Below are 51,982 nucleotides of genomic sequence, written 5' to 3'. Positions count from 1 at the left end.
GCCGGGCGACAACGTGTCCATGGACGTGGCGCTGATCGTTCCGATCGCCATGGAAGAAAAGCTGCGCTTCGCCATCCGCGAGGGTGGCCGCACGGTTGGTGCCGGTGTCGTCGCCTCCATCATCGAGTGATGGATCGAGGTGAACCTCGCGTTCATCTCAAGGATTGGGAAGGGGCGGCGCCGCGGCGCCGCCCTTTTCTTTTGCACGGCTCTCCTCGCCGCCATGTCCCTGGTGCTTGTGGTGACCGCGCCCTGGCCGCTCGCCGCGAAGGAGAGCTGTCCCGAGCGACCGCCCTGCGAGGGGTGCGGCTGCAAGGGAGGGCCCGGCTATCGGGGCCCCGACGGTCGCTGCGTGAGCTTCAAGAAGCTCGATCGGGTGTGTGGCGATCCGCCGACCACCCACTGCGTTTTCGAGAATGCACCCGCCACGGGCGCGAATCGCGAGTGCGCGCTGGGAAGCGCGCCGCCCGGACCGAATGCCGATCCCGCTCAGAAGGGCGGTGCCGCGCCTTGACGCGGGGCCTGTGCAGCGCATGGCTGGGGACGAAATGGGTGCCCATGCGCGATCCCCTTTACAGACGCGCCGCATCCCTCTACACACACGCCTACCGATGCGCTGGGTCGCTTCCCGGCGCGGAGGGCTTTACCCTCGAGTGCCGCGCGCCCATTCGCAGTGCCGATTCGGCAGCGCCGGTCGAGGTAAGGCCTAGGAGTGTAGCTCAACTGGTTAGAGCACCGGTCTCCAAAACCGGGGGTTGGGGGTTCGAGTCCCTCCACTCCTGCCATCCTTCGCCTGTGGCGGGTGGCAGGGTCAAAGCGAAGGTTCGGGGTGGGGTCGGCGCGAGGGGCGCTTTCGCCCGCACTTGGAGCATCCCACATCAACCCGGCTCGGTTCAGCGTCCGCGCCCTTCCGAAAAGGGGCGGGGTGGGCTATTTGAGTTTCCGACGGTGCCAGGCGCAATCGGGCGTGGGGCGCTTTCGAACAAGGAGAGGTGGCGGCCACCGGGGCTTTCCCAAAGGGCTGCCGTGTCACGCATGGCGAAGAACAGTCCTGTCGAGTTCTTTCAGCAGGTCCGCGCCGAAACGGCGAAGGTCACCTGGCCGACCCGGCGCGAGACGCTGATCACCACGGCCATGGTGTTCGTGATGGTGTTCCTCGCAGCCATCTTCTTCTTTGTCGCCGACCAGATCATCCGGTTCGGCGTCTCCACCCTGCTCACCATCGGGCACTGAGGCGGCGGGGAGGCTTCCATGGCGAAACGTTGGTACATCGTCCACGCCTATTCCAATTTTGAGAAGAAGGTCGCCGATTCGATCCGCGAACAGGCGGAGCAGCGCGGCCTCACCGATTTGTTCGACCAGATCCTGGTGCCCACGGAAAAGGTGGTGGAAGTGCGTCGCGGCCGGAAGGTCGATGCCGAACGCAAGTTCTTCCCCGGTTACGTGCTGGTGAAGATGGATCTGACCGATGAGGCGTTCCATCTCATCAAGAACACGCCGAAGGTCACCGGGTTCCTCGGTGCCGACAACAAGCCCATGCCGATTTCCGAATCGGAGGCCATGCGCATCCTGCAGCAGGTGCAGGAGGGCATCGAGCGGCCCAAGCCGTCCATCTCGTTTGAGGTGGGCGAGACCGTGAAGGTCTCCGATGGCCCCTTCGCCTCCTTCAACGGCATAGTCGAGGAAGTGGACGACACCCGCTCCCGTCTCAAGGTCGCGGTGTCCATCTTCGGGCGCGCAACTCCGGTGGAATTGGAGTTCAACCAGGTGGAAAAGGTGTGAGGCGCGCGTCGCGCGTGTTCTGAGCCTTGTGGAAGGCGCGGCTTGGCCGCGCCTTTTCCTTTTTAGCCTTCGGTCCAATTTTCGCCATCGCGTCCAATCGTTCCCTTGCCTAGAGGCGGATGTGGCGGCCATGTGTCCCGGAACCCGGCCGCGTCAGGAGGCAGGGTATGAAGACCGTTGTTTTGGCTCTGACGGTTGCCGGCAGCACGCTATTCGCCTCGTCCGGCTATGCGCAGCAGGAGCCGCTCGTTCAGTATTGCAAGCCGGACATCGAGCGGCTGTGCCCGACCGTTCCTCCGGGCGACGGGCGCCTCCTGAAGTGCCTCAAGGCCCATGGCGATCAGATTTCGGTGGGCTGTGCCAAGGCGTTGCAGAAGCTGAAGGGCTGAGCGCTTCGCCGGCGACCGGTGGGCGGTTGCGCAAGCGGGGACAATAAACACGAGCGCGCGGCCCTTGAGGGGGTTTTCCCGCTCGTGTCTTTCGTGTAAGTGACCCCAAGCGCTCCAAGGTGGGGCGCATCCATACGCGGGAGGTGCGCCCGGTTCGCCAGCCGGAGCAAGCGCGCCATGACCGCGGTCCTCAATCCGCGCCACCCGCGACCTTGCAGTCGCACGGGTGCGCATTGGTGTTTTCGGCCGGCTGCCGGATTCGCCGGGGAGTTGTTAAATGGCGAAGAAGATTTCAGGTTACGTCAAGCTGCAGGTGCCTGCGGGCAGCGCCAATCCGGCGCCGCCCATCGGTCCGGCTCTGGGTCAGCGCGGCCTCAACATCATGGAGTTCTGCAAGGCGTTCAACGCCCAGACCGCCCAGATGGAAAAGGGCATGCCGATTCCGGTGGTCATCACCGCCTATCAGGACCGCTCTTTCACCTTCGAGCTGAAGACCCCGCCGGTCTCCTACTTCTTGAAGAAGGCCGCCGGCCTTGAGACCAAGAAGAAGCCCGGTTCGGGCTCGAAGACGCCCGGCAAGGGCGGCTTCGTCGGCAAGATCACGCGCGCCCAGATGGCCGAGATCGCCGAGAAGAAGATGAAGGATCTGAACTGCGACACCGTCGAGGCGGCGGTCCAGATGATCGAAGGTTCGGCCCGGTCCATGGGCCTCCAGGTTCAGGAGTGAGCGCCATGGCGAATGAAGGCAAGCGCATCCGCGCCGCCCACGAGGGCATCGACCGCAACAAGCTCTATGGCCTCGACGAGGCGATCGCGCTCCTGAAGGAGCGTGCGACCGCCAAGTTCGACGAGACCGTCGAGGTCGCGCTGAACCTGGGCGTCGACCCGCGCCATGCCGACCAGATGGTGCGTGGCGTCTGCAATCTGCCGAACGGCTCCGGCCGTACGGTGCGCGTCGCCGTGTTCGCGCGCGGCGCGAAGGCCGATGAGGCCAAGGCCGCCGGCGCCGACATCGTGGGCGCCGAAGACCTGCTGGAGACGATCCAGGGTGGCAAGATCGAGTTCGATCGTTGCATCGCGACGCCCGATCTGATGCCGCTGGTGGGTCGCCTGGGCAAGGTGCTCGGCCCGCGTGGTCTGATGCCGAACCCCAAGGTCGGTACCGTGACCATGGACGTGAAGGGTGCCGTCGGCGCCGCCAAGGGCGGTGCCGTGGAGTTCCGCGTCGAGAAGGCTGGCATTATCCATGCCGGCGTCGGCAAGGCGTCTTTCTCCACCGAGAAGCTGGCGGAAAACATCCGCGCCTTTGCCGATGCGGTGGTGAGGGCCAAGCCCACGGGCGCCAAGGGCACCTATGTGCAGCGGGTCGCGGTGTCGTCCACCATGGGCCCTGGCATCAAGGTTGAGCCCGCGACGGTGTTGGGCGCCTGAGGCTGCCGAGCGGCTTTTGAATTGGCGAGGCCCCGACCGGAATGGGTAGGACCTCGCCAGAGTTTTCAGCCGAAGATGCGCGAAAGGGCGTGACAACGCGCTCGTAAGGCATTATAGGGACTGTTTCCCGGATGGCGTGCTGTTCGGGGAGTTGGATCTTAAGCTTTCTCCCTTGACTGGGTGAAAGGGCTGGGAGGGTTCGCCCGCCCGGCCTCGTCGTCTATCTCGGTGCCAATTCTTAACGGAGTTCGGCCTCGGGGTGGGTGGCAAGTCCTGTCCGAGACTGCAGGTGCCTGGCGGCCGATTGGTGTGCCGAGGCTTAATTCTCAGGGTGCTTCCGTAAGGGGCACGTCGGAGCCAGCATAGACGGGGAAGACCGGAATTTCAGATTGGCCATCGCTGTTGTGATGGTCGCGGAGATCGGTTCGAACCAGCGCCTTGTGTTCCGTCCCGGACCGTGTGTCCGGCGGGGTCCGAGGGGACAGGGCATGAGCGCCGCGTGTTGCGGTCGGCATGCCGTTTTTCAACGGGTCCGGCTGCCATGGGCGGCAAGGCGCAACCGGTGGAGCGTTCTCCCGCAAGGGATGATGTTCCGCCACAGGCTTAAAGAGAGCCAGACGTGGATCGAGCGGAAAAACAAGAGCTCGTCACGACGCTCACGGAAGTGTTCAAGACCACTTCCGTCGTCGTGGTCGCCCACTATTCCGGTCTCACCGTGGCCCAGATGTCGAAACTGCGTCGACAGATGAAGGCCGAGGGTGCGACCGTGAAGGTGGCTAAGAACCGCCTCGCCAAGATCGCTCTGGAAGGCTCCGACGTCGCCCATGTGGCGTCCCTGCTGAAGGGACCCACCGTGATCGCCTATTCGGACGATCCGGTGGCGGCGCCGAAGGTTGCCGTCGAGTTTGCCAAGGCCAACGACAAGTTCGTGATCCTTGGCGGCGCGATGGGCACGACGGCCCTCAATGTTGACGGTGTGAAGGCGCTCGCCACCATGCCGTCCCTGGATGAACTGCGTGCCAAGCTCGTCGGCCTGATTCAGGCTCCGGCGACCAAGCTGGCGCAGCTCACCACCGCGCCTGCGGCCAAGCTGGCGCGCGTGTTCGGGGCCTATGCCAAACAGGACGAAGCTGCGTGAGGATGCGGTCGCCGAAGATGGCGGCCTGATCTCGCAAATCTCAAATTCGAACCTATCTCAAGGAAGACCAAAATGGCTGATCTGACCAAGCTCGTCGACGAGCTCTCCGCCCTCACCGTGCTCGAGGCCGCCGAGCTGGCCAAGCTGCTCGAAGAGAAGTGGGGCGTGTCCGCCGCCGCCGCCGTGGCTGTGGCCGCCGCTCCCGCCGGCGCTGCCGCTCCGGCCGTCGAAGAGCAGACCGAGTTCACTGTCGTGCTGGCCGCCGCCGGCGACAAGAAGATCGAGGTCATCAAGGAAGTGCGCGCCATCACCGGCCTGGGCCTCAAGGAAGCCAAGGACCTGGTGGAAGGTGCTCCGAAGCCCGTCAAGGAAGGCGTGTCCAAGGACGAGGCCGAGAAGCTCAAGGCCCAGCTCGAGAAGGCTGGCGCCAAGGTCGAGCTCAAGTGAGCTTGTGATGCTGGCGCTCCGGGGTCATCCCGGAGCGCCTTTTTACCGTACCGGTCCGGCCTGTCCGGAGCGGCGCGATGATTTGAGACGGTTCTCCTGGTCGCCGTGAAGCGAGAGGCTTCTGGCGTCCCGGAGAGCCGTCATGGTGCTTAAAAGGGGCAGGTCCCTGGACCTTCGCTCTTTTTGGACTGACGGCAAAGTGGTTCCGGTGCCGGCATGGCGAGCCTCGATCAGGGGAGCCGGCCCGATGGGGACCTGGACGGACGAGGATCGAGATGGCGCAAACGTTCACCGGTCGTAAGCGGATCCGCAAGTTCTTCGGGAAAATCAAGGAAGTGGCTGAGATGCCGAACCTCATCGAGGTTCAGAAGGCGTCTTACGACCAGTTCCTTCAGATCGAGGAGCCCAAGGGTGGTCGCGACGACGATGGCCTGCAGGCGGTGTTCAAGTCGGTTTTTCCCATCTCCGATTTCGCCGGCGCAGCCATGCTCGAGTTCGTGCGCTACGAGTTCGAGCCACCGAAGTATGACGTGGACGAGTGCCGTCAGCGCGGAATGACCTTTGCCGCGCCGTTGAAGGTGACGCTGCGCCTCATCGTGTTCGATGTGGATCCCGATACCGGTGCGAAGTCGGTCAAGGACATCAAGGAACAGGACGTCTACACCGGCGACATTCCGCTCATGACGATGAACGGGACGTTCATTGTGAACGGGACCGAGCGCGTCATCGTTTCGCAGATGCATCGGTCGCCGGGCGTGTTCTTCGACCACGACAAGGGCAAGACCCACTCTTCGGGCAAGCTGCTGTTCGCGGCGCGCATCATTCCCTATCGCGGCTCCTGGCTCGACATCGAGTTCGACGCCAAGGACATCGTCTATGCGCGCATCGATCGGCGCCGCAAGATTCCGGTGACGAGCCTGCTCTATGCGCTCGGCCTCGATGCCGAGGAGATCCTCGACACCTTCTACGAGAAGATCATGTTCTCGCGGGCCAAGGACGGCTGGCGCATGCCCTTCGATCCGAAGCGGATGAAGGGTTACAAGTCGGTGTCGGACCTTATCGACGCGGACACCGGCGAAGTCGTGCTGGAGGCGGGCAAGAAGCTGACGGTGCGCGCCGCCCGGCAGCTCGCCGAAAAGGGCCTGAAGGCCCTCAAGATCTCCAATGAGGAGATGGTGGGCCAGTATGTGGCCGAGGATCTGGTGGACCCGCAGAGCGGCGAGATCCACGCGGAAGCCGGCGACGAGCTCACCGAGAAGAGCCTCAAGCTGCTCGACGAGCTCGGCTATGGCGAGATCCCGGTGCTGGACATCGACCATGTCAACACCGGTGCCTATATCCGCAACACGCTGAGCGCCGACAAGAACGTGACCCGCGAGGACGCGCTTTTCGACATTTATCGCGTGATGCGCCCGGGCGAGCCGCCGACCATCGATTCGGCGCAGGCCATGTTCCATTCGCTGTTCTTCGATGCGGAGCGCTACGATCTCTCCGCCGTGGGCCGCGTCAAGATGAACATGCGGCTTGATCTCGACTGCCCGGACACGGTGCGCGTGCTGCGGCGGGAGGACATCCTTTCCGTCATCCGCACGCTGGTGGAGCTGCGTGACGGCAAGGGTGAGATCGACGATATCGATCACCTGGGCAATCGTCGCGTGCGCTCGGTCGGCGAGCTGATGGAGAACCAGTATCGGGTCGGCCTGTTGCGCATGGAGCGTGCCATCAAGGAGCGGATGTCGTCGGTCGACATCGACACCGTGATGCCGCAGGACCTGATCAATGCGAAGCCGGTGGCGGCCGCGGTGCGCGAGTTCTTCGGCTCCTCGCAGCTCTCGCAGTTCATGGACCAGACCAACCCGCTCTCCGAGATCACGCACAAGCGGCGCCTCTCGGCCCTGGGCCCGGGCGGCCTGACCCGCGAGCGCGCGGGCTTCGAGGTGCGCGACGTGCACCCGACCCACTATGGCCGCATCTGCCCGATCGAGACGCCGGAAGGGCCGAACATCGGCCTCATCAACTCGCTGGCGACGTTCGCGCGGGTGAACAAGTACGGCTTCATCGAGGCGCCCTATCGCCGGGTGGTGGAATCCAAGGTCACCGACGAGGTGGTCTATCTGTCCGCCATGGAAGAGGGGAAGTATTACGTCGCGCAGGCGAACATTCCGCTCGATCCGGATGGCCGCTTCGTAGAGGACCTGATCATCTGCCGTCACGCCGGTGACGTGCTGATGGTCTCGCCCGACCGCGTGGATTTCATGGACGTGTCGCCGAAGCAGTTGGTCTCGGTGGCGGCGGCGCTCATCCCGTTCCTCGAGAACGACGACGCCAACCGCGCGCTCATGGGCTCCAACATGCAGCGCCAGGCGGTTCCCCTCGTGCGCTCTCAGGCGCCGCTGGTGGGCACCGGCATGGAAGCCGTGGTGGCCCGGGATTCGGGCGCCGCCATCGCCGCCCGCCGGACCGGCATCATCGACCAGGTGGACGCGACCCGTATCGTGATCCGCGCCACGGAGGAGCCCGACCCCTCCAAGTCCGGCGTGGACATCTACCGGCTGATGAAGTTCCAGCGGTCGAACCAGTCCACCTGCATCAACCAGCGGCCGCTGGTGCGGGTCGGCGACGTTGTGCGCAAGGGCGATATCATCGCAGACGGCCCGTCGACCGAGCTGGGTGATCTGGCTCTCGGTCGGAACGTGCTGGTCGCGTTCATGCCGTGGAACGGCTACAATTACGAAGATTCCATTCTGCTCTCGGAGAACATCGTCAAGGACGACGTGTTCACCTCGATCCATCTCGAGGAATTCGAGTGCATGGCCCGTGACACGAAGCTTGGGCCGGAGGAAATCACCCGCGATATTCCCAACGTCTCGGAAGAGGCGCTGAAGAATCTCGACGAAGCGGGCATCGTCTACATCGGCGCCGAGGTGAACGCCGGCGACATCCTGGTGGGCAAGATCACCCCCAAGGGTGAGAGCCCGATGACGCCGGAAGAGAAGCTTCTGCGCGCCATCTTCGGTGAGAAAGCCGCGGATGTGCGCGATACCTCGCTGCGCCTGCCGCCCGGCACCAAGGGCACCATCGTCGAGGTTCGGGTGTTCAACCGCCACGGCGTGGACAAGGACGAACGCGCCCTCGCCATCGAGCGCGAGGAGATCGAGCGTCTCGCCAAGGACCGCGACGACGAGCAGGCGATCCTGGACCGCAACGTCTATGGGCGTCTGATCGAGATCCTCGACGGCAAGGTGGCCATCGCCGGGCCGAAGGGCTTCAAGAAGGACAGTGCGGTCAGCCGCGAGATCCTGCAGGAGTTCCCGCGCTCGCAGTGGTGGCTGTTCGCGGTGGCGGACGATGCCATCATGAGCGAGCTGGAGGCGATCCGCGCCCAATACGACGAATCGAAGAAGCGGCTCGAGCAGCGCTTCCTCGACAAGGTCGAGAAGCTGCAGCGCGGCGATGAACTGCCTCCGGGCGTGATGAAGATGGTGAAGGTCTTCGTCGCGGTGAAGCGCAAGATCCAGCCGGGCGACAAGATGGCCGGCCGTCACGGCAACAAGGGCGTGGTGTCTCGCATCGTTCCGGTGGAGGACATGCCGTTCCTTGCGGACGGCACCAACGTGGACATCGTGCTGAACCCGTTGGGCGTGCCCTCGCGCATGAACGTCGGTCAGATCCTGGAGACCCACCTTGGCTGGGCCTGCGCCGGTCTGGGGAAACAGGTGGCGGCTGCGGTCGACGCCTATTATGCCCAGAACGACCTGAAGCCGCTCCGCGGGCGCCTGGAAACCATCTACGGCAAGCCGGAGATCGACCAGCTCAAGGACGAGGACCTTCCGGAGCTGGGCGAGAACCTGCGCAAGGGCGTGCCGATCGCGACCCCGGTCTTCGATGGGGCCCACGAGGACGACATCGAGCGGCAGCTCGAGATGGCCGGGCTCGATCCGTCGGGCCAGTCGACGCTGTACGACGGCCGGACCGGCGAGCCCTTCGACCGGAAGGTCACCGTTGGTTACATCTACATGCTGAAGCTGCACCATCTCGTGGATGACAAGATCCACGCGCGGTCCATCGGTCCGTACTCGCTGGTCACCCAGCAGCCGTTGGGCGGCAAGGCGCAGTTCGGCGGCCAGCGCTTCGGCGAAATGGAGGTGTGGGCGCTCGAAGCCTACGGCGCCGCCTACACGCTGCAGGAGATGCTGACCGTGAAGTCGGACGACGTGGCCGGGCGCACCAAGGTCTACGAGGCCATCGTGCGCGGCGAGGACACGTTCGAGAGCGGCATTCCGGAGAGCTTCAACGTGCTCGTGAAGGAAATGCGCTCGCTCGGCCTCAATGTGGACCTCGAGAACAGCTAAGGGGCTCGCAACCCTTTCCGCGTGATGCGGACAGCCGCCCCGGCGCCATCGCCGGAGCGGCGCAATGGATTAGCCGCCCACCCCGTCTGGGAGCAGCATATGAACCAGGAAGTCCTGAACGTCTTCAACCCGACCGTTCCGGCCCCGAGCTTCAATCAGATCCGTATTTCGATTGCGAGCCCGGAGAAGATCAAGTCCTGGTCCTACGGCGAGATCAAGAAGCCGGAGACCATCAACTACCGCACGTTCAAGCCCGAGCGTGACGGCTTGTTCTGCGCGCGCATCTTCGGTCCCATCAAGGACTACGAGTGCCTGTGCGGCAAGTACAAGCGCATGAAGTACAAGGGCATCATCTGCGAGAAGTGCGGCGTGGAAGTCACGCTCTCGCGGGTGCGGCGCGAGCGCATGGGCCATATCGAGCTCGCAGCTCCCGTGGCGCATATCTGGTTCCTGAAGTCGCTGCCGAGCCGCATCGGCCTGCTGCTCGACATGACCCTGAAGGACCTCGAGCGGATCCTGTACTTCGAATACTTCGTCGTGATCGAGCCCGGCACGACCAAGCTGAAGTACCGCCAGCTGCTCTCCGAGGAAGAGTATCTGCGCGCCCAGGACGAATATGGTGAAAGCAATTTCACCGCCATGATCGGCGCCGAGGCGATCCGGGAGCTGCTGCGCTCCATGGACCTCGAAAAGATCGCGGCCGACCTGCGGGTGGAAATCCAGCAGGCCACCACCGAGCTGAAGCCCAAGAAGCTCGCCAAGCGCCTCAAGATCGTCGAAGCGTTCCAATTGTCGGGCAACAAGCCGGAGTGGATGATTCTCACCCACGTTCCGGTGATCCCGCCGGACCTGCGCCCGCTGGTGCCGCTCGACGGCGGGCGGTTCGCGACGTCGGATCTGAACGATCTCTATCGCCGCGTCATCAACCGCAACAATCGTCTGAAGCGGCTGATCGAGCTGCGCGCGCCCGACATCATCATCCGCAACGAGAAGCGCATGCTTCAGGAAGCGGTGGATGCGCTGTTCGACAACGGCCGGCGCGGCCGGGTCATCACCGGCGCCAACAAGCGGCCGCTGAAGTCCCTCGCCGACATGCTGAAGGGCAAGCAGGGCCGGTTCCGCCAGAACCTGCTCGGCAAGCGCGTGGACTATTCCGGCCGGTCGGTGATCGTGGTGGGTCCCGAGCTGAAGCTGCACCAGTGCGGCCTGCCCAAGAAGATGGCGCTGGAGCTGTTCAAGCCGTTCATTTATTCGCGGCTGGACGCGAAGGGCCATTCGGCGACCGTCAAGCAGGCGAAGAAGCTGGTGGAAAAGGAGCGTCCCGAGGTTTGGGATATCCTGGACGAGGTCATCCGCGAGCATCCGGTGATGCTGAACCGCGCGCCGACCCTTCACCGCCTGGGCATCCAGGCGTTCGAGCCGGTGCTGATCGAAGGCAAGGCGATCCAGCTTCATCCGCTGGTCTGCTCAGCCTTCAATGCCGACTTCGACGGCGACCAGATGGCCGTGCACGTCCCGCTTTCGCTGGAAGCCCAGCTGGAAGCGCGCGTGCTGATGATGTCCACCAACAACATCCTGCACCCGGCGAACGGGCAGCCGATCATCGTGCCGTCGCAGGACATCGTGCTCGGGCTCTATTATCTCTCGCTGATGCGTGAGAACGAGCCCGGCGAGGGCATGATGTTCGCCAACATGAGCGAGATCGACCATGCGCTGAACGCCAAGGCGATCACGCTGCATACCAAGATCCGCGGGCGCTACATCGGCCTCAATGCGGAGGGCCAGGAATATTCCAAGATCTATGAGACCACGCCCGGTCGCATGAAGATCGGCGAGTTCCTGCCCAAGCATCGGAAGATCTCCTTCGACGTCGTCAACAAGGCGATGACGAAGAAAGAGATTTCGAACATGATCGATACCGTCTACCGCCACTGCGGCCAGAAGGAATCGGTGATCTTCTGCGACAAGATCATGTCGCTCGGCTTCTACAACGCCTTCCGTGCCGGCATCTCGTTCGGCAAGGACGACATGGTGGTGCCGAAGAAGAAGTGGGAGCTGGTGGAAGAAGCGCGTGCTCTGACCAAGGAGTACGAGCAGCAGTACAACGACGGTCTCATCACGCAGGGTGAGAAGTACAACAAGGTCGTGGACTGCTGGGGCAAGTGCACGGATCGCATCGCCGAAGAGATGATGAAGGAAATCTCGTCGGTGAAGAGGGATCCGGAGACCGGCCGCGAGAAGCCCATCAACTCCATTTACATGATGAGCCACTCCGGCGCCCGTGGGTCGCCCACCCAGATGCGTCAGCTCGCCGCCATGCGCGGCCTGATGGCGAAGCCCTCCGGCGAGATCATCGAGACCCCGATCATCTCGAACTTCAAGGAAGGTCTGACCGTGATGGAGTACTTCAACTCCACCCACGGTGCCCGTAAGGGCCTTGCCGACACGGCTTTGAAGACCGCGAACTCCGGTTACCTCACCCGCCGCCTGGTGGACGTGGCGCAGGATTCCATCATCACCGAGCGCGATTGCGGCTCGGACAAGGGAATCCACATGCGCGCCATCCTCGACGCGGGCCAGGTGGTGGCCTCGCTCGCGTCGCGGGTGCTCGGCCGCACGGCGGCGGAGGACATCGTGGAGCCGGCGACAGGCACGATCATCGTGCCTAAGGGCGTGATGATCGAGGAACCCGACGTCGAACGCATCAACAAGTCGGGCATCCAGGAAATCAAGATCCGGTCGGTGCTCACCTGCGAGACGCGCAACGGCGTGTGCGGCACCTGCTATGGGCGCGACCTTGCCCGAGGCACGCCCGTCAACATGGGTGAGGCGGTGGGCGTTATCGCCGCCCAGTCGATCGGCGAGCCGGGCACCCAGCTCACCATGCGCACGTTCCACATCGGCGGCGCGGCCACCCTGGCGGACTCGTCGTTCGTGGAATCGAACTTCGAGGGCACGGTCCGGATCCGCAACCGCAACGTGGCGCGGAACTCGGACGGCGATCTGGTGGTGATGGGCCGCAACCTTGCCGTGGTGATCGTCGATCACGACGGCACTGAGCGCGCGGTCAACCGCGTCCAGTACGGCGCCCGCCTCAAGGTGGACGAGGGCGACACCATCAAGCGCGGCCAGCGCATCGCCGAGTGGGACCCCTATACCCGTCCGATCTTGACCGAGATCGACGGCACGGTGGCCTTCGAGGATCTGATGGAAGGCTCGTCCATGAACGAGTCGGTCGACGAGTCGACCGGCATCGCCAAGCGCGTCGTCACCGACAGCCGCGCCGGCCGTGGGCCGGAGCTGCGCCCGGCGATCCTCATCAAGGGGCCGGACGGCAAGGTGTCCAAGCTGGCGCGCGGCGGCGACGCCCGCTACGCTTTGCCGGTGGAGGCCATCATCTCGGTGGACCCGAACCAGCACATCAAGGCCGGTGACGCGGTCGCCCGCGTGCCCATGGAAAGTGCCAAGACGCGTGACATCACGGGCGGTCTGCCGCGCGTGGCGGAGCTGTTCGAGGCGCGGCGCCCGAAGGACGCGGCGATCATCGCCGAGATCTCCGGCACCATCCGCTTCGGTCGCGACTACAAGAACAAGCGTCGTCTCTCCATTGAGCCGACGGACGGTGGGGATCCGGTGGAATACCTGATCCCGAAGGGCAAGCACATCCATCTCCAGGACGGCGACGTGGTGGAGAAGGGCGACTTCATCGTGGACGGCAATCCGGCGCCGCACGACATCCTGGCGATCAAGGGCGTGGAAGAGCTCGCGGCCTTCCTCGTGAACGAGATCCAGGAGGTCTACCGGCTCCAGGGCGTGAGCATCAATGACAAGCACATTGAGGTGATCGTCCGGAATATGCTGCAGAAGGTGGAGATCGACGATTCCGGGGAGACCGACTTCCTGGACGGCGAGCAGGTCGACCGCATCGAGTTCATCGAGGCGAACGAAAAGGCGGCCGAAGAGGGCAAGAAGCAGGCGACCGGTCATCCGGTGCTGCTCGGCATCACCAAGGCGTCGTTGCAGACCCGCTCCTTCTTCTCGGCGGCGTCCTTCCAGGAAACCACCCGCGTCCTCACGGAAGCGGCGGTCAACGGCAAGGTGGACCCGCTGGAAGGCCTCAAGGAGAACGTCATTGTCGGCCGGTTGATCCCGGCGGGCACCGGGGCGCAGATGAATAAGCTGCGCGCCGTGGCGAACTCCCGCGACGACCTCATCGTGGCGACCCGCGACGAGCAGACGGAAGCGCCGGTGGCGCTGGTGACCGGCCCGGCCGAGGCGGTTCCGCCCGCCGAGTGAAGCCGCTGGTGCGAATAAAAAGGGCCGCCTTCGGGCGGCCCTTTTTGTTTGGGCCGGAGCTGGTCGGTGGCGTCGCTGGCGACGCTCGTGATGGTGTGCGTTCGCCGCTCGCGGCAGCCGCGCGGCACCCGGTCTCGATGATCGGCTAGAGGCGCGCGCCGCCCGCGTGATGGGGCCGGGTTGGCGTCGTCAGAGCATCGCCGCGACGGGGCCGCGGCGATGCTCGGAGATGGGTGATTAAGCTGTCGCCGTCATAATCGCCGACATGATTCGTCCGCGGAGCCACCCGCCATGACTGACCCGACCTGCCGCCGGCCACGCCTCCTCGCGCGGCGCGACATTCTCAAGCTGGGCGCTGCCGCCGTCGGCGGCGTCGCGCTCGGCATGCTGGCGCCGGCCTTCGCTGCGGATGATCCTGAAAGTGCGACGATCGCCGGGCTGAAGCCGGGGGAATATGTCTGGTATCCCGACCGCGCGCCGGAAGGGTTCGTCGCGGTCGTGGTGAACCTCTCCGATCAGCGGGCCTTTGTCTATCGCAACGGGGTCCGCATCGGCGTGTCCACGGCCTCCACGGGCCGCGCGGGGCATGACACCCCCACGGGGGTGTTCACTATCCTCGGCAAGGATGCCGACCACCATTCCTCGCTTTATAACGAGGCGTCCATGCCGTTCACGGAACGGCTCACCTGGTCCGGGGTGGCGCTGCATGCGGGCGGGTTGCCGGGCTATCCCTCGTCCCATGGTTGCGTGCATCTGCCGCTGACCTTCGCCAAGCTGTTGTTTTCGGCCACGCACATCGGCACGCCCGTCATCATTGCCGACAGCCATACGGCGCCGCAGAGCGTGCTTCATCCCGGCCTCATCATGAGCGAGGGGCTGGAGCAGCAGTTGGCGGTGGACGCCACCGGGTCCGGCGCGCCTGAGGATATGGCGGGCGCCGGCGCCGCCGTGTCCATGGTGGCGAGCGCGGCGGACCGGTCGCTCACCGTGCTGCAAGGCGCGCAGGCGGTGATTCAGGGACCGATCAGCATCGCAAATCCGTCGGCGGCGCTCGGCAACGTGGTTTATGTGCTGGCGAGCGCAAGCGGAACGCCGCGCTGGACCGCCATTTCCTACGAGGGCGGGACGGCGCCGGCGGGAGCGGCGCAGCAGGCGCTGGCGCGGATCACGGTGGACCCGTCGATCAATCGGCAGGTGGCGGCGCTGGTGAAGCCGGGCGCGACCTTGTTCGTCACCGATCTGCCGGCCCATCCGGCCACCCGCAGCGATGGCGGCTTGGTCATCCTGACCCACAAGGTGGTGAGCTGATGGGCCGGCGCGCGGCGCGCGCGGCACTGCTCGCGGGGCTCGTGGTTTCGGGGGCGGCGCAGGCGCAGCAGGCGGTGCCGGCCAAGGAATTGTTTGGCCGCGCGCGGACGCCGGCGGCCCAATTCGCGCCCGAGGCCATCGGCTTCTATTCCAAAGGCTGCCTTGCGGGCGCCGAAGAACTGCCGGTCACCGGTCCGGAGGCGAACGGCCCGCTGTGGCAGGTGATGCGCCTGTCGCGGAACCGGAACTTCGGCCATCCGGTGCTGGTGGCGTTTCTGGAGCGGTTCGCGCAGAGGGTGACGGAGGTGTCATCCTGGCGTGGCATTCTGGTCGGCGACATGTCGCAGCCAAGGGGGGGACCCATGCTGACGGGCCATGCGTCCCATCAGGTGGGGCTGGATGCGGATATCTGGCTCACGCCCAGCCCTGGGCGCATGCTCTCGCGCGAGGAGCGGGAAAATATCTCGGCGTCCATGATGGTCCGCAAGGACCGGCGCGACATCGATCCGGCAAACTGGCGTCCTGACCATTGAAAGGTGGTCCGCGCCGCCGCGGCTGATCCGCAGGTGGAGCGGATTTTCGTGAATGCGGCCATCAAGAAGGCGCTGTGCCGCGAGGCCCAGGGCGATCGCTCCTGGCTCGCTAAGGTGCGCCCCTATTGGGGGCACGACTACCATATGCATGTGCGCCTGGGATGTCCGAACGGCAGCGCCGAATGCAAGGGGCAGGAGCGGCCGGAGAGCGGCGAGGGCTGCGGCGCCGAGCTCGAGTGGTGGTTCTCCGACGAGGTGCTGCACCCCAAGCCCGACACCGAGCCGGCCAAGCCCAAGCCCCCTATGACCCTTGCGGACCTACCCCCCGCCTGTGCGACGGTGCTCGGCGGAAAATAAGCGAAGCGGAGGACCATATGACGGATCTCGCCGACCTCTTTCCGGGCTTTGATTCCCATTACGTGGACACCAAGGCGGGGCGCATCTTCCTGCGGTGGGGCGGAAAGGGCCCGCCGCTGCTGCTGCTCCACGGCTTTCCCGAGAGCCACGCCATGTGGCACGAGGTGGCGCCGAAGCTGAGCGAGAGCTTCACCCTGGTGATGCCGGACCTGCCGGGCTATGGCTGGAGCGCGGCGCCGGAGCCGGGCGAGGATCTTTTCCCCTACACCAAGCGCGCCATGGCCGCCGCCATGGTGGAGGTGATGGAGCATCTGGGCTTTTCGCATTTCAACCTGATGGGCCACGATCGCGGGGCGCGGGTGGGCTACCGGCTCGGGCTGGACAACCCCGGACGGCTCGACCGGCTGGCGCTGCTCGACATCATCCCCACCTATGTGATGTGGCATAAGATGGACCGGGCGCGGGCGCTCCAAGTCTACCATTGGTCGTTCCTGGCCCAGCCGCATCCCCTGCCGGAAAAGCTCATTGCCGGTCATCCGGCCTTCTTCCTGGATTGGACCATGGCGAGTTGGACCGCCGCCAAGGATCTTTCGGCTTTCGATGCGCGGGCCATGGCCTATTACCGGGCCGCCATCTCCTCGCCGGACCGGGCCATGGCCATGTGCGCCGACTACCGGGCCGGCGCCACGTTTGATCTCGCCCATGACGAGGCGGATCTCGCCGCCGGGCGTACCCTGTCGTGCCCGGTGTTCCTGGCCTGGGGCGAAGCCGGCATTCCGAGCCGTGGGATCAGCCCGCTCGACGCCTGGCGCGCGCTGGCCCCCGACATCACCGGGACGGCGGTGCCCGGCGGCCATTTCCTGTGTGAGGAGGCGCCGCGGCCGACCCTGGACGCGGTGCTGCCGTTCCTGCTGGGCGACGCCTGAAAAGTTGTGGCGCCGGGTGCTTAAGTTGCTCGCCATCAATGCACCCGGCGGCCACCGACGTGATGACTGGGCTCCTGTACCGCCGTGCCCCCGTGAGAGTCCCTCGCCGCTCTTCCCGCCCGATCTCCCCGCAAACGCCTCGAAAAGGATCCCCCCATGGCCATCGGTGATGCGCTGAACGTTCGCGCCCGTGCTCCCCTGCGCCTGGGGCTGGCCGGCGGCGGCACCGATCTGTCGCCTTATTGCGATGAGTTCGGCGGCAATGTGCTCAACGCCACCATCGACCGCTTCGCTTATGCCCACGTGCGCACCAACCGCATCGGTGCCCTGGTGCTGCGGGCGCGCGACGTGGACACCGAGGAGGTGCTGGAACCGCGCGTGGACCATTCCATTCATGAGGGTCTGGTGCTGCATCGCGCGGTCTATTCCCACATGATGAGGACCTATTGCGACGGCGTGGCGGTGCCGCTCACCATCTCCACCACCATCGACGTGCCGGCCGGCTCGGGCCTCGGGGCGTCCTCGGCGCTGGTGGTGGCGCTGATCGAGGCGTTCCGCTCGGCGCTGCAGCTGCCGCTCGGGCCCTATGAGGTGGCGCGGCTCGCCTTCGAGATCGAGCGCGTGCACATCGGCCTTGCGGGGGGGCGGCAGGACCAGTATTCGGCGGCGTTCGGAGGGCTCAATTTCATCGAGTTCCTGCCGGGCGACCGGGCCATCGTCAATCCGCTGCGGATCCGGCGCGAATATCTCAATGAGTTCGAGGCTTCCCTCGTCATCTGCTTCTCCGGCCAGTCGCGGCAATCGGAAAACATCATCAAGCAGCAGGTGGCGGGGCTGAAGCAGCTCGACGCCAAGACCGTCGAGAACATGCATAAGCTGAAGCAGGATGCCATCGAGATGAAGCTCGCCCTGCTGAAGGGCGACATTCGCGGTACGGCGGAGATTCTGGGGCGGTCCTGGACCGCCAAGAAGGCGACCGCGGCCGGCGTCGCCACCGAGGCGGTGGATCGGCTCTACAACGAGGCCATGGCGGCGGACGCCTGGGCGGGCAAGGTATCGGGCGCCGGCGGCGGCGGCTTCCTCATGTTCCTGACCGATCCGGAGAACGTCTATCGCCTGAAGCAGGTGCTGAACGCGGCGGGCGGGCAGGCGAGTTCGGTGAAGTTCACGTTCGACGGCGCCGAAGGATGGCCCATCTGCGCCTGATCGGGCGCGACGCGGGCGCGGGCGATGGCGCCGCGCGCCATCACGGACAGGCAGGGGGGAGCTGGCGGTGGTGAAGCAATGTGTGATTTTGCTCGGCGGGCTTGGCACGCGGCTCGGCGCGCTCACCGCCGACACGCCGAAGCCGTTGCTGCCGGTGGGCGATATTCCGTTCGTGGAAGTGCTCATCGCCGAGGCGCGCCGGCGCGGTTTCACCCGCTTCCTGCTGCTGGCCGGGCACCGGGCCGAGGTGGTCGCCGATTATATCGACCGCACCGACGTGCGCGGCCGGTTCGACGCCCGCGTGGAGATCTGCGTCGAGCCGACGCCGCTCGGCACCGGCGGGGCCCTGGTGAATGCCCTGCCACGGCTTGAAGAGACCTTCCTGCTGCTCAATGGCGACACCTGGTTCGACTTCAATTGGCTGGACCTTGCCGCCCAGACCCTCGCCCACGACAGCGATGTGGGCATGTCGCTGCGGCTGGTGGAGAAGCCGGATCGCTACGAGACCATCGTGCTGGAAGGCGCGCGCATCGCCGCCTTCCGTCCGCGCGGGGCGGGGCTCGACACCGCGCTCATCAATGGCGGAGTCTATGTGATGCGCCGGCGCGCCATCGAGACCCTGGCCTGTCCCTCGTCGGTGGAAAGCGACCTGCTGCCGCGCCTGGTGGCCGAGGGCAAGGCGACCGGCATCGCCTATCCGGGCTTCTTCATCGACATCGGCATTCCCGAGACCTATGCGGATGCGCAAGTGTCGGTGCCGGCCCGGCGGCGGCGTCCGGCGGTGTTCCTCGACCGCGACGGGGTGCTCAACGTGGATACGGGCTATCCCCATCGGCCCGAAGACATCACCTGGGTTCCGGGCGCGAAGGCGGCGGTGAAGCGCTTCAACGACATCGGCTTCTATACCTTCGTGGTGACCAACCAGGCTGGCGTTGCCCGCGGCTATTATGCGGAGGCGGACATTGCCGCCCTCCATGCCTGGATGGGGGAGGAATTGCGCGCGGTGGGCGCCTCCATCGACGATTGGCGTTATTGCCCGTTCCATCCCGAGGGCTCGGTGGCGCGCTACACCGGCGCCCATCCCTGGCGCAAGCCCGCGCCCGGCATGCTGCTCGACCTCCTGGCCCACTGGCCGGTGGACGTGAAGGAGAGCCTGTTGATCGGTGACAAGGCGTCCGATCTTCAGGCGGCCACCGGCGCCGGGGTCGAGGGGCACCTGTTCACCGGCGGCGATCTCATCACCTTCGTGGAGGGGCTGCACCCCGTGGCCGCCCGCCAACCCGCCAACCGCTGAGACCTCGACGATGTCGCCGCACAGCCTTTCGCCCGCCGTCCAGGGCCTCACGGACATTTCCGACGACGCCCGCCACTGGCTGCTCGATGTCGCCGCGCCGCTCTGGTCCACCCAGGGGCGGCTTGCAAAGGGCCTGTTCGCCGAGCGCCTCACCCGCGCCGGTGTGGCGGACGAGGCGCCCCGGCGCCTGTTCGTTCAGGCGCGCCACACCTATTCCTTCTGCGAGATCGGGCGGCTGGGCTGGGCGGGGGACTGGCGCGGCCTCGCCAACGCCACGGTGGATTATCTCCTCGCCCATGGTCGGCGGGCGGATGGCCTCTTCATCCATGCCTTCACCACCGACGGCGCGGTGCTGGACGCCCGGGCCGATCTCTATGATCAGGCCTTCATGCTGTTCTGCCTGGGCCATGCCTCCAAGGCCCTCGGTCGGCCGGAGCTTCTGGACGCGGCCGATGCCCATATCGCCGTGCTGGAGAGGGACCGTGCCCATCCGGCCGGCGGTTTCGTGGAGACGGACATGCCCCGCCCGTTCCGCCACCAGAACCCGCACATGCATTTCTTCGAGGCGTTCTCGGCCCTCTATGGGGTGAGCGGGCGTTCCGAATGGAAGGCGCGCGCGGAGGCCATGGCGCGGCTTTGCCGCGACCGTTTCATGGATGCGGCGACCGGCGCGCTGGTGGAATACTTCACTGAGGATCTTCGGCCCGCGCCCGGCCTCGACGGCACCTTGGTGGAACCGGGCCATTGCTTCGAGTGGGCGTGGCTGTTCGAGGGGCTGGTGCCCTGGGGCTGGCCGGGGGACGTGATGTCCGACCGGCTGACCGCCTTCGGCCGCGCCCATGGCATCGATCCCGTGCGCGGCATTGCCATCAACGAGGTCACCACCGCCGGCGTGGTGCACAAGGCCACCGCCCGCCTGTGGCCGCAGACCGAGCGCCTGAAGGTGGCGCTCGCCCGCCTGCGGCGGCTTGGAACCGCCGCCGAGGCGGAGGAGGCACGCCGCGCCTATGCGGGGCTGAAGCTCTATCTGGATATGCCGGTGCCCGGCACCTGGCAGGATGTGTCCAACCCCGACGGCACCTGGGTCGACATGCCCGCGCCCGGCTCCTCGCTCTACCACATCACCTGCGCGCTGGCGGAATTGATCGACACGGTGGAGGGGCGGCGCTGAGCCGCGGCGGGGTCCTGCCTCATGCCGTCGCGACGAAGGCGACGTCGCGCCCGTAGAAGCGGGATGCGATGCGCGAGGCGAGGGTGGGGTCTCCGGTCGTGAGAAAGGTGCGCTGGCCACCGCTGGGGAAGGAAAACTCCCGGTGCCGGTCGAGATAGGCCACAAGGCTGCGGGCGGTCACCTCGGGCTGGGACAGAATGCGGGTGGCGGCGGGCAGGGCCTTGCGGAACAAGGGCTCGATCAGCGGATAATGGGTGCAGCCGAGAATGCAGACATCGGGTGAGCGGCCGTGCATCTGCTGCTCCAGCCGGGCCACATAACCGCCCACCGCCGCCTCGACCTTCGACGTGGCCGCGTCGTCCTCGATCAGGGGCACGAGATCGGGGCAGGCCTGCTGCCAGACCTCCACATGGGCCGCGCGCTTGTGAATTTCCCCGGCGAACGCGCCGCTTTCCACCGTTTGCCGGGTGGCGAAGACACCGACGGCGACGGGGGCGGCGGTCTGTGGGCGCGCGACGGGGGTCTGGTCCGCGACCCACCGCATCCCCGTCACCTCTTCCACCACCGGAACGATGACGCCGAGCACGCGCCGGCCGGGATAGGCCGTGGGAAGCCAGGTGTGCTGGAGGCGCCGCAGGGCGCGCGCCGCCGCCGTGTTGCAGGCCAGGATGACCAGCGAACAGTCGTTCTGGAACAGCCGCTCCACGCTGCGCAGGGTCAGCGCGTAGATGTCTTCCGCCGACCGGTCGCCATAGGGGGCATTCGCGTGGTCGCCGAGATAGATGAAGTTTTCCTTCGGCAGCGCCCGGTCGAGGGCGCGCATGACCGTGAGCCCGCCGCTGCCGGAATCGAAGATCCCGATGTTCATGCTCAAAACACCGATGGACCAGCCATGCCCTTGGTGACGGTGAGCACCATGATGCGGAAGTCCAGCCAGATCGACCAGTTCTCGATGTAATAGAGGTCGAGGGCGAGGCGCCGCTCGGCCTTCTCCACCGAGAGCACGGGGCCGCGCGAGCCGTTGATCTGCGCCCAGCCGGTGATGCCCGGCTTCACCCGGTAGCGCGACACATAATGCTGGATCGCCTCATACACCACATTGGGCGACACCAGCATGTTGGGCACATGGGGGCGCGGCCCCACCACCGACATGTCGCCCTTCAGCACGTTGAGCAACTGCGGCAGCTCGTCGATGGAGGTGGAGCGCAGGAAGCGGCCGATGCGGGTGATGCGCGGGCTGTCGCGGCGGGTGCCGGCGGAACCGTCGTCATTGGGATCGACCGTCATGGTGCGCAGCTTGAAGACGTCGAACACCTTGTTGTTGCGCCCGACACGCGGCTGCTTGAACAGCACCGGGCCCGGCGATTCGAGCTTGATGGCGATGGCCGCCGCCAACAGGATCGGCGAGGTGAGGATGAGGCCGATGGAGGCGACCACATAATCCTCCACCGCCTTCAATAGCCCCAGCGAGCCCTTGAACGGCTGCTGCTGCACCTGGAGCGCGGGCTCGCCGGCGAGCATGGTCAGGTGGGCGTAATTGAGCGAAAAGGAGTGGGGATCAAGCTCCACCACCACGTCGGTGGCGATCTGGTGCAGTTCGCCCACCAGCGCGCTGATGGCCGCGGGGTCCGTCCACGACTTGGTGATGACCACCATGTCCACCTGCGCATTGCGCGCGTAGTCCAGAAGCGCCGCAACGCCGTGCTGCTCGCGGGGATAGGGTTTGCCGGTCACGGGCGAGACCGGATGGCCGGTGTCGAGCGTGGACTGCGGCTCGTCGGTGAACAGGCCGACGAAGGACAGCAGGCCGCCCGCGCCCTCTTCCTGCTCATAGCGATCCACCAGATCGCGGGCCCGGGTCCGCTCGCCGAGCACCACCACGTTGCGCCGCAGGACCGCGTGGCGTTTCACCTGGATCATCCCCAGGCGCACCAGCACCAGGCGGCCGAACAGCAGGGCGATGATGGTGGTCACGCCCCAGCCCACCAGGACCTTCAGATTGGTGTAGCCGGGCGGGATCATGGCATAATAACACACGCCCACGACCACACCGGCCGGAATGCCGCCGAAGATGACGTGTCCGACTTGCCGGCGCACTCGCGAGTAATGTTCCACTCGATACGCCCGGCCGAATTGAAGTATCTGCACGAAGCTGAAGATGCCGATGATCCAGAGGATGCCGATCTGGCTCCAGGACAAGAAATTCCAGTGCAGATGGGCGACCACCGCCGCCAGCAGCGCCATGATGATATCGCAGACGATGACAAGGCGATTGATAAGGCCGTGGGTCCAACGAGTCATGGTGCCGCATTCCCGCCCGCCCGGTCCTTGAAGCGACCCGGCGTCAGCCTCACCTTCTCCTGAATCGCGGCTTGACCGTCAAGGGTACCTGACCCCGCATCTTAAGCTTTGATTAACGCAGCAAAGCTCACGAACTGTGACCCAATCCAACAGCTTGCGTCACGCGGCCGGGGGGCGGGCCGCGGGCTGGCGCGGCGCCCGGCATTTTCGGCTTGCCGCGGGCGCGCCGCAGCCTAAACTGAAAGCTTTCCAGATGATGTTTTTCGCTCTTTCAATGGATATTTCACCATGTACAACAAGCGCCTCGAAGCATTGCGCAGCAATCCGGGCGGGGATTGGCGCCCGGCCGATCTCGAAATCACCGCGTCCCAATATGCGATGAAATTTCGCAAGGTTACGGGCACCCATGTGGTGTTCACCCACCCTTCCGTGCCCAATTGCGTGGCCGTGCCCATGAAGCAGAAGATCCGCGCGCCCCATGTGCGGGCGTTCGTGGAGATGGTCGACCTCATGGACGGGATCGACCAATGACCGACGTCGCGGCCTATCCTCATGAGCTGAAGCCCATCGCCGCCGAGGACGGTGGCGGCTTCGTTGCGAGCTTTCCCGACATTCCCGGCTGCCTTGGTGTCGGTGATACGCCAGAAGCGGCGCTCACCGACGGGCGGCAGGCCCTGTTCGCCTGCATCGACGCCCTGAAGGCCTCCGACCGCACGCCCCCGGAGCCCTCCGGGGGCTGAGAGCGGCCGCTCACCGCGCGCCGGGCGGACGGCGTTGCGCCTGTTCCTCCAGCCAGGTGGAGACGGTGTCCAGCAGCCGGATGGCGGCCGGCAACTGGGCGTGGGCCTCCACCTGGGCCGGTGTCCGCGGCTCCAGGGTGCGCCACCATTCGATGAAATGGGAGATCAGCGCCCGCGCCGGGATCTGGTCGAAGGCGAGACCGGGGAAGGCGGTGAAGCCGAACGCGGTCTCCACGTCCCGCAGGCGGCCCGACACATAGGCCCGATCTTCGTCCGCGAACGGAAAGGGACGCTCCGGCGCGCGGCGCACCATGCGCACTTCGCTGAGTTCTGGAATGTAGTCGCGCTGGGTCACGGATGCCTCTTGGTGGGTCTTTCGCGGGCCGCGTTTGGGGTCCGGGGCTGGGTTTGAACGGCACCGCCCGCTTCGGCCGCATTCTTGCACGTTTGGTGCCATGGACCACGCAAACGACAATCCTGTCGGCCCCGCGCCGCCCGTTCCGGATGCTTTCGCCCCGGCCGGGGAGGGTCACGCCGAGCCCACCGCCATCCATACGGTGCCGGCGCAGCTTGGCGTCTCGGGCTTCCGCCTGCTGCTGCTGCGGGAGTTCCGGGGCGAAGGTCCACCCGGCTTCGCACTGATCGACCAGCACCTGTTGCGCGCGCCGCACCGGCTCCACCGGCACGGTGTCTCGTTCGCGCTCACCTTTCGTCCGGAGGTGATGGCGGGCCTCGCCGAAGCCATCGGCCGCCTGTCGATGCGCGAGGGGGTGGGGCCGGCGGTGCGCAACCCGCGCTGGCCGGCGTTCGGCTGGTGGCGCACGCCGCGCACCTGGGCCGACGGCACCGACACCGTCGAATGGTTCGCCGATGTCCATTTTGCGGACGCGGCCGCCTGGGTCCTGTTCCGCACCCAATTCGCGGGGGGCCTCGCCGGACGGCCGCCCGCGCCCCGTCTTGCCGGAGAGCTGCCATGAAGGCCTTGACCGTCGCCTGTCCCCATTGTCATGCGCGCATTCCGCAGGCTCCGGGTGTGGAGTTGAAAAGCGCCCGCTGCGGGGCCTGTGGCGAGGCCCTTTTCGCGGGCCAGCCGATGCATCTGTCCACCGCCGGCTTCGATGCCCATACGGCCGAGGGCGGGCTGCCCCTGCTCATTGATTTCTGGGCCGATTGGTGCGGCCCCTGCCGCAGCATGGCGCCGGTGTTCGAGAGCCTGGCGGCCGAGTTCGAGCCCCATGTGCGCTTCGCCAAGGTGGATACCGACGCCGAGAGCGCGCTTGCCACCTATTTCCGCATCCAGACCGTTCCCACCTTGAGCCTCATCCACCATCGGCGGGAGGTGGCGCGGGTGTCGGGCGTTCTGTTCGCCGGCGACCTGCGCCGCTGGATCTGGAGCGCCCTGTCCGAGGCGGAGGAGACCGCGACGGCGGTGTCTTGAGCCGGACTGTCCTTGTTCATTGCCTCAATTGGGAGTTTCGCCGTGACCACCCTTGCCGAGACCCGCGCCATTCTCACGCAAGCCGAGTTCGCCTATCCGGTGGAGACCGTGTGGCGGGCCATGACCGATTCCGAGTGGCTCGCCGTATGGTTCTTTCCCAACGACATCCAGCCGGTGCTGCAACACAGGTTCACCATCTGGAGCCGGCCGGTGGAGCGCTGGGACGGCGAGTTCCAATGCCAGGTGACCGAGGTGGTGCCGGAGGCGCTGCTGAAATTCACCTGGCGCGGCGGCCATGAGGAGTTGAAGGGCTTCGGCCGTTATATCGACACGGTGGTGACCTGGACCCTCGCCCCCACCGAAACCGGCACCCGCCTGATGTTCTCGCACGAGGGCTTCGCCACCGACGAGGCGTCGAACGGGGTGTTCGAGATCATGTCCAAGGGCTCGGAAAGCGTGCTGCGCGCCCTCGCCAAGCGCCTGCCGGACCTGGTGGAACACGGCGCCTGAACGGACCGGGTTCCAGCCACGGGATACAAAAGGGGCCGCGCCTCGCGACGCGGCCCCCGGTTCCGCCGCCACGCCGGGGGCGTGAGGCGCGCGTGCGCTTATGGACGGCGCGCGCTCATGTGGTGCGGGTTCACGCGGTTCGGGTTTACTTGGTCCGGGTTCACTTGGCCTAGTTCACTTGGCCTAGGTTCACTTGGCCTGGGCCACCAGCGGGCAGCCGCCGTCCGCCAGGGGGCGGAAGGCCTCGTTGGCGGGAATGGTCGCCACCAGCTCGTAGAGGTCCCAGGGGCCCTTCGAATCGGCCGGCTTCTTCACGCGGAACAGATACATGGGATGGGTGGCGCGGCCGTCGATGCGCACTTCGCCCTTGCCGAACAGCGGGTCGTTGATGGGGGTGGCGCGCATCTGCGCCATCACCTTCGGCGCGTCCTTGGTGCCGCTCGCCTTCACCGCGTCGAGATAGTGCATGGCGCTGGAATAGACGCCGGCCTGGGCGCTGGTGGGCATCTTGCCGCCGAACTTTTCGGCAAACCGCTTGGAGAAGGCACGGGTGTCGTCGTTGAGGTCCCAATAGAAGGCTTCGGTCAGCAGCAGCCCCTGCGCCGCCTGAAGCCCCAGCGCCTTCACGTCGCTGGAGAAGATGAGCAGTCCCGCCAGCGACTGGCCGCCCTGGGTGATGCCGAACTCGGAGGCCTGCTTGATGGCGTTGATGAGGTCCGAACCGGCATTGGCAAGGCCGATCACCTTGGCGCCGGACGACTGGGCCTGGAGCAGGAAGGACGAGAAGTCGGTCGCGCTCAAGGGATGCTTCACGCTGCCGGCCACGGTGCCACCGGCCTTCTTCACGGCGGCGGCGGCGTCGCGTTCCAGGGCGGCGCCGAAGGCGTAGTCGGCGACGATGAAGAACCAGGGCGTGCCGCCCTGCTTGGTCAGGGCCGATCCGGTGCCATTGGCGAGAGCCCAGGTGTCATAGGTCCAATGGACCGTGTTGGGCGAGCACTTGGCGCCGGTGAGGTCGGAGGTGCCGCCGCCGGAAACCAGGAAGATCTTGTTCTTCTCGCGGGTGACGTCGTTCACGGCCAGCGCCACCGATGAGGTGGTGGTGTCCATGATGACGTCCACATGGTCCTGATCGTACCATTTGCGGGCGATGGCGGAGCCGACGTCGGGCTTGTTCTGGTGGTCGGCGCCGATGACCTCCACCTTGACGCCCTTGTTCTTGGCCATGAAGTCCTCGGCCGCCATTTGCGCGGCCACCAGCGAGCCGGGGCCCGAGATGTCGGCATAGAGGCCGGACATGTCATTGAGCACCCCCAGCTTGACCGGGATATCCTGCGCCCTGGCGCCGGTCGCGGTGAAGGGCGCGCCAAAGGACGCGCCAAGGGTGAGCATGGCTGCGGCGAGCAGCAGATTGCGTGTCTTCACTGTTTCCTCCCATGTCGGAGCCCGTTCGCGCTCCAGATTTTTTGCAAGCATAGCCGAGTGGATCGGCGGCGCGCGCCCTTTCACGCAAAACTGAGCGACAGGGTGTGAAGAAGTCTCGCCGCGCCGTCCCATCGCGGGCCGGCGTCACGCCATCTTCAGGGTCACGCCCCCATCCACCACCAGATCGAGCCCGGTGACATATTTGGATTCGTCGCTGGCCAGGAACAGGGCCGCGTAAGCCACGTCCCAGGCGGTGCCCATGTGGCCCATGGGCACCTGCGCGTCGCGGGCTTTCCACATGGCCTCCACGTCGCCGCCGGCGTAGCTCCGCGCGAGCCCGGTGGATTTTTCCACCATCGGCGTCTTCATCAGGCCGGGCAGCACGCAGTTCACGCGGATGTTCCGCGCCGCATATTCCACCGCGGTGGTGCGCGAGAGGTGGTTCATGGCCGCCTTGGTCGCGTAATAGGTGGCATAGGGCACGCCGGTGTAGCGGATCGAGGCGATGGACGAGATGTTGACGATGGAGCCGCCGCCCTGGCGCGCCATCACCGGGATGACGTGCTTCATGGCGAGGTAGCAACTCTTCAGATTCACCTGGAACATGCGGTCCCAGACCTCTTCCTGGAGCTCCACCACGCCGCCCACCTCGGCGAGGCCCACATTGTTGTCGAGCACATCGATGCGGCCATAGCGCGAAACGCAGGCCTCGACGAAGGCGGCGATGTCGCCCGGCTTCGACACATCCGCCCGGAACGGCTCGGCCTCGCCCCCCTCGGCGCGGATGAGATTCACCGTTTCTTCCGCTGCGGCAGGGTTCACGTCCACGCAGAACACCTTGGCGCCCTCGCGGGCGAACAGCACGGCGGTTGCCTTGCCGTTGCCCCAGCCCGGCCCCACCGCGCCCGCGCCCACCACCAGCGCGGTCTTGCCCGAAAGCCGCTCTCCCATCGGTTCCTCCCTTGATTCTTCATTGTCCGCCCGCGTGCGGGGCGGTGATTTGTGTGCGCATCCGCGTTGGCGCGCGGCGCTCAGCCTTCGACGGGGTGGTGACGCGCGGTGATCTCCGCCCGCAGCACCGTCTTCAGGATCTTGCCGTAATTGCTCTTCGGCAGCTCGTCGCGCCGCTCGTAGCGCTTGGGGCGCTTGAAGCGGGCGATGGAGGACAGACAATGGGCGTCGAGCGCGGCGTCGGTGACATCCATGTCGGGCGCGGTGACTACATAGGCCACCACATTTTCCCCCCACTCGGGGTCGGGCTCGCCCACCACGCACACCTCGCGCACGGCCGGATGGGTCAATAGCGCCTCTTCCACCTCGCGCGGATAGATGTTGGTACCGCCGGAGATGATGACATCCTTCGAGCGGTCGGTGAGGGTCAGGAAGCCGTCGTCGTCCATGCGGCCGAGGTCGCCGGTGAACAGCCAGCCGTCCCGGATGGCGTCGGCGGTGGCCTTGGGGTTGCGCCAATAGCCCCGCATCACTGTGGGGCCCTTCACCACGATCTCGCCGGTCTCGCCCGGCGGCAGGGTGCGCCCGTCCTGGTCGGCGACGCGCACCTCCACCACGCTTTGCGCCACCCCGACGGAGGCGAGCCGGGCGCGGCCGCGTTCGCTCGCGGTCTCGGCATGGAAGGTGCGGGCGAGGGCGGTGATGGCCATGGGGCTCTCGCCCTGGCCGTAGATCTCGACGAAGCGCTGGCCCATCACCGCGATGGCGTCCTCGAGGTCGGCCAGATACATGGGCGCGCCGCCATAGATGATGGTCTTGATGCCGGCGCCGTTCTCGCCCCGGCGCCGGGCGGCATCGGTCAGTCGGCGCACGATGGTGGGCGCGGCGAAGAAGGTGAGGTTGCCCAAAGCGTGGCCAAGATCCAGCACTTCGTCCGCATCGAAGCCGCCGGAGGCGGGCACCACATGGCGGGCGCCGACCCGCACATGGATGAAATTGTACATGCCCGCCCCATGGGACATGGGCGCGGCATAGACGATGGCGTCCTCCGCGTGGGCCTCATCCACATCCGCGAGATAGGAGAGTGACATGGCGGTGAGGTTGCCGTGGCTCAGCATCACCCCCTTGGGGCGCCCGGTGGTGCCCGAGGTGTAGAACAGCCATGCGAGATCGTCGCTCTCGCAGGCCAGGGGCTCGGGGTCCGGCGGCGAATCATACAGGCGGGTGAAGCCGGGACCGTCCACGTCCACCAGCGGCGGCAGGGCTTCGCTATCCGCCACCGCGTGCAATGCCTCCAGTGTGTGGTCGGCGACGAAGGCGAGGGTGGCCTCGGCATCGGCGAAGATCCAGGCGGCCTCGCGCCCATGCAGCTTGGCGTTCACCGGAACCGCCACCGCGCCAGCCCACCAGATGCCATAGAGGCATTCGAGGTAGCGGGTGCGGTTGGTCATGAACACGCCGACGCGGTCGCCGGGGGCGATGCCGTGATGGTCCCGCAAGGCGCGGGCGATGGCGCCGGCGCGGTGGGCAAAAGTGCGGTAGTCGGCGTCCACGCGGGTGCCGTCGAGCAGGGCGGGCGCATCGGGGCCAAGCTGCGCCCGCGCCAGGAGCCAGCGGGCGATGTTCATGGCCGCCCCCGGACAAAGCGGGCGCAATGGGGGCGACAGCCGGCGCGATGGCCGGACGAGATTGGCGTCATGTTTCCGTCCCTTCGGGGATTTTTCCCCGCCGCGCCGGTGGTCCGGCGTCGCGTCATGGTCGTCCGCTCAGGAAAGCCTTGGTGACAGGTCGGCGGCAATGCGTAGAATTACGCGATCTTCTGTCTCGGAGGGGTGGCGTGGCGTGCGGGGATGACGATCTGGCGGAGGGGTTCCGGAGCGCGCCGGTGGCGCTGGCCCTGTCGCGACATCGCATCATCCAGGCCTGCAACCGGGCCTTCGCCGCCTTGTTCCGCGCCGAGGCCGACGCGCTCGCGGGGCGTTCCCTGGCGCTGATCTATCCCTCCGTCGATGCCTTCGCAGACGTGGTGGAGCATTGGCTCGGGCCGCTGCGCGACGGGGCTGAATTTGCCGACGAGCGCTTCATGAAGCGGGGCGATGGCGATGTCTTCTGGTGCCGGGTGGCGGGGCGCTCGCTGACCCCGGCCGATCCGCTCGCCCGCGCGGTCTGGAGCTTCGCAGAGCTGCCGACGCCGCCGCATCTCGATCAGGCCCTGTCGCGGCGGGAGCGGGACGTGGCCTGCCATGTGGCGCGCGGGCGCACCAGCAAGGAGATCGCCAAGCTCATGGGCCTGTCGCCGCGCACGGTGGAGGGACACCGGCTGCGGCTCATGCGCAAGCTGAAGGTGAGCAACGCCGCCGAATTGAACGTGCGCATGGGCGGCGGTGTCATTTGAGCCATCTGCGCCGTCCTACGGGATAACGGTTGCGCCACCGCCGCATTCTGATCGCGCTCCAGATGGCGAAACGGGGATAAGGGAAACCATGTATCTCGGCGTGATTATTGCGACCATGCTGGTGCTGCCGCTGGCCTCCATCGGTCTGGAACTGGCGTTGCATGGCGGCGCGCTGCTGCCGCTCGCGGGCAAGTGGTTCACCTTCTGGGGGGTGGGCGTGCGCGTCATGCTGGCGGCGGTGAAGCAGATGACGCAGCCGGCTTTCACCGCCGAGATCCTTCAGGTCAGCGATCCGCGCGCGCATATCCTGGTGCGCGAGCTGGGCTTCGCCAATGCGTCCATTGCCCTGATCGCCCTGGCATCGCTGGTGGTGCCGGCCTGGGGGGTGCCGGCAACGCTCGCCGGGGCCGTGTTCCTGGGCCTTGCCGGCATCCAGCACGCGCTGCGGAAGACGCGCAATGGCAAGGAGACCATCGCCATGGTCTCCGATCTCGGCCTTGCCGCGCTGCTTGCGCTGACCCTCCTGGACCGGCTCGCCTGAGCGATCAGGCGTGCACCATGCCGGACACGCCGGCGAAGGCGCCGTCCGCAAGCTCCGCCACCAGCAGCCGGGCGGGGTCCACCGGGCCGGGCAGGGTGACGACGCCGAACGGCACCGGCTTGAAGCCGAACTTGGCATAATAGGGGGCATCGCCCACCAGCACCACGAGCCGGTGTCCCGCCGCCTTGGCCGCCTCCAGCGCCACGTCCATCAGCCGTCCGCCGATGCCCACCGACTGAAACGGCGGCTCCACGGAGAGGGGACCCAGCAGCAGGGCCGGAGTGGTGCCGATCCGCACCTGGGTCAGCCGCACCGAGCCCACCAGCATGGTGCCGACCCGCGCGGTGAAGGACAGGGTCCGCTCATGCGCCGCCTGCTCGCGGATGCGGAAGGCGGTGCGCGCGAACCGTCCGGGGCCGAAGGTGCGCTCGTGCAGCCGGTCCACGGCCGCGTCGTCGTGGGAGGTCTCAATGGCGATGGTGAGGGGAAGTTCGGTCATGATCGTCTTCGGCACTTTCAGGCAGGAACAAGCATCCCGCCCGGACCTCGGCGCGGGGCGGCGCCGAAAGTGCGTCAGGCGGGCAGGGCGGCGCGTGCGCTCCGGCGCACCGCGATCATTCGTCGTCGTTGCTGGCACTTGGCCATGCGCGTCATTTCGACGGTTCCTTATCCTCAACGGCGCGGGCGATAGCATGCCGGTTCGCGCCGGTCCAGGGGGTGAGCCGGCAAATGGATGCCGCCACGCAAACGGCGTTTGCCCCCGCGCCCATGGCCGTGGAGTGCTTGAGCTGCCATGTGACGGCGGGGCCGATGGCACGGTGAGCATGGCCCGACGATGGCCGCACACGCTACAGTGGGGCGGCGCGCAGGCACGGGAGCAATGCGGATGGGTCTTCTCATCGACGGCGTCTGGCACGATCAATGGTATGACACCGCCAAGACCGGCGGGCGCTTCGAGCGGCAGGCTTCGGGCTTCCGCAACTTCATCACCGCCGACGGCGCTCCGGGGCCGAGCGGGGAGGGCGGCTTTCCCGCCGCGGCGGGGCGCTACCATCTTTATGTGTCGCTGGCCTGCCCGTGGGCCCACCGCACCCTCATCATGCGGGCGCTGAAGGGGCTCGACGCCATCATTTCCGTGAGCGTGGTGGACCCCTTCATGGGCGCTGAGGGCTGGACCTTTCCCGCGCCCGATCCGGTGCTCGGCAAGACGCGGCTGCACGAGGTCTATACCGCCGCCGACCCCACCTATTCGGGGCGGGTGACGGTTCCGGTGCTGTGGGACAAGGCGCGCGGCACCATCGTCAGCAACGAATCCGCCGAGATCATCCGCATGTTCAACGCGGCCTTCGGCGCCATGACGCTGGTGAGCGACGATTATTGCCCCGCGCCGCTGCGGGCCGAGATCGACGCCATCAACCAGGTGGTCTATGACGAGGTGAACAACGGCGTGTACAAGGCCGGCTTCGCCACCATCCAGGCCGCCTACGCGGAGGCGGTGGGGGTGCTGTTCCGCCGCCTCGACGCGTTGGAAGACCAGCTCTCGCGCCATCCCTATCTCGTCGGCGACAGGCTGACGGAAGCCGACATCCGCCTGTTCACGACCCTGGTACGGTTTGACGCGGTCTATGTGGGCCACTTCAAGTGCAACATCCGCCGCATCGCGGATTATCCGGCGCTGTTCAATTATCTGAAGGCGCTCTACCAGCACCCGAAGATCCGCCCGACAGTGGATTTCACCCACATCAAGCGGCATTATTACGAGAGCCACAAGACCATCAACCCCACCGGCATCGTTCCGGTGGGGCCGTTCCAGGATCTCGACGCGCCACACGATCGGGGCCGGTTCGCGGCAAGCTGAAGCGGAGCCGTCGTTAAGTCGTCATCCGTCCCGCGCAGGAAGGGCCGGCGGGCCGCGGGGTGCCGGCGCCGCGTGGTCGGTTTGGCGCATCCCTCAGTGAGGACTGATCTTGAACCCACCTCTGCATACCGAGCGCCACGTCGTTGACCGCATCGGCTGGCTCCGAGCCGCGGTGCTCGGTGCCAACGACGGCATCATTTCCACCTCGTCTTTGATGGTGGGCGTCGCCTCGGCGGCGACCTCGTCGCAAGACGTGCTGGTGGCGGGCATCGCGGGCATCGTCGCCGGCGCTTTGTCCATGGCCGCGGGCGAATATGTCTCGGTCAGCTCCCAGGCCGATACCGAGGCGGCCGAACTGGCGCAGGAGAAGCGCGAGCTTGCCGCCATGCCCGCCCATGAGACACGGGAACTGGCCGCCATCTATGTGGGGCGGGGCGTGGAGCCCGAGCTTGCCATCAAGGTGGCCGAGCAGCTCATGGAGAAGGATGCCCTCGGCGCCCATGCCCGCGACGAGCTGGGCATCTCGGATGTGGTGGTGGCGCGACCGATCGAGGCGGCGCTGACCTCCGCATGCACGTTCTCGGCCGGCGCCATCGTGCCGATCATCGTCGCTGCCCTGGCGCCGGCGAGTGTGCAGGCGATTTCCATTTCGGCGGTGTCGCTGGTGCTGCTGGCGGTGCTCGGCGCCCTCGGTGCGAAGGTGGGCGGCGCGCCGATGCTCAAGCCCACCCTGCGGGTTGCCTTCTGGGGTGCGCTGGCCATGGCGGTCACGGCCGGCGTCGGCCATCTGGTGGGGGCGGCGATCTAGAGCATCTTCAAGCGAAGGGGATGCCGGTTCGCTTGAAAAATACGTCAATGCAAAGACCTGGAGCGCATAAAGACTTGGAGCGGATGACGTGAGCCGGCGCGAACGGAAGACGCTCCAAGCCGTTGCCATGATCGCCGGCCGGGCCGGCGGTCAGACGCCGTAGATCCAGCCGTAGCGGTCGAGCAGCGCCGGACCCTGGCGGCGCAGCACCAGATCGCGGGCGAAGCGCGGCGGCCCCGACAGGTGATAGACGATGCCGTTGCGGCGGGCCTCCCGCTGGATGCGGGCGGTTCGTGCCTGCCGCGCGTTCTCGTAGCTCTTGAGGGCGGCGGCGGCATCGCGATGGCTGGTGATGGCCCGGGCGAGGGCGGCCGCGTCCTCGATGCCCTGGGCCGCGCCCTGGGCGAGGAACGGCAGCATGGCATGGGCGGCGTCGCCCAGCAGCGTCACCCGGCCCGAACTCCAGCGCGGCAGCGGGTCGATGTCATAAAGGCCCCAGCATAGAAAATGGGGCGCGCTTGCCAGGAGCTTGCGCACCTCGCCGTTCCAGCCGGCGAAGGCCTGGTGCACCGCCGCGCTCTCGCCGGGTGCGTTCCAGCGGGCGACGGGCTTGGTTTCCTTCACGATGGCGACGAGGTTCAGGCTGGCCCCGCCCTTCACCGGATAGGCCACGAGATGGGCGTCGCGGCCGAGATAGAGCCGCACCTCATTGGGATAATCGTCGGGCACGTTGACCGTGGCGCGATAGGCGACGCGGCGGGCGAACACGGGCGGCGCGGTATGACCCAGGTGTGCCCGCACCATGGAGCGCACCCCGTCCGCGCCCACCAGGATGTCGGCGCCGTGGGCGATGAGGTCGCCGCCTTGGTTCACCACCGCGCGCACGCCGCCGAAGGCGGGCTCCACGGCGGTTAGGTCGGCGCCGAGGGCGATGGCGACCCCTGCCTCGGTGGCGGCTTCCGCCAGGAGATTCTGCAGGTCGGCGCGATGCACCACCAGGAATGGCGCGCCATAACGGGTGGTGGCGCCGGCATATTCGGCGCGGGTGAGGGTGGCGCCCGTGCGTCCGTCGCGCACATCCAAGGCGTTCGGCGCCACCGCGACGGCTTGGAGCCGGTCGAGCAGGCCGAAATCGCGCAGGATGCGCGTGGCGTTGGGGGTGAGCTGGAGGCCAGCGCCGACCTCGCGCAGCCGCTTCGCCCGCTCCACCACCTGCACGATGACCCCGGCGCGGCGCAGGGCGATGGCGCAGGCGAGGCCGCCGATGCCGCCACCGACGATGACGGCGCTGCGCGCCGCGAGCTGCGGCTTGGGACGGAAGGGAATGGGATCGGGCATTTCAGTTCCGGCCACCGTGGCGGCCGGCGAAAAGCGGTGTCAGGCGGCGGCGGATGTCTCGCCGTCGTCGTGCCACACGCAGGCTTCGGGCTTGGCCGCGCCGGGGGCGAGGTCCGGATTATAACGGTAGAGCGTGGAGCAATACGGGCAGACCTTTTCCGTATCCTCACCCAGGTCGAGGAAGATATGGGGATGGTCGAACGGCGGCTTCGCGCCGATGCACATGAACTCCTTGCTGCCCACCTCGATGGTCGTGAGCCCGAGGTCGTTGCAGAAGTGAGGAATGCCGGTGTCCGCCATGGCTCTGCCTGTGGTCGCCCTGCGTAGAGAGGATCTAAAAAGCGCCGCGACCTTAGCCCCTGACGGGCGCGGATGAAAGGGGGCCTGCCGCGTCACAAGCGCCGGAGCCCCACTTGCGCACGGTTGCCGCAGCGGCCGCCTGCGGCTATGGTGCCCCTCAGCCCATACGAGAGAGGGAGGCGGCATCCATGCGTTTTGTCCTGCGCGACTGCGCCTTTCCCGTGCCCGGGCCACGCCACGCGCTCGCCCATCCGGCACGCATCGCCGGATGAAGCTGCCTCGGCAGCCGAGCGCCGATGGCCATGGCGGCCCGATATCGAGGCTGCCGGGGTGAGTGCGAAGGGCGGCTTGGCGGGTCCACCACGGTGGACCGGTCGCCGGCCGCACGGCACGAATCGCGTGCCGGCTTTTCATGAGCCCGCTGCCACCCCTCCCGATTTCACCTCTGGCGCACCGCGCCACGCATTGTCACTTTAAAGGGACCGGCCCGGCGCTCCGCGCGGCCGGATCGTCGCATGTCGCTCCGTTCGTCTTCCCGCCCGGCCGGCTCGGCCGCCGTGTTCTCCTTCCTGTGGCGCTACTGGCGCCGCCGGCCGTGGCTGGTCGCCGCGACGGCGGGCGCGGTGCTGGTTTCGGTGGCCTGCGAAGTGCTCGTGCCGCTGTTCGCCGGCCGGCTGGTGGAGGCGGTGGCGGTCTCCGGGACCGATCGCGCGGCGGCGCGCGCCGCCGCCGTGGAGGCCTTCCTGGCCATGCTGGCGCTCGGCGCGGGCATGCTGGTGGCGCGCCATCTGTCGTTCGAGACCCTGGTGCGGCTCACCCTTGGCTCCATGGGCGACATGGCGGCCGAGGCGTTCGCGCGGGTGCAGCGGTTCTCGGCCGACTGGCACGCCAACAGCTTCATGGGCTCCACCGTGCGCAAGATCTCGCGCGGCATGTGGTCGCTCGACCTGCTCGACGACACGCTTCTGATCGCGCTGCTGCCGTCGCTGGTGGCGCTCCTGGGCTCGGCGCTGCTGCTCGGCCTTTATTGGCCGGTGATGGGGCTGATCGTGGCGGCGGGGGCGGCGGCATTCGTGGCGCTCACGCTGGTGCTGTCGGTGAAGGTGGTGGCGCCGGCGGCGCGGCTGTCCAATGCCTGGGACACGCGGGTGGGTGGCGTGCTGGCCGACGCGGTGGGCTGCAACGCGGTGGTGAAGGGCTTCGGCGCCGAGGCGCGGGAGGACTCGAGGCTCGCCCACGCCCTCGGCAAATGGCGCACGCGCACCGAGCGGACCTGGTTGCGCGGCACCTGGGCCGGCACCCTCCAACTGGTGATGCTGCTGGCGCTGCGGGCGGCCATCATCGGCGCCGTTCTGGTGCTGTGGTGGCGTGGACAGGCGAGCCCCGGCGATGTCGCTTATGTGCTCACCACCTATTTCGTGGTGCATTCCTACCTACGCGACATTGGCATGCATGTGCACAATCTCCAGCGCTCGCTGAACGACCTGGAGGAGCTGGTGGCCCTCGACCGCCAGCCGGTGGCCCTCGCCGACAAGCCGGGCGCGCAGGCGGCGCAGGTGCGCGAAGGGCGCATCGCCTTCGAGGGCGTGACCTTCCATTATGGCGCTCACGCCACGCCGCTCTATCGCGACCTGTCCGTCACCATCGCCGGCGGCGAGCGGGTGGGGCTGGTGGGCCATTCCGGCTCGGGCAAGACCACCTTCGTGAAGCTCATCCAGCGCCTTTATGACGTGAGCGGCGGCCGCGTCACCGTGGACGGCCAGGACGTGCGGGAGGTGACGCAGGCCTCGCTCCGCCGCGCCATCGCGGTGGTGCAGCAGGAGCCGGTTCTGTTCCACCGCTCGCTCATGGAGAACATCGCCTATGGGCGGCCCGACGCCTCGTTCGCCGAGATCACGCGCGCCGCGCGGCTCGCCCATGCGGCCGATTTCATCGAGCGCCTCCCGCATGGCTACGGGACGCTGGTGGGCGAGCGCGGGGTGAAGCTCTCCGGCGGCGAGCGGCAACGGGTGGCCATCGCCCGCGCCTTTCTCGCCGATGCGCCGATCCTGATCCTCGACGAGGCCACGTCCAGTCTCGATTCGGAGGCCGAGGCCATGATCCAGGACGCCATGGAACGGCTGATGGAGGGGCGCACCACCCTTGTCATCGCCCACCGGCTGTCCACCGTGCGCGCCCTCGATCGGCTCCTGGTGTTCGACCATGGGCGGATCGCGGAGGAGGGGCCCCATGACGTGCTCGTCCACCGCGAAGGCGGGCTCTATCGCGCCCTGTTCGAGCGGCAGGCGCTGGATCTGGCCGCCTGATCGATCCGCGGGGCGGCATGCACCCCTCGCGGACCTCCACCCTCTCGCGTCTTGGCGGGGGCGGGGCCATATGGGGGGTGTCATGATGCGCCTGCTCGCCGCCCTCGCTGTTCTGGCCACCCTGCTCGGGGCGGCGCCCTGGCTGGTGCCGGTGGCGAAGGAGAGCGTGCGCCTGATCGCGGCGCGGGATGATCCGGCCGCGCTTACCGATCTCGGTTTGCGGGACTTCTCCGCTACCGATGCGGCCGCCGCCATCGACGCGGCGCTGAAGGCGGACGACGCGGCCCTCGCCGCCTCCTATCTGGAGCTGGCCGACGCGCGCGCTTTGGCACTGCCGCCGGAGCTGCGCGCCCGCGTAGCGGCGGCGAACGCGCCCACGGCGGAGGCGCTGCGCGCCGCGCGGGCCTTCGGCGCCGGCTTCGTCCTGGGCCAGCCGGAGGACATGGCGGGGCTCACCGGGGCCGTGGTGGGCGATCTGATGGTATGGGGCGACATCCGCGATGCGGCCCGCGAGGGCTGGAAGCTGGCGTGGGGAGACGATGCGGACGAATTGATTCTCGGCCTGTCGGCGGTGGGGCTCGCGCTCACGGTCGGCACCTATGCGACCGGTGGGGCAAGCCTTCCGGTCAAGGCCGGCATCACGCTGGTGAAGGTGGGGGAGCGCACGGGCAAGCTGTCCGTCGACTTGGCGCGCAGCCTCACGCGGGCGGTGCGCGAGAGTGTCGATCTCGCCGCCCTGCGCCGGCTCGCGGCCCATCCGGGCGCGGTGGATGCGGCGGCGCTGAAGGGGGTGGTGCGTACCAACCGCGTGGCGCGCCTCGCCGGCATGCTGGACGACGTGGCGGTGGTGCAGGCGAAGGCGGGCACCACCGCCGCCCTCGAAGGGCTCCGCGTGGCGGACAACGGGCACGACCTGGCCCGCGTGGCGCGGCTCGCGGAGGCCAAGGGCGGGCAGACGCTGGCCATTCTGAAGACCCTGGGGCGCGGCGCGATCGTCGTGACCGCCACGCTGCTGAAGCTGGTGTGGTGGACGCTGGCGGCGGCGGCTTACGTCTATCTCGTGGTGTCCTCGGCCAATGCCTGCTGCGTCGCCTGTGCCCGGCGGCTGTGGCGGCCCGGTCGGCGCCGGCGCGCGGCGTAGATCACGGCGCCGGACGGACGTGGGGTGTCTCGATAGCCGCTCCGGTCGGGCATTCCGGATCGCGAGGCCCGGAGGAGGGGCGGGGTTGGCAGCGGCCGGGCGCGGCACTAGGGTCGCGCACTTTTTTCAGCGCGGGTTCGCCATTTCAGTGCGGGTTTGCCCGCCGCCGCGCGAAGGACCCCGCCGGGGGTCGTTTCAGGAACCGCTCCATGCCCCATTTCGATTCCGACGGCATCGACATCGCCTATCTCGACGTGGGCGCCGGCGATCCGGTGCTGCTCATTCACGGCTTTGCCTCCAACAAGGAGATCAACTGGGTCGGGCCCTCCTGGGTGAAGACCCTTACCGATGCCGGCTATCGGGTGATCGCCTTCGATCATCGCGGCCACGGCGCATCCGGCAAGGTCTACGACCCGGCGCTCTACAACACCGCCCGCATGGCGGAGGACGGACAGCGCCTGCTGGCGCACCTGGGCATCGAGCGGGCCGATCTCATCGGCTATTCCATGGGCGCGCGGGTGGGAGCCTTTTCCGCCTTGCTGTTCCCCCACATGGTGCGGTCGCTGGTGATGGGCGGCCTCGGCATCCATCTGGTGGATGGGGTGGGGCTGCCCCAGTCCATCGCCGACGCCATGGAGGCGCCGAGCCTGGAGGCCGTTGGAGATCCCATGGGCCGCATGTTCCGCAGCTTCGCCGATGCCAACCGGCAGGATTTGCGGGCGCTCGCCGCCTGCATCCGCGGCTCGCGCCAGGTGCTGACAGCGGACGAAGTTGCCCGCATCTTCCAGCCGGTGCTGGTGGCGGTGGGCACCCGCGACGCGGTGGCGGGCGATCCCCGCCCGCTGGTGGATCTGCTGCCGGACGGTGAGGTGCTCGACATTCCCAACCGCGATCACAATCCGGCGGTGGGCGACAAGGTGTTCAAGCAGGGGGTGCTGGAGTTCCTGCGTCGCCGGCCGTGAGCGATCCATTCCCCCATTCGTGAATGCCGGAGCCGCCGCGCCCGCTCTCTCCGTGTCGCGCTGCATGTGCTAAGAAGAGGGCAGGTTTCCCTTATCTAAGGAGGCAGGCATGGGACAAATTCCGGTGCCGGTTCAGCCTGGGACGGTCGTGCAGGGCGATGCGCCCGCGGTCCGGCTCACCAGGGCGCCCGTGGATCGCTGGCATGACGTGGTGGACCCGGTCTGGGCGCGCGTGCGCACCGAGGCCGAGGAGGCCGTGGACCGCGAGCCGCTCATGGCCGCCTTCCTGACCGGGGCCGTGCTGGGCCAGCCGAGCCTGGAAGCCGCCGTCGGGCAGCGCATCGCCCAGCGGCTCGACCATGCGGATGTTCCCTCGCCGGTGGTGCTGGCCGCCTATCTCGAAGCCACGAGCGACGATAAATCCATCGCCCAGGCCCTGCGCGCGGACATCTCGGCGGTGGTGGACCGCGACCCGGCGGCTGGGCGCGCGCTGGACCCGGTGCTTTATTTCAAGGGTTTCCACGCGATCCAGGCCCATCGCCTCGCACACTGGCTGTGGATGCGGGGGCAGGCGGATTTCGCCCTTTATCTGCAAAGCCGGGTGTCGAGCGTGTTCGCGGTGGACATCCATCCCCAGGTGCCCATGGGCCGCGGCATCTTCCTCGACCACGCGACCGGGGTGGTCATCGGCATGACGGCGGTGATCGAGGACGATGTCTCGATCCTCCAGGGCGTCACCCTCGGCGGCACCGGCAAGGAGAGCGGCGACCGCCACCCGAAGATTCGCCGGGGCGTGCTCATCGGCGCCGGGGCCAAGGTGCTCGGCAACATCGAGGTGGGCCGCTGCGCCCGCGTCGCCGCCGGTTCCGTGGTGCTGAAGCCGGTGCCGCGCAACACCACGGTGGCCGGCATTCCGGCCAAGGTGGTGGGCGAGGCCGGGTGCGCCGAACCCTCCCGCTCCATGGACCAGGTGTTCGAGGACATCGCCATCTTCGCCGGCGCCGACATCTGAGGGCCGACCGGGCGTTCGGGTCCGGAGTGATCGCCACGGTGCCTTGCCACCGTGGCGATATCTGGGATTTGCGCGCGATCATGCCTTGAATGCGCCCGTGTCGGCGGCCATAACGCGGCCTTGCGACTTCAGGAGGCCTCGTTGGAAAAGAAAGAACTCGAAAGCATTCAGCGTTATATGCGCAACCTCTTCGGCAACCCGCAGATCAAGGTGACGGGACGCCCGAAAAAGAAGGATTCGGCCGAGGTCTATATCGGCGAGGAGTTCATCGGCGTGCTGTTCGAGGACAAGGAAGACGGCGACCTCTCCTATAATTTCCAGATGGCAATCCTCGACACCGATCTCGAGGACTGAGCTTTCTGCCCGTTCCTCCATGTCGCTCCACTCCCGAAGCGCGGGGAGGGGACGCCTGGACTCGATGACATGCGGCTCTCATGTTGTTGAGGTATGGATTTCCTCCGGAAGTTCTTGGTGAGGGAGAAGGGCATGAGCGGGCCGGAGATGAGCGGGCCGGAGATGGCAGGTGGGGTGTCGTCGCGGGCGCAGGGCGGCTCGGCGGCGCCGTCGTCGGGCGCGGTCCATGCCAGCAACCATGCGGGCCATGAAAACGCCCACGGCCTCGAACCCGGCCACGATCACGACCATGGCCATGCAGGCCACGACCATGACCACGACCACGGGCATGGTGGCCATGGGGGTCACGTTCATGCCATGCCGCAGTCGCTGCGGGCCTTCGCCATCGGCGCTTCGCTGAACTTCGGCTTCGTGGTGGTGGAGGCGGGGCTTGGCCTGTGGGCCGGGTCGCTGGCCCTGGTGGCCGATGCCGGTCACAATCTGTCCGATGTGCTCGGTCTGCTGCTGGCCTGGGGCGCGGCGTGGCTCTCCCGGCGCGCGCCCACCGCGCGGCGCACCTTCGGCTATGGCCGCTCCTCCATTCTCGCCGCCCTCGCCAACGCCATCCTGCTGCTGGTGGGCACCGGTGCCATCATCATCGAGGCGCTCTCGCGCGTGGATGACCCCGAGCCGGTGAAGACCGGCGTGGTGATGGTGACGGCACTGGTGGGCGTGGCGGTCAATCTCGGCACCGCCATGCTGTTCATGGCCGGGCGCAAGGGCGACCTGAACGTGCGCGGCGCCTTCCTGCACATGGTGGCCGATGCCGCCGTGTCGCTCGGCGTGGTGGCGGCGGCCGCCCTGATCGCGTTCACCGGCTGGCTGTGGCTCGATTCGGCGGTGTCGCTGGTGATCGCCGCGGTCATCATCGTGTCCACCTGGGGCCTGGCCCGCGACAGCGTGGATCTGGCCCTGGACAGCGTGCCGGCGAACGTCGACCGCGCGGCGGTGGAGGCCTATCTCGCCAGCCTGCCGGGCGTGAGCGAGGTGCATGATTTGCACATCTGGGGCCTCTCCACGACCGACGCCGCCCTCTCCGCCCATCTGGTGCGCCCCGGCGCGGAACTCGACGACGCCTTCCTGGAAGCGGCGGTGCTGGCGCTGAAGACGCGCTTCGGCATCGCCCATCCCGTGCTTCAGGTGGAAGAAGGCAAGATGGCCTGCACCCTGGCGCCGGCCGAGGTGGTCTGACGCCCGCGTCTCCTCCGCCCGCCTCCGCGCTCAGGCGGCCTTAACGGGGGGCAGCCCCTCCAGGGCTTCCTTGGCGACGGGGGAGAGGCCTTCGCCGCCGGCGGCCACATGCTCGGCGATCTTGGCGCGCATGCGCGGATCCCAGAACTTGCGGATATGGGTGCGGGTGGCGTCCACCGCCGCCGTGTGCTGCTGCTGGGCAAAGGCGGTGGCGATCTGGTTCGCCATGTAGACGAGCTTTTCGGCGGTGCTATGCGACATGTGCGTGCCGTTCTTGAGCGCTGGCGAGCGCGATGCGCTCGGGGTGGGTGAAGATTTCGAAGCCGTCCGCGCGCACCACCGCGCACAGGGTGATGCCCGCCGCTTCCGCCGTGCGGATGGCGAGCGCGGTGGGCGCGGACACCGCCGCGATGATGCCGGTGCCCAGCACTGAGGCCTTCTGCACCATCTCGACCGACACCCGGCTGGTGAGCACAAGCAGCCCCTTTGAGGTGTCGAAGCCGTGGGTCACGGCCATGCCCACCAGCTTGTCGAGGGCATTGTGCCGGCCCACGTCCTCGGCCATGGCAAGGATGCCGGCGTCGGGCTCCGCATAGGCCGCCGCGTGCACGGCGCGGGTCTCGTGGTTCAGCCCCTGGAGCGGCCCCAGGGCGGCCATGGCGGCAAGGATCTCGGCCGGCGTGAGGCGGAGGTTGCAGGTGACGCGGGCCGCGGGTTTTACCGCCTCGGCCAGGCTCTCCACTCCGCACAGGCCGCAGCCGGTGGGTCCGGCCAGGGCGCGGCGGCGGGCCGAGAAGCCGCGCATGTTTTCCTCGGCGATCCACAACCGTGCCTCGATGCCATCCTCCACGACGAGTTCATCGATGGAGAGGATGTCGGCCGGCGCCGCCACGATGCCCTCGGTGAGGGCAAAACCCAGGGCGAAGGCGCGGATGTCCGTGGGCGTCGCCATCATCACGGCGTGGGTGGTGCCGTTGAAGGTGAGGGCGACCGGGGTTTCCTCCGGAACCGTTCGGGTGCCTTGGCTGACGACGTCATCGCGCACCTGCACGCGCGCCACCCGCCGCGCCGGATCGGGCGCGGGGAGATCCTGCGGCAAGGCGCAGGTGATGGGCGGCTCGCGTGTGTCGGTCATGGGTGGTTCGGTCGCCTCTCGATCAATGGAGGTCTTATCGGCTCCGGGGCATTCTCCCGCGTGCGGGGGAGATGGGCGAGGGAAAATGGCTCCAACGTCCGGGCCATCGGTGGTGGCGGTGGCTTGTGGCCGGAGCGTCCGGCTGGGGGATGATCCCGCCGTCGGACACGGTCGGCGTCGTGCCGAATCCATGCCCCTGCCGGGGTGAGGGCGGCCCCGGCAGGGGCGGCGCGGTGAGGGAACCGCGCCGGAGCTATTCCGCCGCCTCGACGGCGATGCGGCGGCTTTTCTTGGAAAGGTCCTCGTATTCCTCCTGCCAAGGCGTCGGGCCGTTGGACGGCGAGACCTGCACCGCCGTCACCTTGTATTCCGGGCAGTTGGTGGCCCAGTCCGAGAAGTCGGTGGTGACGACGTTGGCCTGGGTCACCGGGTGATGGAAGGTGGTGTAGACCACCCCCGGCGCCACCCGTTCCGAGATCACCGCCTTGAGCGAGGTGGCGCCCGAGCGGCTTTCCAGCTTCACGACGTCCCCGTCGCGGATGCCCCGGTTTTCCGCATCATGGGGATGGATCTCCAGCACGTCTTCCGGATGCCACGCCACGTTGGCGGTGCGCCGGGTCTGGGCGCCCACATTGTATTGGCTGAGGATGCGCCCGGTGGTGAGCAGCAGCGGGAAGCGGGGGCCGGTGCGCTCGTCGGTGGGCACGTATTCGGTGAGCATGAACTTGCCCTTGCCGCGCACGAAGCCGTCGATGTGCATCACCGGCGTGCCGGTGGGGGCCTTCTCGTTGCAGGGCCATTGCACCGAGCCCAGTTCCTCGAGCTTCTGATAGCTCACGCCGGTGAAGGCGGGGGTGAGGGCGGCGATCTCGTCCATGATCTCAGAGGGATGGGCATAGTCCATCTTGAAGCCCATCGCGTCGGCGAGCATCAGGGTGACTTCCCAGTCCGCATAGCCGTTCTTGGGCGCCATCACCTTGCGCACGCGCTGAATGCGGCGCTCGGCATTGGTGAAGGTGCCGTCCTTCTCCAGGAAGGTGCAGCCCGGCAGGAAGACATGGGCGTAATTGGCGGTCTCGTTCAGGAACAGGTCTTGCACCACCAGGCATTCGAGCGCGGCAAGACCGGCCGAGACATGCTTGGTGTCGGGATCGGACTGGAGGATGTCCTCGCCCTGCACATACATGCCCTTGTAAGTGCCCTCCACCGCCGCATCGAACATGTTGGGGATGCGCAGACCCGGCTCGTCGTCCAGGTGCACGCCCCACATGGCTTCGAACGCGGCGCGGGTGGCGTCGTCCGAGATGTGGCGATAGCCCGGCAGCTCGTGGGGGAAGGAGCCCATGTCGCACGAGCCCTGAACATTGTTCTGCCCACGCAGCGGGTTCACGCCCACGCCCTCGCGGCCGATATTGCCGGTGGCCATGGCGAGGTTGGCGATGGCCATCACGGTGGTCGAGCCCTGCGAATGCTCGGTGACGCCGAGGCCATAATAGATGGCCCCGTTGCCGCCGGTGGCATAGAGCCGGGCCGCCTTGCGCACCTGCTCGGCCGGCACCTGGGTGTACTTCTCCACGCTCTCGGGGCTGTGGCGCGCGTCCGCCACGAACGCCGCCCACTCCTGGAAATCGTCCCAGTCGCAGCGCTCGCGCACGAAGGCTTCGTTCACGAGCCCCTCGGTGACGATCACATGGGCCAGCGCCGTCACCATGGCGACATTGGTGCCGGGCTTGAGCGCCAGGTGATAGGCCGCCTCCACATGGGGCGAGCGCACGATGTCGGTGCGGCGCGGATCGATCACGATCAGCTTCGCGCCCCCGCGCAGCCGCTTCTTGAGGCGCGAGCCGAACACCGGGTGCCCGTCGGTCGGGTTGGCGCCGATGATGAGCACCACATCCGCCTTCTCGACGCTGTCGAAGTCCTGGGTGCCGGCGGAGGTGCCGTAGGTCTGGCTGAGGCCGTAGCCGGTGGGCGAGTGGCAGACGCGGGCGCAGGTGTCCACATTGTTGTTGCCGAAGCCGCCGCGGATCAGCTTCTGGACCAGATAGGTTTCCTCATTGGTGCAACGCGACGAGGTGATGCCGCCGACCGCGCGCTTGCCGTACTTTTCCTGGATGCGCTTGAACTCGGAGGCGGCGTATTGGATCGCCTCCTCATAGCTCACTTCCTTCCACGGCTCGTGGATGGACGAGCGGATCATGGGCTTGAGAATGCGATCCTTGTGGCTCGCATAGCCGTAGGCGAAGCGGCCCTTCACGCAGGAGTGGCCCCGGTTCGCCTTGCCGTCCTTGTAGGGCACCATGCGCACCAGCTCGTCGCCGCGCATCTCCGCCTTGAAGGCGCAGCCCACGCCACAATAGGCGCAGGTCGTCACCACCGCATGCTCAGGGGTGCCGATGTCGAACATGGCCTTCTCGTTGAGCGTGGCGGTGGGGCAGGACTGCACGCAGGCGCCGCACGAGACGCACTCGGACGTGAGGAAGTTTTCATCCATGCCCGGCGAGACGCGGCTGTCGAAGCCGCGTCCGGAAATGGTCAGCGCAAACGTGCCTTGCACCTCCTCGCATGCCCGCACGCAACGGTTGCAGACGATGCACTTCGACTTTTCATAGGTGAAATAGGGGTTGGACTCGTCCTTCCCCATCTTGGTGTGGTTCTCGCCGTCATAGCCGTAGCGCACCTCGCGCAGGCCCACGACGCCGGCCATCTCCTGAAGCTCGCAATCGCCATTGGCGGAGCAGGTGAGGCAGTCGAGCGGGTGGTCGGAAATGTAAAGCTCCATCACCCCCTTGCGGATCTGCTTCAGCCGCTCGGTCTGGGTCTTCACCACGATGCCCTCGGCCACCGGCGTGGTGCAGGACGCGGGGGTGCCGTTGCGGCCCTCGATCTCCACGAGGCACAGGCGGCAGGAGCCGAAGGCGTCCAGCATGTCGGTGGCGCAGAGCTTGGGGATCTTGTTCCCCACCTCCATCGCCGCACGCATGATCGAGGTGCCTTCGGGCACGCTCACGCGCATGCCGTCGATGGTGAGGGTAACCAGCTTCTCGGAGGTGGAAGCCGGCGTGCCGTAGTCGATGTCGGTGGTGAGGGACATTTGGCGTTCCTCCTGATTATTCTGCGGCGGCCGGCAGGCTCGGCGTGTCGCCGAAGTCTTCCGGGAAATGGGTGAGGGCGCTCAGCACCGGATAGGGGGTGAAACCGCCCAGCGCGCACAGGGAGCCGAGCTTCATGGTGTTGCAAAGGTCGCGCAACAGCACGAGGTTCTGCGCGCGCTGCTCGCCGGCCATCACCTTGTCGAGGGTCTCGACGCCGCGGGTGGAGCCGATGCGGCAGGGGGTGCACTTGCCGCAGCTCTCGTGGGCGCAGAACTCCATGGCGAAGCGCGCCATATCCGCGAGGTCCACGCTGTCGTCGAACACCACCAGGCCGCCATGGCCGATAAGCGCATCCTTGGCCGCGAACGCCTCGTAATCGAACGGCGTGTCGAACTGGTGCACCGGCAGATAGGCGCCGAGCGGGCCGCCCGCCTGCACCGCCTTGACCGGACGGCCGGACGCCGTGCCGCCGCCGATGTCATTGACCAATTCGCCCAGCGTGATGCCGAAGGCGGTCTCGAACAGGCCGCCAAACTTGACGTTGCCGGCGATCTGGATGGGCATGGTGCCGCGCGAACGGCCCATGCCGAAATCGCGATAGAAGCTGCCGCCCTTGTCCAGGATCACCGGAATGGTGGCGAGCGACACCAGATTGTTGATGACGGTCGGCTTCTGGAACAGGCCCTTGTGGGCCGGCAGGGGCGGCTTGGCGCGCACCAGGCCCCGCTTGCCCTCCAGGCTTTCGAGCAAAGCGGTTTCCTCGCCGCACACATAGGCGCCGGCGCCCATGCGCATTTCCAGGTCGAAATCGAGTCCGGAGCCGAGGATGTTCTTGCCTAGCAGTCCCGCATTGCGGGCCTTCTCGATGGCCTTCTCCATCACCACGAAGGCGAGCGGATATTCAGAGCGGGAATAGACATAGCCGCGCGTGGCGCCGACCGCGAGGCCGGCGATGGTCATGCCCTCGATGAGGCAGAAGGGGTCCGCCTCCATGATGAGCCGGTCGGCGAAGGTGCCCGAATCGCCCTCGTCGGCGTTGCAGACGATATAGCGCTGGTCGGCGGGGGCCGCCGCCACGGTGCGCCACTTGATGCCGGTGGGAAAGCCGGCGCCGCCGCGTCCGCGCAGGCCGCTTTCCACCACCTCTTCCACGGTGGCGGAGGGACCGATCTCGATGGCGCGCTTCAGGCCGCGATAGCCGCCGTGGGCTTCGTAATCGGTGAGCGAGAGCGGATCGATGATGCCGACGCGGGCGAAGGTGAGGCGCGTCTGCTTCTTGAGATAGGGGATCTCGTCCACCACCCCCACGCACAGCGGGTGGTCGGCGCCGTGGAGCATGCCGGCTTGGAGCAGGCTTTCAATATCGGAGGGCTTCACCGGGCCGTAGCCCACGCGCCCCTTTTCGGTCTCCACCTCGATCAGCGGCTCCAGCCAGAACAGGCCGCGCGAGCCGTTGCGGGTGATGTCGGCGGTGACGCCGCGCGCGAGCAGCTCATGCGCCAGCTTGCGGGCGATGCGGTCGGCGCCGCAGGCGACCGCGGTGGCGTCATTGGGAACGAAGATGCGGGGGGACTTCATCACGCGTCTCCGAAGCTTTTGCCGTTGGCGAAGCAATCCGCCATCTCATCGATGGTGCCCGCGTCCAGCCGGCCGACCAATTGCCCGTCCACCAGCGCGGAGGGGGCGCAGGCGCACAGGCCGAGGCAATAGATGGGCTCCAGCGTCACCTTCCCGTCGGGCGAGGTCTCGCCCATGCCCACGCCGAGCTTGTCCTCGGCATACGCCGCCAGTGCCTTGCCGCCCATGGACTGGCAGGCCTCGGCGGCGCACAGCTTCACCACATGGTGGCCCGGCGGCTCGCGGCGGAAGTCGTGGTAAAAGGTGAGCACGCCATAGACCTCGGCGCGCGAGAGATTGAGGCTCTCCGCGATCAGCGGCACCGCCGGATCGGGCACGAAGCCGAAGGTCTCCTGCAATGCGTGCAGGATGGGCATGGTCGCCCCCTCCAGGTGCCGATGGTCCGCGATCACCTGAGCTGCGCGCTCGGTGCTCCAATCCTCATAGACCGCCATGGGCGTCCGCCTTCCCGCGTCAGACTGTTCATCCGGGCCGCTCGGGGGCGACCCTTCCTTGTGATGATTTCAAACAGACTGTCACAAAAGCGGCGCGGATCAATGCAGCCGTGGGATGGTGCGATAGAACATTTCTATGGTCATCATCGCCCGTCGGGGGCCGCGACGTCGCGTTATCAGGCTCCAGGCTGCGGCAAAATGGGCGCCTGGGGCCTTTGGGCGCCTGGGGTGATCGGACTTCTCTATGTGTACCCGCGTGCGCGGCGGGATGGTTTATTGCATCGCAGCAAGGGCGGGATCGGCCAGCACCTGCTGGTCGAGCTTTGGGGCAATGCGTCGCGCCTCGGCCACCAAAGCGGAAATGGTGGGGGTGGTCGGCTCCCGGTGGGGCACCACCAGGCCGATGGAGTGGGAGATGTCCGGATCGAGGATGGGAATGGAGCGCAGCACCGAGGTGAGCCCGAGGGAATCGGCCAGCATGGCCGGCATCACGCTGGCCCACAGGCCGGTGCGCACATGGGTGAACAGCACCGTCATGGAATTGGATTCGAGGGTCGGCTTCGGCTGCGTGCCAGCGGCGGCGAGCAGGCCATCCACGATGCGGCGGTTCTGCATGTCGGGGGTCAGGAGCGCGAGCGGCAGTTCCGACACTTCGCTCCAGGTCACGCTGGCCCGATCGCCGAAGCGGGCGGTGGCGGCGGTCACCAGGCGGTAGCGCTCGCGATAGAGCGGCACCGTGTTCACCCGGCCCAATGGCTCGTTGTCGAGATAGGTGATGCCCGCGTCGATCTCCAGGTTTTCGAGATCGCTCAGGATTTCCAAGGAGGTGCGGGAGATCACCGTGAACCGCACGTCGGGATGGCGGGCGCGGAACGGTGTGGTCAGCGCCGCCACCATGGGCAGCGCGGTGGGGATGGCGGCGATGCGCAGCGGGCCGGACAGGCCGCGCTTCAGCGCATCGATGTCCTGCCGCATGGCGCGGGCGTCGGAGACGATGCGCCGGGCCCATTCCAGCGTCCGCTCGCCTTCGGGCGTGAAGCCCATGAAGCGCGAGCCCCGTTGCACCAGCAGCACGCCGAGCGTGTCTTCGAGCTGCTTGATGCCGGCTGAAAGGGTGGGCTGCGTGACGCCGCAGGCTTCGGCCGCGCGGCCGAAGTGACGTTCACGGGCAAGGGCTATGAGGTATTCGAGTTTGTCGATCATCCCCGCCATATCAGGGACACGGCGCGGATTGCGCAACTCCCCATCGTCGCTGCGCTGCAGCGCGCGGCGTCTTCGACACGGCGGTTTCGGACAGGGCGACCGGAGTGATTCGCTTCTCTCGGATTCGTGACTGTCGAAGCGGGAACTTTGGGTTTCGCGTCAACCTTTTTTTCACATCTCCCGCGTCGGTGCGGCGGACCGGCTGCGGTTCTGTCTGGAAGACCATCGCTGTTTCCCCGGCGCGCCTTGGCGCACGGGGCAGGAAAGGAGTTCCGCCATGGCTTCGTCCATTCCCTGTTCGGGTCGCGTGCCTCTTCTCGGCCGTTTCGGGGCGGATGCGCGTCGGTCGCGCGCGGCGTCCCGGCTGATCGCCCTGATCGCGATGCTGTTCGCGGCCCTGCTCATCGCCACCCCGCCACTCGCGCTTCTGACCGCGCCGGCCGATCTCCCGGTGGCGCCACATCCCGTGCCGCTCATGAGCTTTTCCGTCTCGCAGCTCGCCTGACACGGGCGTGCAGGGCGGCACACGCAAACACGCGGTGGTCGGAGCTTGCGCGCTCTCGGCCCGTGACGTGATTCGTCATCATGGCGCTTGCCCGTGGTGCGAGATCCGCGGCGCGATGCCGCTGCGCCCGGTGTCCGCGACCGGCGCCGGTCCCTTCGCGGCCAATCACTCTGCGGCTTGGGGGGTCTCGTCCAACAGGGCGCGGATGCGTCCGGCGAGGGTGGCTTCGCCGGCTGGCGTGCCGCCGACCAGCGCGGGGATGGGGGATTGCGCGCCTTCGACCTGCGCGGTCAGCACCACCACTTTGGCGGCCAGTTCCGTCAGGGCGGAGCGCAACGCGATATCGGCATCGTCGGATCCCGTCGCCGGCAGCGCCGCATGCTGTCCTTGCACGGCTTCCAGCTCCGCCAGGCGGGCGTCGCGGGCGGCCACGGCGGCGGTCAACCGCTCGACGTCGGACTGGAGGCGCGCGATCATCTCGTTGGCTTCGGTCAAATCGGACAGATGGCTGCCGCGTTCCTGATCAAGCCGGTCGGCGGCGCTGGCGCGATCCTCCACCTGATCCTGCAGCTCGCCCAGCAACACGGCCTGCTCCGCGTTGAGGCCTTCCAGCCGGCGGCTCTGTTCTTCCAGGGCGGCCTTGGCCTGCTCCAATTCGACGATCCTCTGGCGTTGCCGCTCGATGGTGGTGGCGTGGGCGACGATGGTCCCTCGCATGGCATCGGCCTGCAACTCCAGCCGACGCTGGTTGAGGGCGAAGAAGGCCCGCTGCTGGTCCTTGTCGGCCTGCACCTCGAACAGGGAGACCGGCACCGCCGCTTCCACCCGCCGCGTGGTGAGCCGAACCGCCCGATGCCAGACGGCCGGCAGAACGAGCAGCGCCACGAGCGTCGCGATGAGCACGCCCAAAGCGAAATACATGATCTGCTCGATCACGTTGGCCCTGTCCTTCAGCTCGGATCCGTCAGCTCGGATCGCTCAATCATTCATGCCAGAAGTCTGCGCGGCGCACCAGTATCGCGGCCGGCGAGTTCGGGATGGGGCGGCCGATCTCAGAACGGGTTCCAGGTGGCGCTTGGGGTGAACTTGAGGTAGCCGAGATTGGCCCCGAGCCGCACCCCGACCCCGGAGCGGAGGGGGACCACCACGATGCCGTCCGCTCCCAAAGCGGTCATGCCGAAGCCCGCCACCACATAAGCCGACCCGGACAAGCCGGCGAAGCGGCGGAAGATGTCCTCCACGCTGCGCAGATTGTACACCAGGATCATGGTGCGGGCGCCGTCGCCGCCGAAGTCCCAGCCCACCGTGGGGCCCTGCCAGAAGACTTTCAGGTCACCGGCATTGCGGGTGTAGAGCACGCCTTCGCCATAGCGCAGGCCGCCCACGAAGGCGCCTGATCCCTCCTGGCCCAGAATGTAGCCGTTGGGCTGGCCCCACTGGGAAACCGCCTTCTCGATGGACAGGGCGAGCCCGCGCGACACGCTACCGAAGAAGGAGTGGCCCTTGCTCACCAGTTCGCCGGTGGAATAGGTGGCGGGCGCCTGCTGCTGCGGAGGCTGCTGCTGCGCCGCCTGTTGCTGAGCCGCGGCCGGCGCCGCGCCGAGAGCACACAACGCGAGGCCCGCGCCCAGGGCGAGGCTTGCCGCGCGCATGCGAAGGCGGGCGGTACGGCGCGGGGCATGCGAGAGGAAGCTCGATGAGAAGCGCATGATGGGATCTCGCGAAGGGCTTC

At 67.2% G+C, this 51,982-nt stretch carries 48 protein-coding genes, 1 tRNA gene and 1 pseudogene; 33 read left to right on the top strand and 17 right to left on the bottom strand.

Going from position 1 to position 51,982, the window contains the following annotated elements; genetic code table 11:
- The 17 genes and pseudogenes from HUW53_RS14665 to HUW53_RS14585 all read left to right on the top strand — a co-directional run.
- A partial coding sequence (locus HUW53_RS14665) for an EF-Tu C-terminal domain-related protein (RefSeq protein WP_474001518.1) occupies positions 1-130 on the top strand: 130 nt, incomplete at its 5' end.
- A gap of 578 nt (positions 131-708) precedes the next feature.
- Positions 709-785, top strand: a tRNA-Trp gene (locus HUW53_RS14660).
- 250 nt (positions 786-1,035) lie between these two features.
- Positions 1,036-1,233 carry a preprotein translocase subunit SecE gene (gene secE / locus HUW53_RS14655; RefSeq protein ID WP_237346505.1) on the top strand — a complete coding sequence of 66 codons (198 nt, stop codon included), beginning with the start codon at positions 1,036-1,038 and terminating at the stop codon, positions 1,231-1,233.
- Between the two features lie 18 nt (positions 1,234-1,251).
- Positions 1,252-1,782 (top strand): transcription termination/antitermination protein NusG, encoded by a 531-nt coding sequence (gene nusG, locus HUW53_RS14650; RefSeq protein ID WP_237346504.1) that lies wholly within the window; start codon positions 1,252-1,254, stop codon positions 1,780-1,782.
- 167 nt (positions 1,783-1,949) lie between these two features.
- Positions 1,950-2,171, top strand: coding sequence for a cysteine rich repeat-containing protein (locus HUW53_RS14645; RefSeq protein WP_237346503.1), 222 nt, complete (start codon positions 1,950-1,952; stop codon positions 2,169-2,171).
- Positions 2,172-2,448: 277 nt separating this feature from the next.
- Positions 2,449-2,898, top strand: a complete 450-nt coding sequence (gene rplK / locus HUW53_RS14640; RefSeq protein ID WP_237346502.1) for a 50S ribosomal protein L11 — start codon at positions 2,449-2,451, stop codon at positions 2,896-2,898.
- Positions 2,899-2,903: 5 nt separating this feature from the next.
- A complete protein-coding gene (gene rplA, locus HUW53_RS14635; RefSeq protein ID WP_237346501.1) occupies positions 2,904-3,602 on the top strand; it encodes a 50S ribosomal protein L1 in 699 nt (232 codons plus the stop codon).
- Between the two features lie 619 nt (positions 3,603-4,221).
- A complete protein-coding gene (gene rplJ, locus HUW53_RS14630; RefSeq protein ID WP_237346500.1) occupies positions 4,222-4,740 on the top strand; it encodes a 50S ribosomal protein L10 in 519 nt (172 codons plus the stop codon).
- A gap of 72 nt (positions 4,741-4,812) precedes the next feature.
- Positions 4,813-5,187, top strand: coding sequence for a 50S ribosomal protein L7/L12 (rplL, locus tag HUW53_RS14625; protein WP_237346499.1), 375 nt, complete (start codon positions 4,813-4,815; stop codon positions 5,185-5,187).
- A 275-nt stretch (positions 5,188-5,462) separates the two neighbouring features.
- Entirely contained in the window at positions 5,463-9,539 is a 4,077-nt protein-coding gene (gene rpoB / locus HUW53_RS14620; RefSeq protein ID WP_237346498.1) for a DNA-directed RNA polymerase subunit beta, read from the top strand.
- A gap of 99 nt (positions 9,540-9,638) precedes the next feature.
- On the top strand, positions 9,639-13,835 hold the full coding sequence (gene rpoC, locus HUW53_RS14615) for a DNA-directed RNA polymerase subunit beta' (RefSeq protein WP_237346497.1): 4,197 nt from the start codon (positions 9,639-9,641) through the stop codon (positions 13,833-13,835).
- Between the two features lie 291 nt (positions 13,836-14,126).
- A complete protein-coding gene (locus HUW53_RS14610) occupies positions 14,127-15,143 on the top strand; it encodes a L,D-transpeptidase (RefSeq protein ID WP_237346496.1) in 1,017 nt (338 codons plus the stop codon).
- Positions 15,143-16,033: pseudogene (gene mepA, locus HUW53_RS14605) on the top strand (penicillin-insensitive murein endopeptidase). The gene HUW53_RS14610 and the pseudogene mepA overlap by 1 nt, the downstream one beginning before the upstream one ends.
- A gap of 17 nt (positions 16,034-16,050) precedes the next feature.
- Entirely contained in the window at positions 16,051-16,959 is a 909-nt protein-coding gene (locus HUW53_RS14600; RefSeq protein ID WP_237346495.1) for an alpha/beta fold hydrolase, read from the top strand.
- A 156-nt stretch (positions 16,960-17,115) separates the two neighbouring features.
- Positions 17,116-18,165 (top strand): GHMP family kinase ATP-binding protein, encoded by a 1,050-nt coding sequence (locus HUW53_RS14595; protein ID WP_237346494.1) that lies wholly within the window; start codon positions 17,116-17,118, stop codon positions 18,163-18,165.
- A gap of 70 nt (positions 18,166-18,235) precedes the next feature.
- Positions 18,236-19,459, top strand: a complete 1,224-nt coding sequence (locus tag HUW53_RS14590) for an HAD-IIIA family hydrolase (RefSeq protein WP_237346493.1) — start codon at positions 18,236-18,238, stop codon at positions 19,457-19,459.
- 10 nt (positions 19,460-19,469) lie between these two features.
- Entirely contained in the window at positions 19,470-20,630 is a 1,161-nt protein-coding gene (locus tag HUW53_RS14585; RefSeq protein ID WP_237346492.1) for an AGE family epimerase/isomerase, read from the top strand.
- A gap of 19 nt (positions 20,631-20,649) precedes the next feature.
- On the opposite strand, the gene murI is transcribed toward HUW53_RS14585, so the two are convergent.
- Together murI and HUW53_RS14575 are read right to left on the bottom strand one after the other, a co-directional pair.
- A complete protein-coding gene (murI, locus tag HUW53_RS14580; protein WP_237346491.1) occupies positions 20,650-21,498 on the bottom strand; it encodes a glutamate racemase in 849 nt (282 codons plus the stop codon).
- A gap of 2 nt (positions 21,499-21,500) precedes the next feature.
- Positions 21,501-22,931, bottom strand: a complete 1,431-nt coding sequence (locus HUW53_RS14575) for an exopolysaccharide biosynthesis polyprenyl glycosylphosphotransferase (RefSeq protein ID WP_237346490.1) — start codon at positions 22,929-22,931, stop codon at positions 21,501-21,503.
- Between the two features lie 288 nt (positions 22,932-23,219).
- Here HUW53_RS14575 and HUW53_RS14570 point away from each other — a divergent pair, with 288 nt between their 5' ends.
- Both HUW53_RS14570 and HUW53_RS14565 read left to right on the top strand, forming a co-directional pair.
- The gene (locus tag HUW53_RS14570; protein ID WP_237346489.1) at positions 23,220-23,462 is read left to right on the top strand and encodes a hypothetical protein; all 243 of its coding nucleotides are present in this window, start codon (positions 23,220-23,222) and stop codon (positions 23,460-23,462) included.
- Positions 23,459-23,671, top strand: a complete 213-nt coding sequence (locus HUW53_RS14565; RefSeq protein WP_237346488.1) for a type II toxin-antitoxin system HicB family antitoxin — start codon at positions 23,459-23,461, stop codon at positions 23,669-23,671. Before HUW53_RS14570 ends, HUW53_RS14565 begins: the two co-directional genes overlap by 4 nt.
- 10 nt (positions 23,672-23,681) lie before the next feature.
- On the opposite strand, the gene HUW53_RS14560 is transcribed toward HUW53_RS14565, so the two are convergent.
- The gene (locus HUW53_RS14560) at positions 23,682-24,026 is read right to left on the bottom strand and encodes a hypothetical protein (protein ID WP_237346487.1); all 345 of its coding nucleotides are present in this window, start codon (positions 24,024-24,026) and stop codon (positions 23,682-23,684) included.
- 100 nt (positions 24,027-24,126) lie between these two features.
- On the opposite strand from HUW53_RS14560, the gene HUW53_RS14555 reads away from it, so the two are divergent.
- From HUW53_RS14555 to HUW53_RS14545, 3 genes are read left to right on the top strand one after another with little or no spacing between them, the layout of a single operon-like run.
- On the top strand, positions 24,127-24,648 hold the full coding sequence (locus HUW53_RS14555; RefSeq protein WP_237346486.1) for a hypothetical protein: 522 nt from the start codon (positions 24,127-24,129) through the stop codon (positions 24,646-24,648).
- The gene (locus HUW53_RS14550) at positions 24,645-25,109 is read left to right on the top strand and encodes a thioredoxin family protein (protein ID WP_237346485.1); all 465 of its coding nucleotides are present in this window, start codon (positions 24,645-24,647) and stop codon (positions 25,107-25,109) included. Before HUW53_RS14555 ends, HUW53_RS14550 begins: the two co-directional genes overlap by 4 nt.
- 42 nt (positions 25,110-25,151) lie before the next feature.
- Complete coding sequence (locus HUW53_RS14545) at positions 25,152-25,619, top strand: SRPBCC family protein (RefSeq protein ID WP_237346484.1); 468 nt, start codon at positions 25,152-25,154, stop codon at positions 25,617-25,619.
- Positions 25,620-25,808: 189 nt separating this feature from the next.
- Here the strand turns inward: HUW53_RS14545 and HUW53_RS14540 are convergent, their stop codons facing one another.
- The 3 genes from HUW53_RS14540 to HUW53_RS14530 form a co-directional block, all read right to left on the bottom strand.
- Complete coding sequence (locus HUW53_RS14540; protein WP_237346510.1) at positions 25,809-27,011, bottom strand: ABC transporter substrate-binding protein; 1,203 nt, start codon at positions 27,009-27,011, stop codon at positions 25,809-25,811.
- A 177-nt stretch (positions 27,012-27,188) separates the two neighbouring features.
- Positions 27,189-27,995 (bottom strand): SDR family NAD(P)-dependent oxidoreductase, encoded by an 807-nt coding sequence (locus HUW53_RS14535; protein ID WP_237346483.1) that lies wholly within the window; start codon positions 27,993-27,995, stop codon positions 27,189-27,191.
- Between the two features lie 80 nt (positions 27,996-28,075).
- On the bottom strand, positions 28,076-29,623 hold the full coding sequence (locus tag HUW53_RS14530; RefSeq protein WP_237346482.1) for a class I adenylate-forming enzyme family protein: 1,548 nt from the start codon (positions 29,621-29,623) through the stop codon (positions 28,076-28,078).
- 209 nt (positions 29,624-29,832) lie between these two features.
- On the opposite strand from HUW53_RS14530, the gene HUW53_RS22000 reads away from it, so the two are divergent.
- Positions 29,833-30,390 carry a LuxR C-terminal-related transcriptional regulator gene (locus tag HUW53_RS22000; RefSeq protein WP_237346481.1) on the top strand — a complete coding sequence of 186 codons (558 nt, stop codon included), beginning with the start codon at positions 29,833-29,835 and terminating at the stop codon, positions 30,388-30,390.
- Between the two features lie 88 nt (positions 30,391-30,478).
- Positions 30,479-30,931, top strand: coding sequence for a hypothetical protein (locus HUW53_RS14520; protein ID WP_237346480.1), 453 nt, complete (start codon positions 30,479-30,481; stop codon positions 30,929-30,931).
- Positions 30,932-30,935: 4 nt separating this feature from the next.
- Here the strand turns inward: HUW53_RS14520 and HUW53_RS14515 are convergent, their stop codons facing one another.
- The gene (locus HUW53_RS14515) at positions 30,936-31,430 is read right to left on the bottom strand and encodes a GNAT family N-acetyltransferase (RefSeq protein ID WP_237346479.1); all 495 of its coding nucleotides are present in this window, start codon (positions 31,428-31,430) and stop codon (positions 30,936-30,938) included.
- Between the two features lie 387 nt (positions 31,431-31,817).
- Between HUW53_RS14515 and HUW53_RS14510 the strand changes: the two genes are divergently transcribed.
- Positions 31,818-32,789 carry a glutathione S-transferase family protein gene (locus HUW53_RS14510; RefSeq protein ID WP_237346478.1) on the top strand — a complete coding sequence of 324 codons (972 nt, stop codon included), beginning with the start codon at positions 31,818-31,820 and terminating at the stop codon, positions 32,787-32,789.
- A 109-nt stretch (positions 32,790-32,898) separates the two neighbouring features.
- Positions 32,899-33,597, top strand: coding sequence for a VIT1/CCC1 transporter family protein (locus HUW53_RS14505; RefSeq protein WP_237346477.1), 699 nt, complete (start codon positions 32,899-32,901; stop codon positions 33,595-33,597).
- A gap of 150 nt (positions 33,598-33,747) precedes the next feature.
- On the opposite strand, the gene HUW53_RS14500 is transcribed toward HUW53_RS14505, so the two are convergent.
- Both HUW53_RS14500 and HUW53_RS14495 read right to left on the bottom strand, forming a co-directional pair.
- Positions 33,748-34,935 carry an FAD-dependent monooxygenase gene (locus HUW53_RS14500; protein ID WP_237346476.1) on the bottom strand — a complete coding sequence of 396 codons (1,188 nt, stop codon included), beginning with the start codon at positions 34,933-34,935 and terminating at the stop codon, positions 33,748-33,750.
- Positions 34,936-34,974: 39 nt separating this feature from the next.
- Entirely contained in the window at positions 34,975-35,235 is a 261-nt protein-coding gene (locus HUW53_RS14495; RefSeq protein WP_237346475.1) for a zinc-finger domain-containing protein, read from the bottom strand.
- A gap of 515 nt (positions 35,236-35,750) precedes the next feature.
- Here HUW53_RS14495 and HUW53_RS14490 point away from each other — a divergent pair.
- The 6 genes from HUW53_RS14490 to HUW53_RS14465 all read left to right on the top strand — a co-directional run bounded on the left by HUW53_RS14490 (position 35,751) and on the right by HUW53_RS14465 (position 42,240).
- Entirely contained in the window at positions 35,751-37,541 is a 1,791-nt protein-coding gene (locus HUW53_RS14490) for an ABC transporter ATP-binding protein (protein ID WP_237346474.1), read from the top strand.
- A gap of 82 nt (positions 37,542-37,623) precedes the next feature.
- Positions 37,624-38,682: a hypothetical protein gene (locus HUW53_RS14485; protein WP_237346473.1), complete on the top strand. Its 1,059-nt coding sequence runs from the start codon at positions 37,624-37,626 to the stop codon at positions 38,680-38,682.
- Positions 38,683-38,891: 209 nt separating this feature from the next.
- Positions 38,892-39,644: an alpha/beta fold hydrolase gene (locus tag HUW53_RS14480; protein ID WP_237346472.1), complete on the top strand. Its 753-nt coding sequence runs from the start codon at positions 38,892-38,894 to the stop codon at positions 39,642-39,644.
- 109 nt (positions 39,645-39,753) lie between these two features.
- Positions 39,754-40,656 carry a serine O-acetyltransferase gene (gene cysE, locus HUW53_RS14475; RefSeq protein ID WP_237346471.1) on the top strand — a complete coding sequence of 301 codons (903 nt, stop codon included), beginning with the start codon at positions 39,754-39,756 and terminating at the stop codon, positions 40,654-40,656.
- A 141-nt stretch (positions 40,657-40,797) separates the two neighbouring features.
- The gene (locus HUW53_RS14470; protein ID WP_237346470.1) at positions 40,798-41,010 is read left to right on the top strand and encodes a DUF3126 family protein; all 213 of its coding nucleotides are present in this window, start codon (positions 40,798-40,800) and stop codon (positions 41,008-41,010) included.
- Positions 41,011-41,142: 132 nt separating this feature from the next.
- Entirely contained in the window at positions 41,143-42,240 is a 1,098-nt protein-coding gene (locus tag HUW53_RS14465; protein WP_237346469.1) for a cation diffusion facilitator family transporter, read from the top strand.
- A gap of 30 nt (positions 42,241-42,270) precedes the next feature.
- On the opposite strand, the gene HUW53_RS14460 is transcribed toward HUW53_RS14465, so the two are convergent.
- The 6 genes from HUW53_RS14460 to HUW53_RS14435 all read right to left on the bottom strand — a co-directional run bounded on the left by HUW53_RS14460 (position 42,271) and on the right by HUW53_RS14435 (position 49,745).
- Positions 42,271-42,501 (bottom strand): formate dehydrogenase subunit delta, encoded by a 231-nt coding sequence (locus HUW53_RS14460; RefSeq protein WP_237346468.1) that lies wholly within the window; start codon positions 42,499-42,501, stop codon positions 42,271-42,273.
- Positions 42,491-43,375 carry a formate dehydrogenase accessory sulfurtransferase FdhD gene (fdhD, locus tag HUW53_RS14455; protein ID WP_237346467.1) on the bottom strand — a complete coding sequence of 295 codons (885 nt, stop codon included), beginning with the start codon at positions 43,373-43,375 and terminating at the stop codon, positions 42,491-42,493. Before fdhD ends, HUW53_RS14460 begins: the two co-directional genes overlap by 11 nt.
- A 253-nt stretch (positions 43,376-43,628) precedes the next feature.
- Entirely contained in the window at positions 43,629-46,469 is a 2,841-nt protein-coding gene (fdhF, locus tag HUW53_RS14450; RefSeq protein ID WP_237346466.1) for a formate dehydrogenase subunit alpha, read from the bottom strand.
- Between the two features lie 16 nt (positions 46,470-46,485).
- Positions 46,486-48,048: a formate dehydrogenase beta subunit gene (locus HUW53_RS14445; RefSeq protein ID WP_237346465.1), complete on the bottom strand. Its 1,563-nt coding sequence runs from the start codon at positions 48,046-48,048 to the stop codon at positions 46,486-46,488.
- Positions 48,048-48,542, bottom strand: a complete 495-nt coding sequence (locus HUW53_RS14440; protein ID WP_237346464.1) for a formate dehydrogenase subunit gamma — start codon at positions 48,540-48,542, stop codon at positions 48,048-48,050. Before HUW53_RS14440 ends, HUW53_RS14445 begins: the two co-directional genes overlap by 1 nt.
- Before the next feature lie 273 nt (positions 48,543-48,815).
- Positions 48,816-49,745 (bottom strand): LysR family transcriptional regulator, encoded by a 930-nt coding sequence (locus tag HUW53_RS14435; RefSeq protein WP_237346463.1) that lies wholly within the window; start codon positions 49,743-49,745, stop codon positions 48,816-48,818.
- Positions 49,746-50,022: 277 nt separating this feature from the next.
- Here HUW53_RS14435 and HUW53_RS14430 point away from each other — a divergent pair, with 277 nt between their 5' ends.
- Entirely contained in the window at positions 50,023-50,250 is a 228-nt protein-coding gene (locus HUW53_RS14430) for a hypothetical protein (protein WP_237346462.1), read from the top strand.
- 165 nt (positions 50,251-50,415) lie between these two features.
- On the opposite strand, the gene HUW53_RS14425 is transcribed toward HUW53_RS14430, so the two are convergent.
- Positions 50,416-51,186 (bottom strand): hypothetical protein, encoded by a 771-nt coding sequence (locus tag HUW53_RS14425; RefSeq protein ID WP_237346461.1) that lies wholly within the window; start codon positions 51,184-51,186, stop codon positions 50,416-50,418.
- Positions 51,187-51,302: 116 nt separating this feature from the next.
- Positions 51,303-51,902 carry a DUF1134 domain-containing protein gene (locus HUW53_RS14420; protein ID WP_237346509.1) on the bottom strand — a complete coding sequence of 200 codons (600 nt, stop codon included), beginning with the start codon at positions 51,900-51,902 and terminating at the stop codon, positions 51,303-51,305.
- Positions 51,903-51,982 lie beyond the last annotated feature (80 nt).

It is taken from the genome of Xanthobacter agilis, from assembly GCF_021730435.1.
Taxonomy (GTDB): domain Bacteria; phylum Pseudomonadota; class Alphaproteobacteria; order Rhizobiales; family Xanthobacteraceae; genus Xanthobacter; species Xanthobacter agilis.
The sequence above is the reverse complement of the archived record's forward strand: the minus strand, read 5'-3'. Positions and strand labels throughout refer to the sequence as shown.

Excerpts from the sequence above, each read along its gene's own strand:
- fdhF (WP_237346466.1), bottom strand. The coding sequence starts at position 46,469 with ATGTCCCTCACCACCGACATCGACTACGGCACGCCGGCTTCCACCTCC.
- HUW53_RS14510 (WP_237346478.1), top strand. The coding sequence starts at position 31,818 with ATGGGTCTTCTCATCGACGGCGTCTGGCACGATCAATGGTATGACACC.
- HUW53_RS14570 (WP_237346489.1), top strand. The coding sequence starts at position 23,220 with ATGTACAACAAGCGCCTCGAAGCATTGCGCAGCAATCCGGGCGGGGAT.
- HUW53_RS14515 (WP_237346479.1), bottom strand. The coding sequence starts at position 31,430 with ATGACCGAACTTCCCCTCACCATCGCCATTGAGACCTCCCACGACGAC.
- HUW53_RS14585 (WP_237346492.1), top strand. The coding sequence starts at position 19,470 with ATGTCGCCGCACAGCCTTTCGCCCGCCGTCCAGGGCCTCACGGACATT.
- HUW53_RS14465 (WP_237346469.1), top strand. The coding sequence starts at position 41,143 with ATGAGCGGGCCGGAGATGAGCGGGCCGGAGATGGCAGGTGGGGTGTCG.
- secE (WP_237346505.1), top strand. The coding sequence starts at position 1,036 with ATGGCGAAGAACAGTCCTGTCGAGTTCTTTCAGCAGGTCCGCGCCGAA.
- HUW53_RS14600 (WP_237346495.1), top strand. The coding sequence starts at position 16,051 with ATGACGGATCTCGCCGACCTCTTTCCGGGCTTTGATTCCCATTACGTG.
- HUW53_RS14495 (WP_237346475.1), bottom strand. The coding sequence starts at position 35,235 with ATGGCGGACACCGGCATTCCTCACTTCTGCAACGACCTCGGGCTCACG.
- HUW53_RS14595 (WP_237346494.1), top strand. The coding sequence starts at position 17,116 with ATGGCCATCGGTGATGCGCTGAACGTTCGCGCCCGTGCTCCCCTGCGC.
- rpoB (WP_237346498.1), top strand. The coding sequence starts at position 5,463 with ATGGCGCAAACGTTCACCGGTCGTAAGCGGATCCGCAAGTTCTTCGGG.
- HUW53_RS14485 (WP_237346473.1), top strand. The coding sequence starts at position 37,624 with ATGATGCGCCTGCTCGCCGCCCTCGCTGTTCTGGCCACCCTGCTCGGG.
- HUW53_RS14490 (WP_237346474.1), top strand. The coding sequence starts at position 35,751 with ATGTCGCTCCGTTCGTCTTCCCGCCCGGCCGGCTCGGCCGCCGTGTTC.
- HUW53_RS14480 (WP_237346472.1), top strand. The coding sequence starts at position 38,892 with ATGCCCCATTTCGATTCCGACGGCATCGACATCGCCTATCTCGACGTG.
- HUW53_RS14575 (WP_237346490.1), bottom strand. The coding sequence starts at position 22,931 with ATGACTCGTTGGACCCACGGCCTTATCAATCGCCTTGTCATCGTCTGC.
- HUW53_RS14500 (WP_237346476.1), bottom strand. The coding sequence starts at position 34,935 with ATGCCCGATCCCATTCCCTTCCGTCCCAAGCCGCAGCTCGCGGCGCGC.
- HUW53_RS14520 (WP_237346480.1), top strand. The coding sequence starts at position 30,479 with ATGTATCTCGGCGTGATTATTGCGACCATGCTGGTGCTGCCGCTGGCC.
- HUW53_RS14555 (WP_237346486.1), top strand. The coding sequence starts at position 24,127 with ATGGACCACGCAAACGACAATCCTGTCGGCCCCGCGCCGCCCGTTCCG.
- rpoC (WP_237346497.1), top strand. The coding sequence starts at position 9,639 with ATGAACCAGGAAGTCCTGAACGTCTTCAACCCGACCGTTCCGGCCCCG.
- HUW53_RS14445 (WP_237346465.1), bottom strand. The coding sequence starts at position 48,048 with ATGAAGTCCCCCCGCATCTTCGTTCCCAATGACGCCACCGCGGTCGCC.
- cysE (WP_237346471.1), top strand. The coding sequence starts at position 39,754 with ATGGGACAAATTCCGGTGCCGGTTCAGCCTGGGACGGTCGTGCAGGGC.
- rplA (WP_237346501.1), top strand. The coding sequence starts at position 2,904 with ATGGCGAATGAAGGCAAGCGCATCCGCGCCGCCCACGAGGGCATCGAC.
- HUW53_RS14440 (WP_237346464.1), bottom strand. The coding sequence starts at position 48,542 with ATGGCGGTCTATGAGGATTGGAGCACCGAGCGCGCAGCTCAGGTGATC.
- rplL (WP_237346499.1), top strand. The coding sequence starts at position 4,813 with ATGGCTGATCTGACCAAGCTCGTCGACGAGCTCTCCGCCCTCACCGTG.
- HUW53_RS14530 (WP_237346482.1), bottom strand. The coding sequence starts at position 29,623 with ATGAACATCGCCCGCTGGCTCCTGGCGCGGGCGCAGCTTGGCCCCGAT.
- HUW53_RS14645 (WP_237346503.1), top strand. The coding sequence starts at position 1,950 with ATGAAGACCGTTGTTTTGGCTCTGACGGTTGCCGGCAGCACGCTATTC.
- HUW53_RS14435 (WP_237346463.1), bottom strand. The coding sequence starts at position 49,745 with ATGATCGACAAACTCGAATACCTCATAGCCCTTGCCCGTGAACGTCAC.
- rplK (WP_237346502.1), top strand. The coding sequence starts at position 2,449 with ATGGCGAAGAAGATTTCAGGTTACGTCAAGCTGCAGGTGCCTGCGGGC.
- HUW53_RS14430 (WP_237346462.1), top strand. The coding sequence starts at position 50,023 with ATGGCTTCGTCCATTCCCTGTTCGGGTCGCGTGCCTCTTCTCGGCCGT.
- HUW53_RS14535 (WP_237346483.1), bottom strand. The coding sequence starts at position 27,995 with ATGGGAGAGCGGCTTTCGGGCAAGACCGCGCTGGTGGTGGGCGCGGGC.
- HUW53_RS14460 (WP_237346468.1), bottom strand. The coding sequence starts at position 42,501 with ATGTCGCATAGCACCGCCGAAAAGCTCGTCTACATGGCGAACCAGATC.
- murI (WP_237346491.1), bottom strand. The coding sequence starts at position 21,498 with ATGAACATCGGGATCTTCGATTCCGGCAGCGGCGGGCTCACGGTCATG.
- fdhD (WP_237346467.1), bottom strand. The coding sequence starts at position 43,375 with ATGACCGACACACGCGAGCCGCCCATCACCTGCGCCTTGCCGCAGGAT.
- HUW53_RS14420 (WP_237346509.1), bottom strand. The coding sequence starts at position 51,902 with ATGCGCGCGGCAAGCCTCGCCCTGGGCGCGGGCCTCGCGTTGTGTGCT.
- HUW53_RS14550 (WP_237346485.1), top strand. The coding sequence starts at position 24,645 with ATGAAGGCCTTGACCGTCGCCTGTCCCCATTGTCATGCGCGCATTCCG.
- nusG (WP_237346504.1), top strand. The coding sequence starts at position 1,252 with ATGGCGAAACGTTGGTACATCGTCCACGCCTATTCCAATTTTGAGAAG.
- HUW53_RS14610 (WP_237346496.1), top strand. The coding sequence starts at position 14,127 with ATGACTGACCCGACCTGCCGCCGGCCACGCCTCCTCGCGCGGCGCGAC.
- HUW53_RS14540 (WP_237346510.1), bottom strand. The coding sequence starts at position 27,011 with ATGCTCACCCTTGGCGCGTCCTTTGGCGCGCCCTTCACCGCGACCGGC.
- HUW53_RS14565 (WP_237346488.1), top strand. The coding sequence starts at position 23,459 with ATGACCGACGTCGCGGCCTATCCTCATGAGCTGAAGCCCATCGCCGCC.